The sequence below is a fragment of the Thermoactinomyces sp. CICC 10521 genome, assembly GCF_016055135.1.
GTDB lineage: Bacteria > Bacillota > Bacilli > Thermoactinomycetales > Thermoactinomycetaceae > Thermoactinomyces_A > Thermoactinomyces_A daqus.
This window is the reverse complement of the sequence record NZ_JAECVZ010000008.1, coordinates 1-57,671: the sequence shown is the minus strand read 5'-3', so window position 1 is coordinate 57,671 and position 57,671 is coordinate 1. Positions and strand designations below refer to the sequence as shown.

Sequence of the window (57,671 nt, the reverse complement as noted above, 5' to 3'; positions counted from 1 at the left end):
GGGGTGGATCTGCACCAATTTGCTTCCATTCACGATCCTGCCGTTCGCCGGCGAAGGATTGAAGAGCGAATCCGGCATCAATTAAACGGACGCCCGGTCATTCTCTATGTCGGAAGGATTATTCCGCAAAAAGGGTTGCACTTGCTGATCGAAGCCTTTAAACAAGTGCGGGAGGTGCATCCCGCTGCCGTTCTGTTAATCGTCGGCAGCAGCTTTTACGGGCGGAACGTGGAGACCGGCTATTTGCGAAAATGCCGCCAGCTGGGGCGCGAGCACGGTGAACAGATCCGTTGGTGGCCTCATATTCCGCACCAGGGGTTACCTGCGGTTTATCAACTGGCTGATGTTTTGGTCGTTCCGTCAGTTGGCAAAGAGGCATTTGGATTGGTGACAGTGGAAGGGATGGCGACCGGGCTGCCGATCTTGGCGACGCAGACCGGGGGGATTGGCGAACTGGTTGAAAACGGGGTGAATGGACGTTTGGTCTCACCGGGGCCGGGTTTGAGCAAGCGCATTGCCAAAGTATTGGTCGAGTGGTTGAACCGGCCGGATCAGCTGAAGGAAATGGGGAAAAAATCGCGCATAAGAGCGGAAAACTATTTTGGCTGGAGTAAAGGAGCCAAAGAATTAAGCGAAATTTATCACCGGTTGGCTTGAGCGATCTGCTCAAGTTTTTTATTGTAAAAAAATCTGACATGATTGTGGTTGGTGATCTCTCTGTATGATAATATACAAAACAAATGTAAGGTATTATAACATAATTGAGGAATCGGGGGATCACCATGAGGCTGGATCAAGCACTTGACTCAATGTGGATGATGCTGGCGGCCGTTTTAGTCATGCTGATGCAGGTTGGATTTGTTTTGCTGGAGGTCGGTTCGACAAGAGCGAAAAATGCCGGGCATATCGCCGTGAAACAGGTGATCGGTTTTTCGGTCGCCGCTCTCGCTTTCTGGGTTGCCGGCTATGCGGTTGCCTTTGGTGAGGGCAAGTGGATTGGCACAACGGGTTGGTTTTTGCATTTGCCCCAGGATTCGGGGGCATTGCCGATTTCGGTTTCCTACTTGTTCCAGTTTGCTTTTTTGGCCGTTTCGTTGGCCATCGCCTGGGGTGGATTTGCTGAGAGAGGAAAAATGGGGATTTATATTGTCTTTGGAGCCATTTACTCCATCTTCATTTACCCTGTCGTGGGGCATTGGGTTTGGGGGGAACACGGCTGGCTCCATCTGTTGGGAAAACAAGACTTTGCCGGTTCCACCGTCGTCCATCTCCAAGGCGGAGTCGCGGCGCTGGTGGCCACGATGATGTTGAAGCCGCGACTGGGCAAATTTGACAAACGCGGAATGTCCGTTGAAATTCCCGGTCATAACCAGGTTTACACGGTGTTGGGGGTTTTTGTCATCTGGTTTGGATGGTTCGGCTTTAATCCGGGCAGCGCCACACATGTTCAGGACGGACTGTTTGCCTATGCGGCCTTGACGACCAACCTCGCTGCTGCCGCCGGAGCCTTGACCATGTACTTCATCTCGCGCATCACTACCGGTAAAGCCGATATTTCCGCGACTTTAAACGGAGCGCTGTCTGCATTGGTGGCCATTACCGCCCCCTGCGCCTTTGTCCGGCCATGGGCGGCGGTGGTGATCGGAGCGGTTGCCGGAACCGTCGGATATTATTCAGGAAAATGGTTTGAACGAAAAGGAATCGATGACCCGGTCTCGGCCGCTTCTGTCCACGGGGCGGCAGGAGTCTGGGGAACGTTATCCTGCGGGATTTTTGCTGCTCCCGACCTGGTGAAAAATGTTGGAATTGGGAGAGCCGGTCTCTTTTATGGCGGAGGATGGGAACAGCTTGCTGTCCAGGCGCTCGGGATTGTTGTCACGATGGCATTTGTGGCTGCAGCCTCCTTTGCGGCATTGTGGGTTCTGGAGAAGGTGATCGGATTGCGCGTATCCGAACATGAAGAACGGAACGGGTTGGATTTAAGCGAGCACGGCCGTTACGGATATATCAGTCTGCCGTTTCCCGTAAACCGGGTTGAAGCACCGGATCGTCGTGAAACCGTTTGGGAATCGGGGCAAAAAGTGCTTTGAGCAGAAAGGAACGGAAATAGGGGCGGGGTTCTCTTCGGAAGGTGACCTCGCCCCTTTTTTGAATGATTTTTAGTCTTCCTTCCCGTGACGCGCTGAAAAGAGACGATTGTTTCCTCAAAACCCTTTGTACTCCGGTTCTTCCCGTTCCAGCTCTCCGACGCGACGCTCTACCTGTTCAATGATCTCAAGCACCGTCTGTGCTGCTTCAGAGAAGACTTTTTTGGCGTCCTGCGTTTGCGATTCCACGGAAAACTGCTCCAAACCTGCTTGTGCACTGCGAAGGGAAGCCAGGCAGGTTTTTACTTTGGCTGCAACAGTCATAAGCAAAACTCCTTTCTGCTGTTAATATGCGCAAAAATCGGGATGAATAGGCCGATTGGGATGCTTCCATACTATACAGAGAAAAATTACTGAAAGTTAGTGGGGATTGCGACATGGCGGATTGGATTCAAGTGATTGTACAAACATTGATAACCGTGGTCGTCTTGTTTGTGTTGACCCGGTTGATGGGAAAAAGACAGATTATCCAACTCTCCCTGTTTGAGTACATCACCGGGATCACCATCGGGAATCTGGCGGCCCACATGTCTCTGGAAATGAAAGAGGGATATTTGGGTTTTATTTCCCTGCTCGTCTGGGTGGCGGTCATTTTGTTTATTCATTTCTTGCAGCTGAAGAGCAAGACGGCCCGCGACTGGCTGGACGGCAAAGACACTGTCTTGATCAAAGAGGGAAAAGTGCTCGAGGATAACCTGAAAAAAGAGAGAATCACCATCGATGAGTTGATGTCCCAGCTGCGCAAGAAAAATGTGTTCAAGCTGTCCGATGTCGAGTTTGCGGTGATGGAACCGAACGGGATTATCGATGTCATGCTGAAAAAGGAATGCCTTCCGCTGACGCCCAAGATGCTGGGGCTGAAGGTTGCGGAGGAACGGGAACCGGAAATCGTGATTATGGATGGCAGCATTTTGGATGAAGCGTTGTTCCGCTTGGGCCGTAATCGGCGCTGGCTCAAGGAACAGCTGGAAAAGCAGGGGGTGCAGTTGGAAAATGTATTTGTCGGGCAAGTCGACTCCAGCGGTGAGCTGTATCTCGATGTGTATGATGACAAGCTCCAACTGGCGAAACCGCAAGAAAAACCGGCGCTCCTGGCGACTCTGAAAAAATGCGAAGCCGATTTGGAAATGTTCGCTCTGTCAACCGAGCGGGAAGACGTCAAAGCGATGTACGGAGAATGTGCCGCCAAACTGGAAAAAGTGATTGACCGATTAAAGCCTTATCTGACTACGTAAGAGACAGCGGCAAAAATTGCCGTTCTTTCGGGTCGCGAAATGATTTTGTTTCGCTTATAATAGAAAGGCGGATTCCATTTTACATAATAAAAGAGGTGTTTTCTTTGCAGAATTTCGTTTTTCATAATCCGACCAAATTGATCTTTGGTAAAGGGACACTGGCCGCTTTAAAAGACGAAGTGCCAAAGTACGGAAAAAAAGTGCTTCTGGTGTATGGCGGCGGCAGTATCAAGCGAAACGGGATTTATGATAACATCCGTAAATTCCTGGATGAAATCGGCGCAGAAGTGTTTGAACTGCCGGGAGTGGAACCAAATCCCCGCTTGTCCACTGTGAACAAGGGAATTGAAATCTGCAAAAAAGAGAAGATTGATTTCCTGCTGGCCGTCGGCGGCGGAAGCGTGATTGATGCGACCAAAGCGATTGCTGTCGGGGCTGAATATGACGGAGATGTCTGGGATATCATTACCAAGAAGGCGGAGGCAAAGGGCGCGCTTCCTCTGGGCACGGTGCTCACCCTCGCTGCAACCGGTTCGGAAATGAACGCCGGTTCCGTCATCACCAACTGGGAAACGCAAGAGAAAATCGGCTGGGGCAGCCCATACTCTTTCCCGCGTTTCTCCATTCTCGATCCGGTTCACACCTTTACCGTGCCACGCGACCAAACCGTTTACGGGATCGTGGACATGATGTCCCACGCGCTGGAACACTATTTCAGCCATGCACCCAATGTGCCCTATAATGAGCGCATGGTCGAGTCGCTTTTGACCACAGTGATGGAAACAGCCCCCAAACTCCTTGAAAACCTGGAGGATTACGAAAGCAGGGAAACGATCCTGTTCTGCGGAACGATGGCTCTGAACGGCGTGATCAATCAGGGGATGCAGGGAGATTGGGCAACACACGGCATCGAACACGCTGTTTCCGCTGTCTATGACATTCCGCACGGCGGCGGGTTGGCCATCATTTTCCCGAACCTGATTCGTTACAACCTGGATGTGGCCACGCCGAAAATGAAGCAGTTGGCTGTTCGCGTCTTTGGCGTTGATCCGACCGGGAAAACGGACCGTCAGGTTGCCGAGGAAGGAATTGACCGTTTGCGCGGTTTCTGGAATTCGATCGGCGCCCCCAATCGTCTGGCCGACTACGGGATCGATGACGCCAAACTGGAGCTCATGGCGGAAAAAGCGGTCAGCCCCAACGGTACGGTTGGCCGTTTCAGAGAACTGACCAAACAAGACGTCTACGAAATCCTGAAAATGTCCCTGTAAAGCCGGAGGACGAAAAAACCCCTGCACTGTGATGGGTCGCAGGGGTTTTTTATCTTTATCGAATCTACTAAGTTGCAGTTTATTATTTCCAAATTGCTTTGATGAATTTTTCCATGTTATCCCATGTGGTTTTTAAATCTTTTGATAAAGGTTGCATATTAGAATTGTGTACATACGCGTTTAATGTATTTGTAGAACCCAAATAATCCTGAGAAGATACAGAAGTATTTACAGGCTTTAATTCATCTCGAGTTAGAATCTTGTTATTTTCCATATACTCGGAAACTCTTTTTACTTTAACTACCAATTTACTGTTGGTGTTACAATCTGTTATGTTTTTCTTTTTAATATAGGCGTCTACACTTAATTCAAAAAAAACTCTGAATAAAACGGCGGCACAATTAGGAAATTCATCGACATTTAATGTCTGTAACTCTTTGTAGATGTAATTGATTCTTTTAATGTCGATTTTCATCTTAACGTCTTTGGGAATAAGAGTTTTTCTTAAGAATGATAATGGGAAGGGTTTTTTTGTATCATTATCTCTATTTTGACTTTGGGTGTGATTCTTTTTAGGATCTCCCTTCCTTAGGTTATTGGACGTGGTCTCGAATTTGTTTTTATCAGAATCGTTTTTATTGGTGTATGTTATGTTAGAGCCAGGTTTAATAATGCCTTTTGACTGATTGGGATTAGATTCCAGGTTAAAGAGATTACCTTGTTCGAGTAAATTTGAATTATCTCCATTTACAAGTTGATTGGAAATCAATTCATTTAAAGGAATATAGGTGCTAAATACTCTTGATTTATCTGGGGTTTGGGATTCATCGAATTTCTGTAAATATTCTATTCGATCGTGCTTGTAATAGATGTCTTTTACGTTGATATCTCCGCTGGATAAATCATTTACAATTTTATTTAGACCTTTTAGCAATTCCTCTAATGGAATATTTGTATATAGGATCTTGTTTTCCAGTTTAAGACCTAAAAAATCACGAACGTCTGGGTCGTCAATTAAGCGGCTAAGGTTAGATGTGTATATATTTTTAAAGTGACTTTCATAGCCGATGCTTTTTAAAAAGTCGATTAACTGAAGAACTGCTTTATTTTTACCAAGTCTTTCTTTCTCAAATCTAAGTAATTGTTCTCTATTCCAAGGAACAGTTCCAGCTCCAAAATTTTCTCCAGTATGTTTTAACTCAATCCAATGGTTGATTTCGTTTTCATTTTCAATTACGACACAATCAATGATATAGAAATCAGAAGGGTTAATTTGTTGATGTAGTTGCTTGAATCTAGAATGAATCTTTGTATGATGAACTATGACGTCGGGGTTTAATAATAATTTTAATGCTGTTATGCGCCTGTTTCCTTCTTCCACTATATAGTAACCTTCTTTTTCTGGATCTGGAGTTACCAATGGTAGGTCAATTGGATTTAGTCCGTGATCTACAATATCTTTTGCTAAGCGTAACAACTTATCACCAAGATTTTTAACAATATTTTCAATTGCTTCTAACTCAGTTTTTACTTTGTGGAATCTTGGGTTATTAAGATTCACTATCAATTTATTTAACTCAATGGATTTTATATTGTCTTTAGTCAACATAATTACCTCCAAAAAAAAGTCTCCTATTCACAGATTATACACAAAAGAGCAAATATTTGAAGTGGAAAAAGAAGATCTTATTCATGTACTTTGATATGTATAAAAATAATAATATTAAACTGAAAAGTTAAATAAAGACTAACGCTGGCCAAGATTCATTAATTATGGTAATATTCATTAATAGGAGGACGAAAAATATGACGAAAAAAGAAATTGCTTCCCCTCTTAGATTTCCAGGATCAAAGTCTCGTGTTTATAATAAGATGTGTAAATATTTTAATATTCCTCATTCTGAGTATAGAGAGCCGTTTGTTGGTGGGGGGTCTATTTTTCTAAAAAAAACCCTTGCTCAAAATAATTGGATTAATGATAAGGATGAATTGATTTACTCTTTTTTTATAATTTTGCGGGATAATCCCGAAGGATTATGTAAAAGAATTCGAGATATTGGACTGCCTACTGTTGAATTATGGCAAAAGCTCCGTAAGGAAGTTCCTAAAACTACGCTAGATAAAGCATTTTCATTACTTTTTTTTAATAGAACTAATTATTCTGGTATTTACAAGGCTAATCCTATTGGTGGCATGGGGCAAAAATCTAGATACACAATAGATTGTAGATGGAATGCCGACCTATTATGTGAAAGGATTATGGATTGTTCTAGAAAGTTAAAAGATGTAAAAATTACTTGCTATGATTATGAAGAATTATTATTATCTCCAGGTGAAGATGTTCTAATCTTTTTAGATCCACCATATTATGAAAAAGGTTCACAACTTTATCCAGTAAGTATGACACATGAAGAACATGTAAAACTTGCATGTTTATTGAGGGAAACAAGTCATAAATTTTTATTAACAATTGATGACTGCCCGATGACAAGAGAAATATACTGCCGTGGAGATTTTTATATAAATTCGGAGTCGTGGTCTTATACAATTAATTCTTCAAAAATAGATAAAGAAGGAAGAGAAATGTTTATTAGCAATTTTTATCCTGTAGACCAAAGTATTTTTGATTTTGACGTTTCTTTTTCAATACACGATAATGTATCATTGTAGTAAAGTATAGTATTTTATGTTTTGTATTACGTTTGCTAACAATAGCCGGAAAGATGTTATACGGGCTTATAGCCCGTTTTTTAATTTAATTATGGAAGCCCAAAGCTTATGAACTTCCAAAAGTCGAGACATTTAAGCCGCATTTGAAGATAAATGTTGACGAAATTCTTTTGGAGACAGGTATCCCAACATAGAATGTGACCACTCTTGCATTGTAGAATTGAACGTAGAGGACAATATCTTTTTTGGCTTCCAAGAAAGAGGAGTACAAATCTTTAGCGGGCATGTTCCGTTTTCCTTAAAATTGCCCCAACACGCTTTCTAGTCGCCTTCAATTTGTGTAAGTTAGTCACAGTCCTACTTTCTAACAAAGATTCTCCTCCGAAGAAATTTTGCAGTTATATTCGAAGGGGATTTATTAGACGGGAGTTGGTCAATTCAATTTTTTTCGGCGGTTCTAGGTCGACTATAAGCCGGCTATAACACAATCAAAGTGTCAAAACACTGTATGCCCCTTTCGGGTTGGAAGTATAATCGTTTGAAAATACATTAAAACTAAAAAATCGTTATATAGACCGGGAACCCGGCGGGAAAGGAGCAAACCGATGAAGATCAGCAAAAATACGGCAGAACATTATATTTGGGGACAGCAATGTGACGGATGGCATCTGGTGAAACGGGAAGAATTGAGCGTGATCCATGAGCGAATGCCGGCCGGTACGGAAGAAGTCAGGCATTATCATGAACAGGCGCGGCAGTTTTTCTTTGTCTTGAAGGGAGTGGCCACCATCGAGGTTGAAGGGGAAGTGATTCAGTTGCATGAGCAGGAAGGGATCGAGATTCCGCCGCGAGTGCCCCATCACATGATGAATAAGTCCGGACAGGAGATCGAATTTTTGGTGATTTCCCAACCGACGAGCAAAGGGGACCGGGTGGTTTTGCGCGATTGATCAATCTCTTCAAGATCATGGCGGCAAGAGGCGTTATCAAAACAGAAGCTTGCCGACCGGAGAAAAACGGACTTGGTCAACAAGCTGAACCCGGCGTATGAATTGCCGGGTTTCAGACGGTCGACAAACCTCATTTTCAAACCCTGCAAGAGGTCTTATCTGCAGCGGCCTTTGCGGCGGAAGAAGCCGGGAATTCCATGGATTCAGCCGTGTGGAGCATCAGTGATCAGGCTTCTCTTTTTTCTCTTCATCCGATGCATCTTTTTTATTTTGCTGGATAAGGTTTTTGGTGGTATCAAAATTACATTGATGAAGATGGCGATGATCGAACCGAATATCGTTTCCAAAATTCGCGCCCATTCATATCCCGGAGAATTTATAAAGGCCAAAACCATGATCACACTCACGCCGATCTGATTTGCAATCTCTTGATTCAGTTTCAAAAGTGTTGCAAGTGCCAGCCCGATCAAAACACTGAGGAAAACAGCAACTCCCGAAACCGGAATCCAGTGTGCGATCAAAATGCTTAGCATGACTCCGCCAATTACCCCGGATATGCGATTTTTCGCTTTTTCAAGGGATTCAGCTGCGGTGGCATTGGACACCAATACAGCAGCTAAAGGTGCCAAATAAGGAAAAAAATGAGGCAGAAATAAAGTCGCTAACCACCACGATATTCCCGCTGCGAGAGCTGTCTTGAATATGGGTAACGTAACTCCGATCGAGGTGAGCAGTGATCCTGTCTTTTCGATTTTCGCTTTGATATTCATCAGTGCTCCCCCTTTGCTGATTTGCTTCACAAAAAAAGCCCCGCGTTTTTGAAGGGGCTGATTGTAACGGAATGCCTTATAAACCGAGTGAAATGTATTTTATCTCCAAAAATTCTTCGATGCCATAACGACTTCCTTCACGGCCCAATCCACTCTCTTTAAATCCGCCAAACGGTGCTTGTGCTGCTGAAGGTGCGCCATCATTCACCCCAACAATGCCATATTCTAATGCTTCTGAGATATAAACGGCTTCCCTGAGATTTTCTGTATACACATAGGCCGCCAGACCATAAGAACTGTTATTGGCGCGTTCGATTGCTTCATCGATGGTTTTGAACGTTGCGACGGGAATGAGCGGACCAAATGTTTCTTCAACCATGCAAAGCATGTCATCTTTGGCATTGGCAATCACGGTTGGTTCGATAAAATATCCCTTTTGATTCGTTAATCTGTTTCCGCCGGTCAAGACCCGGCCGCCTTTTTGTTTCGCATCTTCAATATGCTTTATGACTTTTTTAACCGCTTCTTCATTAATTAACGGCCCAATGTCGGTGCTTTCTTCCAATCCATTACCCACTTTCAGTTTTGCTGCTTTCTCTGCCAATTTCACCGTAAATTCTTCAGCGATTGATTCATCTGCCAAGATTCGATTGGTACAGATACAAGTTTGTCCGGCATTGCGGAATTTGGAAGCAATGGCACCATCCACGGCTTTATCTATATCAGCCTGGGCTGTGACAATCAGGGGAGCGTGTCCGCCCAATTCAAGAGATATTTTTTTTACCGTATCCGCTGCTCCCCGCATGAGGATTTTTCCCACTGGTGTCGAACCGGTAAAAGTTAGTTTGCGGACCCGGCTGTCTTTTTGCCAAGCATTTGCAATCGATTCTGCATCTCCCGTTACGACATTGAGCACCCCGTTTGGGATGCCGGCTTGGTCAGCCAGTTCGGCCAGTTTCAATGCTGTAAAAGGAGTTTCTTCAGAAGGTTTTAATACAACGGTACACCCGGCGGCGAGGGCTGGTGCCACTTTTCTTGTAATCATTGCCGCGGGGAAATTCCAAGGAGTGATAGCGGCGATGACACCAACGGGCTGTTTCTGGACAAAGATCCGTTTGTCAGGAGAAGAAGCCGGAATCGTTTCACCGTAAATTCGTTTTCCTTCTTCTGCGTACCAAGAAATAAAACTATTCGCATAGGTGATTTCTCCTCTTGCTTCCTGCAGAGGTTTCCCTTGTTCCAGTGTCATGATTTCCGCCAGTTCATCTTTATGCTTCTCGATTAAATCAAACCATTTCATAAGTAATTTGCCGCGTTCTTCGGCAGGTTGCTTGGACCATTTTTGAAAAGCTGGGTAAGCAGCTTCTACTGCCATTTTGGCCTCTGTTGCCCCTCCATTGGGAACAGATCCTATGATCTTCTTTGTAGCCGGGTTTATGACGTCGATTTTATTGATGGCATCAATCCATCGACCGTTGATGTACATTTTATCAGGATGCATGGAATGGCCTCCTTTTGATCCAAGATGACTTTGTTGCTCTGAAGATACCCCTAGATTATCATGGATTTAATTGATTAAGTACTTCCTTTCTCTCTTAAGGGTATAACAAATGGTTATGGGTGATCGGAATGAATGTAGAATGGCTTGAAGCCTTTTTAATAACGGCCAAAGCTAAGAGCTTGACAAAGGCAAGCGAACAACTTCACATGACTCAACCGGCATTGAGCAAGCAAATGAGAAAATTGGAAGAGGATCTGGGCGCAACTTTGTTTATACGTTCTGCAACGGGAGTGGAATTAACAGAAGCCGGAAAAATTTTGTTTGAAGAGATCGAGCCTGTCTTGCGTAAAATCCATTCGATCCGTAAGGATATTTTAATGACGAAAGGAATAACGGGGATCAAGATAGGCACTTGGCCGAGTATTGCTGCTTTTTATCTTCCGGATCGGCTGGCCGCGGCTAAAAAAAGCCATAAGGATCGGGAAATCAGCATTAAAGTTTCTTATAGCTATAAGGAGATTTTGCGTTTTTTGCGTGAAGGAATCATCGATGTCGCATTATTGGATGACAGGGAAATACAACACCCTTATTGGTCGAAACAACTCTTTAGCGAACCTTTTTATTTATTTGTTCACCGTCAACACCCCCTGGCTAAACGGGATCACATTTATTTTAATGATGTTAAGGATGAATCTCTCGTGGTGCTGCCCCCTTCCTGTGACGTTCGGATATTGTTGGAAAAAGCATTTAAAATTCATAACGCTGATCTGAAAATCTCTTCTGAAATTGATTTCGGACAGAGTATCATCGGCTTTATCTCGGCAAATTTAGGAGTATCGATTCTGCCCGAAATTTTTACTCATCACGCAGATCAGTCAAGAATCAAGGCGCTTCCTATCGTGGATTTTAAAATGAAACGAGTCATTTCTCTCATTTCACGGAATCCGGATATGGGGAAGCTGCTTTTATCTCTATTGTTCAGTCCTTATTGATACGGGTTTTGTCCACCGGCACTGTGATCAAAAAAGGATCGGGGGAGAATGGCGGATTGCCCAACCTTTCTCCCCGCTGTCTCGCTTGTGGTCTATTCACGTTTAAACGCATATTTCTGAATTTTTTCCTCCGCGATTGTACACCCGATCCCCTCCCGGCCGGACAAATGGACGGTTCCATCCCGCACCTGCAATCCGTCCGCTGCCGGATCATCGGCAAGAAAGAACGGCCCGTTTAAATCCACCGGGATTTGCAGATCGAGATAATTGAACAGATGGGCGCTGGCGGTCAAGCCCAGCGTCGATTCCGTCAGTCCTCCTCCCAGCAAACCCAAGTTGGCTTCTTTGGCAATTTCCCCGCATAACCTTGCTTCTTTGAGCCCGCCCGTTTTTGTCACTTTGATTACGACCATATCACATGCTTCGGTGCGGATCGCCTGGATCAGATCGCCAGCTGACCAAATGCTTTCATCCAAGGCGATCGGGGTACCGGTTTTTCGGCGCAATTCGGCGTGTCCGGTCAGATCGTTTGCCTTGAGGGGCTGTTCAAACACGTCAACGCCGATTCGTTCCATTTCCCGGGATAAGCGCACGGCCTCTGTCAAAGTGTAGGCCTGATTGGCATCTGCCCGAAAATAGAGTTCGGGTGCCGCTTGTTTAACCGCCTCCAGGATTTGGACGTCCAGTTTTGGATTCAACCCGATTTTGACGTCAATGGCCAGGTATCCGTTTTCCTTGGCCTCTCGTGCTTTTTTGCAGGCCTGGTCAGGATCGTTGGTGCTGATCAGGTAAGAAAGGCGGATCGTGTCTTTAAAGGTGCCCATCCAGAGCCCGGGGAGGTGGGTTCCATGGTGTTTGGCGAGCAGATCATGAATGGCCATGTCGACGGCTGCTTTGGCGATCGGCATTCCTTTGCTGAATCCGGCGGCGATACTCCGGTCCATCAACCGGTGAATCCGGTTCAAATCGCGGACGGATTCGCCGAGCAGAACCGGTTTTAAATAATGTTCAATTGTCGTGGTGACCGATTCAAGGGTTTCATAGCTCCAGCGGTGGCTGGGCCGGGCTTCCCCCCAACCTTCCGCCCCTTCATCATCGGTGATTTTGACATAAACATGGGGTGCACCTTGTCCCAGATCCCCGACTTTCCCGCCGGAGATAAAGAAATTTTGTTTCATCGGCAATGTTAACGGAAAAACTTCGATTTTGCTGATTTTCATCTTTACACCCTTACCTTTCCCGCGTCACTGTCAATCTCTATGCCCCGCTTCCGTTATTCCTGCTCCTTGGAGATAACCATTGCTCTTTGTGCCGGGCGATAAATGCATCGTCATTCAAGTGCGGATACTCGCGGTAGACCCGGTCAATTTCCTCCAGTTGCCCCGGTGACAAGACTTCATCGGGGTTGAGGCACCAGCGGCCCTCCAGCAGTCCCTGGCGGCGGAGGACTTCATGAATTCCGGCGATGCATCCGGCAAAGCGGTTGGCGGAGTCAAAAAAGGCGGCATTGCAGTCGGTTATCTGCACTGCAAGCTCCAGAAGACGGGGCGGAATCGGTTGCCGGTTGTCGCGGATCGATTTGATTTCTTCAAAGAGTTCGACGGCTTTCTTGGTCCAGACGGCCCAGTGTCCGAGCAGGCCGCCGGCGATTTTCTTTTCTGTCCACTTCCCGTTGACCCGGAAGCGATAAGTGGTCAGCAGGTCTGCGACGATATTGTCATCATTGCCGGTGTAAAGGGCGATTTCCTCACATCGCTTCGCATGGCAGACTGCCCTGACTACATCCAGCGTTTGGTAACGGTTGAAGGGGGCGATTTTGATTGCCATCACACCGGGGATGTCCGCGAATGCTTTCCAGAAGTCGAAACTGAGGTATCTTCCGCCGACCGAAGGCTGAAGGTAGAAGCCGAATACAGGAATGATTTCTGCCACTTTTTCCGCCCGTTGAATCAGTTTTTCTTCGGACAGTTCCTGCAAACCGTTCACACTGAGCAGACCCAGATCATAACCGAGTCCGGCTGCCAATTCGGCTTCCCGCAGGGCCTGATCGTCCGGCCCGCAGATGCCGGCTACTTTGATGAAAGGCCGGTTCAGCCCGGCATGTTCCACTTCCTCGGCAGCCAGGCGCAATACCGGTTCCAGCAGATGATGCTCCCTGATCTCAAACTGCGTTGTATGGACGGCAACGGCAATTCCTCCTGCTCCCGCCGCCATGTAATATCGCGTCAAGGCCCGCTGCCGCTGTTCATCCAACTGTCTTGAACGATTCAATGCCAGCGGATGGGCCGGAATCACCACACCTTCATGCAAGGCATCTTTGATTTCCGGTCTGCATTCTTTTCCGCTGTTCATGGTCAAAAAGCTCCTTTTCGTTCCTGAAAGTGGGTGGGTTTATCCAGCGTTTCACCGCCGGAGGCAACCCAGTCGGCCGTCCAGTCGATCATTTGCTTCAGAGTAACCCGGGGATAACCAAACAGCTTATGGGACTCTGATGCATTGCTTAACAAAGCCGTATTTTCTTCATCATGATGAAATTCCGGTTCGACATTGAAACGCTTGGCAAATTCTTTCGCCAGCCAGTGGATGGAGACGGTTTCCGGGCCGGTTACATTTAAAATGCGGGGAGGACATTCGCAAATGGCCAGGGAACGCAGAGCGAATTCATTGGCATCCCCCTGCCAGATTACATTGACATGACCCATGCGCAGATCAATGGGTTTTCTTTCATAGACAGACCGGGCGATTTCCAGGAGCACCCCATACCGCAGATCATTTGCGTAATTCAGGCGAAAGTGCACCATCGGGATTTTGTGGAGACGGGAGAAATACTCAAAAACCCGTTCCCGTCCCAAACAGGATTGCGCGTACTCCCCGACAGGGGCCGTGGGATGATCTTCGGTGACGCCCTGCATGGAAACGGGAGTAAGCGGATATACATTTCCGGTGGAAAAGGAGACAATCCGGGAATGGCGGTACTTCTCGGCGACCCGCCCGGGGAGATAAGCATTCATCGCCCAGCTGTAATATTCCCGACCCGTTGTGCCAAATTTGTTTCCCGCCATAAAAATGACGTTTTTTACGTCCGGCAATGATTGCAATTGCTCTTCGTTCAAGAGGTCGGCGGCGATGGTTTCAATTCCGGATGCTTCCAATTCCTCCCGCAGATTTCCCGATGAGAAGCGGGAAACGGCAAATACTTTTTTCTTTGCGCCAGCCTCATCAATGGCGTTTTTTGCCAATCTTGCCAGGCTGGGTCCCATTTTGCCTCCGGCGCCGAGGATGAGAAGATCTCCATCCAACTTAGCCAGAGTCTCCGTCAATTTTACGGAAGGTTCGGACAACTTTCGCTCCAGCTCCTGAACACTTTTCATCAGATTTCATCTGCCCCCTTGTAGCAGGATCTTTTTCTTATTTTCCCGGAGGAAGGGAAAACAAATCGCTTCAAGGTGGAAGGACGGGGCATTTGCCCAACCGGTTTCGCACCAAACCCGCGGTTTCGCGTTTCAATTGCAATTCATCCGAAGACGGCGGAAGTAAAAAAGGCTTTTACCCTGCAAGTTGCTTTGCAAAGTAAAAGCCTTCTGTTTGCATTTTTACTGGAATGCCTGGCTGACAAAGTGCAGCAGGAACAGCCCGGCAATGATATAGAGCGGAAAAGCCACTTCCTTTGCCCGCCCCGTAAACAGTTTCATCACCGGATAAACGATGAATCCGAAGGCAATCCCGTTTTCGATGCTGAACGTCAGCGGAATAAACGCGATGATGATATAAGCGGGAAAACCTTCAGTCAGATCATTCAAGGGAATATTTTTGATGTTTTCCAGCATCAGCCCGCCAATCAGGATCAAAATCGGGGCGATCGCCGGATCGGGAATCAACTTGATCACCGGGATGAAAAAGAGCGAAAGCAGAAATAAGCTTCCGGTTGTGATCGCCGTCAAGCCTGTTTTCCCGCCGGCAGCAATCCCGGCTGCGCTCTCGACGGTCGCGACGGTGGGACTGGTTCCCAAAAAACCGCAGGTGATCACCGAAAGGGCGTTGGCCTGAAACGCTTTTTTAAAGAGATGGGCGTCCGTTTGGCCCAGCATGTGCAAGTGTCCGTGAATCAAGCCGATATTTTCAAACACCAGCACCAATGCCAACGAAAAAGCGGCTGCCCAGAAGGGAACGGACAAAACCCCGGACCAGGATGGTGCCATAAAAACGGAAGTAAAACTGTTTAAGTTGAGCCCCTCCCAGGAGAAATGTTCCACATTCGCCGCACCAAAGGCATAGGACAAAATCGTGCCGGCCACGATACTGATCAGCAGGTTGCCGGGAACGTTTTTGACAAACAGGAAAATTGTGATCACCAGGGTCAGAAGGGTGACCAACAAGGCTGGTGAGCGAAAGTCGGCCAATTCGATAAACGTGGTTTTACCGGGATGAATCACGCCGCCTTTTTGCAGGCCGATAAACGTAAGCAGCAGTCCGATCCCGACAGTAATCGCATTTTTCAGCGTATCGGGGATTGCTTTTGTGACCAGATCGGCCAGCTTGCTGAACGCAATCAGGGCAAACATCAACCCGGCGGCCACCACGGATGCCAGTGCCGCCTGCCAAGACAATCCCATCGATTTGACCAACGTATAGGTAAACAAGGCATTGATCCCCAAGCCGGGGGCGAGCAAAATCGGCGTATTGCTCCAGAAGCCCATGAGCAAACAGCCGACAAAGCTGGAAAGCGCCGTTGCGATGATGGCGCCTTCAAGCGGAATGCCGGCATCGGCCAGGATCGAAGAATTGACAACGATAATATAAGCAGCGGTAAAAAACGAAAGAACCCCGGCCATGATCTCTTGTTTGGCCGTTGTTTTCCATTTGTTTTTATTTAAACGTGCTTGTAACGCCTCCACTTCATTTCCTTCCTCATTGTAGCCCCTCTCCCAACCCAAAATCGTCAAAAGCGATTTTTAATTCATTCATTATAGAAAGAAGAAGGCATTGTTGTCAATAATGTGCATGGTTATAAACAAGTTTGCCTCGCAAACGAAAAACCACAAAAAGGACCACTCTCAACAGGGGGATTTTCTCACAACCGCTTGAACGCGACGAAGGAATTGGAGTGGAAATTCCTCAGACCGGCAGCGACTTTTGCCACGGATGGCTGAAACGGGCAAGTGTCCCGGCCGAAACATGCGGATAAACAGCCGGTTCCACCAATCCTTCAATTCATCCCCCTGTATTCTTAAGAATGGCCTGCATCTGCGGAGTTATTTCAATCTCTTCACGATCTTTTCCAAATGCAGATTTCGCGAGGCTTTGAAATAGATGATTGCGTTTTTGGGAGAACGGGCCAAGTGACGGAGCAATTGACTCGACTTTGTAAAGTTAAATACCTTGTTTTTGTTCATCCCGCTTTCCACGGCGGCCTTTGCGATGAATCGTCCGTATTTGCCGACCGTGATCAATTGATCCAGTTCCATGGTGGCTGCATATCGGCCCACCAGTTCATGCGCCGCCCGGGTATATTTCCCCAGCTCCAGCATATTGCCGAGGACAGCGATCTTCGGCCTTGTTCCCCCTACATTTTTTAATACTTCCAATCCTGCTTTCATCGCCGTCGGATTTGCATTCCAAGCGTCATTGATCAAGATGCGCCCATACCGGCCGCGGATAAATTGCAAACGCATCTTGGGAGCCTGGAAAGTGGCAAGTCCTTTTTGAATTTCGCTTTTGCTCGCGCCGTAAGCCCATGCGACTCCGATGGCGGCCAGGGCATTATAGACATTGTGGGTTCCGAAGGTGGGAATCCAAACGGGAAACGACTCGTTGCCGATCGAAGCCACAAAGTTCATGCCGGTTCGGGTGTAGTGGATGTTGCTTCCTCTGATGTCGGCGGGGTTTTCAATACCGAATGTATAGACGGTTCCTTTGAAACGGCTGAGATTCAGTTTGCGGGAACGGGCATTGTCAGCATTTAAAAACAACACTCCGCCCGGGCGCACTCCGTCTACCATTTCCTGTTTCGCTTTCACAACCAGGTCGATCCCGCCCAAGGCGCCGGCGTGTGCCTCCCCTACATTGGTGATGACACCGATTTCGGGTTTGACTATCTTACACTGGCGAATGATGTTGTTCAGCGATTTCATGCCCATTTCCAATAAGAGGAGTTTTGTGTTCGGGTTCAGCCGAGTCAAATATGAAGGCAGGAACACGAATGTGTTCAGGTTGTCCTTCGTTTTTACCATCGGACCGTGATTTTTCAGGATGGAAGCGACCATCTCAGTCGTTGTCGATTTGCCGGCGCTTCCGGTAATGCCGATCACGCGGAGCGGTTTGCATTGTTCCCAGTTCCATTTTGCGATTTTCCAGAAGGCGGCGAAAGCATCACGCGTGCGGATCAGACCGACTTCCTTTGGCAAAGCATGGCTGGAAACATATGGCGGAAGCACGACAGCTATCGGTTTGATCCTTTGAATGGCGGGCAGCTGCTTTTTTTCCCAATTGACCTTCCGGCTGAAAAAGTAAACTTGATGGGGTTTTAATGATTTGGGATTGCCAAAATTAACGGATTGAACAAGTTTGGCGGGATTGGCTTGGATGAGTGTTCCGTCCATCACTTGTGCCATTTTGCCGAGCGAGATTGTTTTCATTCCCGTTTCCTCCCTAGGCTGGTTTCATCACTGATCAATAGCCACCCAGGCCATGTGTTGCTTTATCTTATTCCAAATGGGTAAAAGAGGAATGGGTATCTACCCCGGGAGAGAGGAGAAATATGGAAGAGAGTGCAGATCGCTTGTTTTCCCGATTTCAAAACAAGTTTCCGCCGCTTTAGTTCCGGGCAGTTCGGGATCCGGCCGGTATCTTTTCTCACGGCAGGCCATCTCGGTAAGCTGAGGCGAGGAGGGTCAGGCTAGTGCGTCCATACCGGCAGGGGTTCTTCATGGCTGAAAAAGCCAAACATTTGCCAATGATACACTTGGATTTAAAGTGGAAGCGGTTGGACTCGATCCGGGGAAGGGGGGGCAATTGTGGTTTTTTCAGACACTCCGGCAGGGAAACAGCTCAATCCGTAACTTTCCGCTCCTGATCTGGGGCACATGAAGTGTGATCGTTCCTGCTTGGGTGGTTGGTTGAGCTGTTCCCGTAGCCTTGGCGGTGCTCTGAGGCTCGTATGGCTCCGCAGCAAGTGTTCGGTCATTTGAGCCTTCAAAATCTTGTGAGATGCTGTGCTGATTATTCAACATATATAATTCAGTATTCGGAGTCTAAAACAAGCGACTGTACACGAAAAGGAGCAAGGGGTAAGAAATGATGAGGATCGAAAAAGCGATTAAGATACTGAGATCGAGATTGATCAAATGCAGTTTCAAAGAAATCAGGTAGATCAGTCCGACACAAATCAGCCCGATAATATAAGACAGGTGTCCGCTTTTAACCTTAATGAATTGAGTTCTTTCATCGTTATGAGCCAGATTAACATTGGCAAACGTATAAAACAAAAGAGAGAATCCCAAAGAAAGCGGTAAAATAGAAGCCCGAATCTCGTTTATGGCCTCTAAAATTCCCCCGAAGATAATGATAATTGCGAATAAACCAAAGAGGAACTGATAAGTTTTTCTGTTATCCAAATTTATCCTCCTCCATGATAAATACTTCTTCAATCAAGCAACCAAACACCTTAGAAAGTGAAAAGGCTAAAGACAGCGATGGATTATATTTTCCATTTTCAATCGAAATAATTGTTTGTCTTGAAACATTGACTAACTGTGCCAGTTTTTCTTGCGAAAGATTATGCTTCTTCCTCAGTTCCCTAAGTCGGTTTTTCATAACATCACCTAACTGCTTTCCCGTTATTAAACATGATATTACAAAGCAGCCTTTATGTAAAGTTACCTTTACATTTGCCGGGCATTTCCCTAAATATCAATCAAGATTAAGACCTGAATTTTCGTCATATTCCAATGTGATTTGGTTGCCCCGGCTTTTTCGCATTGTTCCGGGGCTTCACTTCAAGTGGAGGAGATGAAGCGCGCCCCTCAGCGCAGACACGGGGGAAATCGTGATTTCACCCCTCAACATACGAACCCAATTTTTGGCACAGCCGGGCCCACCCCTGATCCATACGTTTGCGCACAATCGTGTGCGGTTCCCCGAATTCGGTCACCTGATCGGCATCCCAGCCGGAATGGATCAACGTCACTTCGGTTTGACCGTCAAGATCTTTTAATTCAAAAGTAATGTTCCAGTCTTTGCCCCAGTTGAAAGAAAGGCGGTGAGGAGGATCCACTTCCGTCACTTGGCAAGGGGACATGCCAAAATGCCCTGCATTCAGGTGAAATTCATGGCCTGACACGGGCTGGAAGTCATTTGGCATAAACCACGCGGCAAGGCCTTCCGATGTAGCGATGGCATTCCATACTTTATTGATCGGAGCATTGAAAACGGAAGTATGCTGAATATCCGGCAGTGTATGTTGTCCTTGTTTTTCCATGTTTCTTCCTCCAAGGATGAGATTTTGCAGAAAGGCGGGAGGCCAGGCGGGTACATATTTTGTTTTGCCCCGAAAATTGACGTACAATAGCAAAGAAATACAAGGTTGTTTAGAAAGGATTATTCTCATGTTGGAGCAGAAACAAACGCCAAAACGCAAAAATGAACATATCGAAATCGCTTTAAATAAGGACGTAACCGGGAAAAAGGTGACTTCCGGATTTGAGAGGTACCGCTTTCTGCATCAGGCGTTGCCGGAAATCGATTTTTCCGAAATCTCCCTCTCGACCCGCTTCCTCGGCAAACGGATGAAGGCGCCGCTGCTGATCAGTTCCATGACCGGAGGAACCAAAGAGACAGGCGAAATCAACAAGAGATTGGCTGTGGCCGCCCAGCAGAGGGGATGGGCGGTGGGGCTCGGCTCCGGACGGGCGGCCATTGAATATCCCGAGGTGGCGGAGACGTTTCAGGTGCGTTCGGTCGCGCCGGATATTCCGCTGCTGGCCAATTTGGGTGCGGTTCAGCTGAATTATGGCGTCAGTGTTGACGATTGCCGGCGGTTGGTGGAGATCGTTGAAGCCGACGCGCTGATTCTCCACCTTAACCCGATGCAGGAAGTGTTTCAGCCTGAGGGAAATACCCGCTTTCGCGGCTTGCTCTCCAAAATCGAAAAGGTTTGCCGGGCGCTTGAGGTGCCGGTGGGAATCAAAGAAGTAGGGAGCGGCATTGATGGAGATCTGGCCGTTAAGCTTTATAATGCGGGCGCGGCGTTTATCGATGTTGCAGGCGCGGGGGGAACCTCATGGATCCAGGTGGAGAAATACCGCTCTAAAAAACCGCTGTTAAAAGAAGCGGCAGAATCCTTTCTTGATTGGGGCATTCCCACAGCCGATTGTCTGATCGGAATCAGAAAAAAAGTCCCGCAAGGTTTCCTCATTGCCAGCGGCGGACTCTCTTCCGGGGTGGATGCGGCCAAAGCGATCGCGCTGGGAGCAGATCTGGCCGGATTCGGCCGGTCGCTTTTGCCGGCAGCAGCACGGAAATCGGCTGATGCCATGGTTGCCCGTCTGGAAAAGATCGAATTGGAGTTGAAACTGGCCATGTTTGGGATCGGTGTGGCCGATGTGACAGAGCTGAAAAAAACAAATAGGCTTACCGCTGCCCGGGATTGATGTGAAACAGGTTTCGAATCCCATTGCCCGGCTGGTTCCGAGTGAGTCAGAACCGCTCTCTGGTCAATGGGGTTCTCCGGCTAACCCGGATCCTCTTAAAGTCGCAAAGAATTCAAGATAAATTTTGCAAATAATGACCTTATTATGCCATTTCCATGTTAAAATAGAATCGGACTTTATATTTTTACATTACTAGAGGGAGAATAAGAATGGCCAGCCATTACAGCAGTATCGGTTTTTGTGTGGAAAGTGATGAAGAATGGGTTCAGCTTTTGGAGCGTTGTAATGAAATGGCGGAAAGCAGGGAAAATGAACAGAGCCGCTATCTTTTATGGAAGGTGTCGGAAGAGATTGAGCTGATTTTGCCCCTGGATGAGGAAGGAAAGGTATTCGCCTGCCATCCGCATTTTGCGGGGAAAGGACGCATGAAGGCGACACTGGAACATTTTTATCCGGGGTCGAAATACCCGCTCGATATTACTTTGCTCGCCTGGGTGAAACATGAAATCAGCCATTTCGGCGAGATGACCGGCGATTTTCCCTTTGTGTTTGATCCGCCGGAATATGGTTCGTTTTTGGCTCTGAAACCGTTTCCGAGGTCGGTCAATCTACAAATTGCTGCATTTGCCCATCGGTTGCAATGTTTTATCGATGAAGAAGATTATCTTCTTGCCCAGGAAAGCGGTGGGCTGATGTATGCAGCGGAATCATTCGTTCCGATCGGGATGTTTGTCGAAAATGACAAGGACCCGGAAGCGATTGCCTTTTTCAGCGGAAAAGTGCTTGAGGCTGAGAAAAAACAAAATCCCGAGACGGGAGCAGAGTTTTGGTATCTGCTCGTCAAAACGTTGGGCGGAACCATCGATGTTGTGGCAGATCCGGAACTGATGGCGGGTGTGCCCGTTGAGGAGGGCATCGTCTGCGGGGAGTTTTGGCTGAGCGGCAAGCTGGCAGAGGAATGAGGAAAGCGGGGTGAAGAAAAAGAATTTGTGGTAAGATAGGTTATAGCATCGTTGAAACGGAGTGGGAGCGATGACGGCTGAGGAGACTTTTTTTCAAATATTTCTTTATCCCGAAAACTGGGATTATACATTAAACCTCATCTTTTTGCTGATCGCCGTGGCTTATTTATTGCTGACAGGCCCTTTCCGGAACAGGCTGAAAGGAGAAGAAGCGGTTCCGGTCTGGAAAAAGATCTGCTTTTTGCTGGGGCTGATCGTTACTTATTTTTCGCTGGGAAGTCCGCTGGATCTGTTGACACATGAGCTTTTCAGCATGCACATGCTCCAGATGTCGCTCATGTTTTTTGTCGCACCGCCATTGTTGCTCCTGGGAATTCCGGCGTATTTGCTTGATCCGGTCGTCCGCCTTCCGGGGGTTCACGGGCTGATAGCCTTTTTTACCCGACCGGTCATCTCGATGTTTTTCTTTAATGGGCTGATGTGGATTTATCATGTGCCGCCCATCTTTGAAGCAATCATGTCATCCCACGCCGGACATAACGCTGCCCATGCGCTGATTCTGTTTGCTTCCCTGTGCATGTGGTGGCCGATCATCGGACCGGTGCCCGGGATGGATCGCCTCAAGCCGCTGTTAAAGCTGGCGCTGATCTTTGGAAACGGCGTTTTGTTGACACCTCCGTGCGCCATGATCACCTTTACGGACAGCATCCTGTACCCGACGTATTCCCAGATGTCGCACATGTTGCCGCTCATGTCCCCCCTCCATGACCAGCAGCTTGGCGGCGTGATCATGAAAGTGGTCCAGGAAATCGTGTATATCTTTGCCATCGGGCTCGTATTTGTCAAGTGGATTCGATTGGAGCGCGAGAAGGATGAGCGGGAGCAGCTGGAATTGGAAAAACAGGGGCATGTTCTGTCCAGGCAGGAGTAAAGGGATGTTGCGCAGGAAAAGCTTCATGCCTGATCTGAATAAGAAACCGAACACCGGGCGAAAAGCGGCCCGGTGTTTTTTGTTATGTGACGTTTTGACGGGCAGGCGAATAATTTACAGGGGAGAACATTACAAGTTGAGGACGTGGAACGGATGAAAGGAATCATTTTAGCTGGTGGAACGGGTTCAAGATTATTTCCGCTGACAAAGATCACCAATAAGCATTTATTGCCCGTCGGGCGTTATCCGATGATCTATCATCCTGTTTATAAACTCGTCGAATGCGGCATCCGCGATATTCTCATCGTGACCGGTGTCGAACATATGGGGGATGTGGTGAGATTGCTCGGCAGCGGAAAACAATTTTCCACCCGGTTTACCTATAAGGTGCAGGATGAGCCCGGCGGGATTGCGCAAGCGCTGTCGCTGGCCGAAGATTTTGCCGGGGAAGACCGCATGGTGGTTTTGCTGGGGGATAATGTCTTTGAAGATTCCTTAAAGCCTTATGTTGAAGCTTATGCCAGTCAGGGTTCGGGAGCCAAGATTTTGCTGAAAAAAGTGAACAACCCGGAGCGGTTTGGCGTGGCCGAAATTTGCGGGGATCAGATTGTCTCCATCGAGGAAAAACCGCAGAGGCCGAAAAGTTCCCTGTGTGTGACCGGGATTTATATGTATGATCCGCAAGTCTTTTCCTTTATCCGCACCTTGACTCCTTCCGGCCGCGGGGAGTATGAGATCACGGATGTGAACAATCTTTATATCCGGCAAAGAGCGCTTACCTTTGATGTGCTGGAGGGATGGTGGACGGATGCAGGGACACAGGAATCATTGCTTCGTGCAAATCAGTTTGCGGCCAATGTCCGCTATGAACTTTAAAACGTCTTTTGGTGAAAGGAATCGGGAACCATGAAGCAAACGGTTTTGGTGACGGGAGGAGCCGGTTTTATCGGAAGTCATTATATTCGCCATCTACTGCATCGGGAAGAGGCTATCGAGGTGATCAATGCCGATGCACTCACATATTCGGGCAATCCGTTGAATCTGAAAGAAGTGGAAAAAGATCCCCGCTACCGGTTTGTGCGAGCTGATTTGACAGATCGCCGGCAAGTGCGGGAGCTGTTTGGATACAAGATTGATTTTATTGTGCATTTTGCGGCGGAAACCCATGTAGATCAAAGCATAAAAAGTGCTGAACCTTTTATCCGATCCAATGTGCTGGGCACTTTTAATTTATTGGAGGAAGCGAGGCGCGCCGGCGTTCAAAAATTCGTGCACATTTCCACGGACGAAGTGTATGGCAGCATCCCTGCGGGAAAAGCGGGTGAAGATGCCCCGCTGGCCCCTTCCAATCCCTATTCGGCCTCCAAGGCTTCCTCGGATCTGCTTTGCTTGTCTTATTTTCATACCTACCATTTTCCGGTGGTCATCACCCGATGCACCAATAATTACGGGCCGAATCAATATCCGGAAAAATTGATTCCCCGTTTTATCCGGCGCTTGCTTCGCTCAGAACCGCTCCTCCTCTACGGTGACGGCAGGCAGGAACGGGACTGGCTTTATGTCGGCGATCATTGCCGGGCGATTGAGAAGGTGCGAAAAGCGGGAAAATGCGGGGAGATTTATCATATCGGCGCGGAACATACCGTAGCCAATCTGGAGGTGGCCCGGCGCTTATGCGAGCTGATGGGCAAATCCACTTCATTGATTCAATTTGTGGAAGATCGTCCCGGCCACGATTTCAGATACTCGCTCGATACCGATAAAATCAGGCGTGAATTGAATTGGGAGCCCTCTGTCCCGTTTCGGGAAGGATTGGAAAAAACCGTCAACTGGTATCTTTCTCATCCCGAATGGTGGGAGTCGATTGAACGGCGGAGAAGCGAAAGGGGGGATTAAGGGTGAAAGCAGTGGTGACCGGAGCCGGCGGGCAGCTGGGACAGGAGGTGATTCGGTGCCTGGAAAATGACAGCCGGATTCACGTTGCCGGCTTTACCCGACAGGAATGGGATGTGACCGAGCCGGATCAGACCGAACGTCTGTTAAATCGGGAGAAGCCGGATGTCATCATCCATTGTGCCGCTTACACCCGGGTGGATGAGAGTGAGATCCATCCGGATGTGGCCTATGCAATCAATGGAGAAGCCACGCGCAATCTCGCCGCGGAGTGCGGCAGAAGAGGAATTCGTCTCATTTACATCAGCACCGATTACGTTTTTGACGGGAATCGAGAAGAGGGGTATACCGAATCCGATTTGCCCAACCCGCTCAATCATTATGGAAAAAGCAAGCGGTTGGGCGAAAAATGGACGATGGAGTATTGCCCTGACCATCTTATTTTGCGCACATCCTGGCTCTACGGCATCGGCGGGGCCAACTTTCCTCTTGCAATCATCCAAAAAGCGGAAGCAAAACAGCCGTTGGCCGTGGTTTGCGACCAGGTGGGTAGTCCCACCTATGCAGGTCATCTGGCGGAGAGGATCAAACAGTTTCTGTTTTCTTCAGCCCGGGGGATTTTTCATGTGGCCAATCGCGGCCAATGCTCCTGGTTTGACTTTGCCGTGGAGATCTGCCGGTTGGGCGGATACGATGTCAAAATCGAACCGATATCCTCCGAACAGTTAGCGCGCAAGGCGATTCGCCCTGCCTGTTCGGTACTTCGGTCAGAGAAAATGGAAAAATGGGGGATGCTCCCGATGCCTCACTGGAAAGAAGGGCTGGCACAATTCTTCGAGGAATGGAGGGAATTAAAGCCGTGATTGAAGGGGTTGTGTCGAAAAAGTTAAATAAATATTGCGACGACAGGGGAACATTTATGGAAATCGTGCGCGAGGATGAGGGCCTGCTGCGGAGGTTTGGTCAAGCATCGATGTCCATGACCTATCCCGGAGTGGTGAAAGCGTTTCATTATCATAAAGAGCAGGATGATCTTTGGTTCTTTCCCAGTGGAAACGCACAAGTGGTTTTGCACGATTTGCGGGAGGATTCCCCGACCTACAGGGAGACGGCCGTTTTCTACATGGGAGAGGAAAATCCGTCGATTTTGTTGATTCCATCCGGCGTTGCTCACGGTTATCGCGTGCTGGGAACGAAACCGGCCATTATCGTTTACTTTACGACCAAAGCATATTGTCCCGATCATCCCGATGAATATCGCTTGCCGTATGATGATCCTGCGATCGGCTTTGATTGGAAAACCAAGTTTCGCTGAGGGTGGGGAAGATGGAGGAGGCTAAACAAACGGTTTTGATCCTTTTATCATCCATTGCGCCCTCGTTTCAGCCCGCCCGTTTTCCAGTTATCCCGCCGTCGGGAGATAAAACCGTTCACTTCTCCGTGCATACCGCCGAAGAGATGGCGATACGCTTCAGGGAATCCGAAGCGGGCTGTTTCCATTTGCACAACCCGCCCGAATCTGTTTTGCAGCTCTGCCGGGAACAATCATCTCCTGTAACGATTTCCTTTGATCGCCTGCCCGCACGCAAGGTTTTCCCCCTGCTTAAACTTTATGAAGTTCAAGTCCCGTCGCTTTCGTTTGGCACGATATTTCGCCGGAACGGGGTTCAAGCGAAGGTGGTTCATCCGCTGCCTCGTGCGATGCAAAGGGGAAAGACCGGCAGAAAGGCGGCGCGCAAACTGCTCCGCACCGGTGAACGTCTTTGCGTCTGGGTGGACGAAAATCTGGTTCCCGCTTCTTTCCGCTTGTCGTTATTTCAGGCACTGCAGGCAGCATTAAAGGAGAATGGCCGGTTTAAGGCGATATGGGTCACTGATCGCACTTCATTTGCCAAGAACCGGATTGTTTCCGTCCATTCCGGCCGGGTGAAGGAGAAAGCATTATGGCTGGCTGCCGATCTGTTGCTGACGGTTGGCGGATTTGGCCAGTCCCTGGCACCGCTCCATATTCAATCCTTGTACCAACGGATTCCCGTCATGACGGATGACACCGGGGATCACGGCGAATGGGTGAAACATCTTCATTCAGGAATATTGCTTGATAAAAAAAACATTTTCAGGGAATTGCGCCACTACTTTTGCCAACTGGCACGCAATCCGGGGCTGCTGGAGCAATTTCGGCAAAACGGGCATGATTTGGTGCAAAAAACAATTGGAGCGAAGTGGGATGCAAGCACAAAAACCGACCGCGAGTATCATTATTCCGAACAAAGATGAATGGAAAATGACTTGCCGCTGTCTTGAGGCGATCCGCAAGTTTACCAGGGAGAGCTGCGAAGTGATTCTGGTGGATAACGGTTCATCCAAAGTCCCTGAGGTGATCCGGCAGTATCCGTTTCTGCGCCTGATCCGAAATAATTGGAATCGTGGTTTTGCAGCCGCCATCAATCAGGGGCTGGAAAGGGCGAAGGGGGAGTATTTGGTTTGGCTCAATAACGATACGCTTCCGTCGTACCGCTGGCTGACTCAATTGCTCCATGTTTTGCGGAGCGATTCATCGATCGGTTTGGTGGGCCCGGTGTCCAACCGCGTGATCCCTGAACAAAAAATTGCCGTTTCGCTGCGATCGGTGGATAAAATTCTCCGCTTTTCCCGGCAGTTTAATCGGACTGACCCTGATCGCTGGCGGGACACGCTTCGCTTATCTGGTTTCTGCCTGGTTTATCCGCGGGAAGTCCTGCAAAAAGTGGGTTTGCTCGATGAGCGCTTTGGTCTGGGAACCTATGAGGATGATGATTATTGTTACCGCGTGCGCCAGGCAGGTTACCGGCTGGTGGTGGCAGGGGATACGTATGTTCACCATTTCGGAAGCACCAGTTTCAGAAAAAACGGCTATGATGAGTTTCGCAAAATTCTGGCGCAAAACCGGCGCTATTATATTGATAAGTGGCAGCGGATTCCCGAGGGGGAGGGATGACGGGGTGAAGATCGCTTATATTCCGTCCGCGGTCAAAAAGCCTTTTTCCGTGATTGATCAAGCCATTGTCTCTGCTTTAAAAAAAATGGAACACCAGCTGTTTTGGCTGAAGCCGGGAAGTTTGACAAAAGATTGGAAGCGGCGCCCCTTTGATCCCCGGCTGGTACTGGCCATGCTCGGTGAAAGGCTGGGCCCGGAAGAAACCGCCTGGATTCAGGATCTGCCCGTTCCCAAGGCGATCTGGTATACAGACGATCCTTATGCGATTGATTCCTCTTTGCAAACAGCCGGTGCATTTGACCTGATTTTTACCAATGAGAGCCAGGCTGTCCCCCTGTATAAACAGAAAACCAGGGCACAGGTATTTCACTTGCCGCTGGCCGCACCGCTCCAACTCTATTATCCCGAAAAGACGGTTCCCTCAGGCTATCGCAGTGATCTGGCGCTGGTGGGCTCTGCATTTCAAAATCGATTGCAGGGTGTGCGCAAGCTGTCTCCGTTTCTTTTCCGTTACAAAACCAGACTGGTCGGTCCTGGATGGTATCGCCTTCAGCACCTGCCCAACATTTCCGTCCGCCGGGGATGGGTGGAAGCGGACGAAGTACGAAGATATTACAACGGCGCGAAGATCGTTCTCAATATTCATCGCTCGTATGATGATCCGTATTTGCAAAAAAATACGCATCAGGTGAAGGCAGACACGCCGAATAACCGGGTGTTTGAGATTGCGGCATGCCGGGCGTTTCAATTGGTGGATGAAAGAAAAGATCTGGGCCGGCTATTTCAGCCCGGAAAGGAAATCATTACGTACCGGACGCTGGAAGAGCTGAAGGAAAAAATCGCTTTTTACCTCCCTCGGCCGCACTTGTGTCAAAAGATTGCCCACCGTGCTTTTGAACGAACGCGAAAAGAGCATCAGTATGAAAACCGCCTGCGACAAATACTGAAACTGGTGAGGTGAAATTTGCTTTGAATCGGCTGGCCGTTTTCATTCCTTAAACTTCCTCCATTCTGGGCGAAGGGCGTTTCAGAAGGGAGGTTTTTTTCATATATTAGTCCGAAACGGAGGTGAAGGGATGAGACAGACAGGCTTTACCTTGTGGCTGACGGGCCTCTCCGGGGCAGGAAAAACGACTGTTGCCCGACTGGTTGCCAATCATTTGCAACAAATGGAACAGATGAAAGTGCAACTGTTGGACGGGGATTTGCTCAGAGAAGTGATCAACAAAGATTTGGGCTTTTCACGGGAGGACCGTTTCCGCAATGTCGAGCGGGCTGCTTTTATCGCCCATCTGTTAAATACACATGGCGTGATCGTACTGGCATCCTTTATCACGCCATATCAGGAAATGCGGGATTATTGCCGCCAAAACATTGCCGAATATCTGGAGGTTTATGTGAAGTGCCCCCTTTCCCGTTGTATCAGCCGGGATGTCAAAGGATTGTACAAACGGGCGCTGGCCGGGGAAATCAAGCATTTCACCGGAGTGGATGATCCCTTTGAGGAACCGGACAATCCGGATCTGGTTTTGGAAACAGATCGGGAATCGCCGGAAGAAAGCAAGCATCGCGTCCTTGCTTTTTTGGAGCAGAAAGGATTGCTGGCGCGGATGGCGGGTGAGAGAGGATGACGGCCCGGCCCAAAGTTCTCGTCATCGGACTTGATTGCGCTGAGCCGTCGTTGGTATTTGACCGGTATTTCAATGTGCTTCCTCATTTGAAACGATTGATCAATACCGGCGTTTTCGCACGCATGAGAAGCAGCGACCCGCCGATCACCGTGCCGGCGTGGGCGGTGATGATGACGGGAAAAGATCCGGGGCAATTGGGGTTTTACGGTTTTCGCAACCGCAACAGCCATGACTATGACGATATCCATATTGTGGACAGCAGTTCGTTAAAGGAGCCGTGTGTCTGGGATATATTGGGGAAGAACGGGTATCAATCGATTGTCATCGGAGTTCCGCCGTCGTATCCGCCAAAACCGATCCACGGTCATTTGATCAGTTGTTTTTTAACACCGGAAAATGCAGAAACCTACACTTATCCGGCCTCACTGGCACGGGAGATCGAGGAACAAGTGGGAGAATATCGCTTCGATGTGAAAAATTTTCGCACCAGCCCGCGAGATGACTTGCTTGAACAGATCTACCAGATGACGGACACCCGTTTCAATACTGCCCGCTGGCTTATCAACAATAAACCCTGGGATTTTATGATGATGGTCGAAATGGGGGTCGACCGTATCCATCACGCTTTTTGGCAATACATGGACGATCGCCATGTGCTTTATCAAGAGTCCCCTTATCAAAATGCGATATTGGATTACTATCGTTTTGTCGATCAAAAGATCGGGGAACTTCTTGACCAGGTTCCGGAAGGGACGCGGATTTTTGTCGTCTCTGACCATGGGGCGAAACGGATGGACGGCGGCTTTTGCATCAATGAATGGCTGATCCGGGAAGGCTATTTGACATTAAGGAAACCCGTGCACAGACCGGCTGAGCTTTCTGCGGATCTCGTCGACTGGAGCAGGACGGTTGCCTGGGGTTACGGCGGCTATTACGGCCGGTTGTGTTTCAACGTCAAAGGCCGGGAGCCGCAAGGCATCATTCCTCCGGGAAAATTGCCCTCCCTGCGAAAAGAAATCGTGCAAAAGTTGAAAAAATTGACTGATGAAGAAGGAAATCCGCTTCACACCAAAGTGATCCGGCCGGAAAAACGCTATGTTGCCACCAAAAATATTCCTCCCGATCTGCTCATCTATTTTGGTGACCTTTACTGGCGTTCCGTCGGCAAAATTGGATTGGGCAAGGTTTATATCTATGAAAATGATACGGGACCGGATGGAGCCAACCATGATTATGAAGGCATTTTTATCATGACACAAAAAGGGAATGGAACGGGTTCGGCTGGCAGATTGGAAACGATCCGCATTACCGATGTGGCGCCTACCCTGCTCGCCCAATTCGGTCTGAAGCCGCTGCCGGGAATGCGCGGAAAAGCCGTGACGGTTTAGCCGGCCTGCAAAACTAACCAATGCCTATTCCCGTGGAACGACACCGAATTGGACAGTTACTCATATGCTAAGAAAAGGGAAACGACCTTAAAGGCAGGTGAGATGATGAAAATCGTCTTGATTGCCATCGATACGCTTAGAGCTGATCGTTTGGGATGCTACAACAACCGGAAACCGTCTCTCACTCCTCATCTGGATTCCCTGGCGAAACAGGGAGTTTTGTTTGAGAACATGATTGCGGAAAACAATGTAACCCGCAGTTCGTTCGTCACGATTATGACGGGAAAAAATCCGCATCAGCACGGGATTGTCAATATGAAGCACGTTCCGATTCCCGCGCGGTTGGTTCCGTTGGCGCAAATCTTGCAAAAACACGGTTATACGACCGCCGCAGTTGATTGCAATCACCGCATCACCGGCAAAAACAGCGCCTGGTTTAAAAAAGGATACCAAACGTACATCGATCCGGCGGGGGATAAGGAAACGCATTTGACTTTGCCTGCGCGGGAGGTCAGCCAAAAAGCGGTCGCATGGTTGAAAAAACACGCACATGAACCGGATTTTTTCCTGTTTTTACATTATTGGGACCCGCACTACCCCTATATGCCGGAACCGCCTTATGCCAAATGGGCTGAAAAGCATGCTGCCACGGTCTCGGAAGTGCGGAAGGAACCTTCCCTGAAAGCCGTGATGCGGGAACCACTGTGGAGTTTTATAAACAAATACAATAAAAGCGGTCTCCCGGCCAGCAGCATTCGCCAGCGCTATGATGGCAGCGTGAAGCAGGTGGATGACTCGATCGGAGATATTATCAAGGTGTTGTCAGAGACGGGGACGCTGGAAGAGACGTTGCTGATCGCAGTCGCTGACCATGGGGAAAGTTTGGGGGAACACCGGATCTACTTTGATCATCACGGATTGTACGAACCGACAATTCATGTTCCCTGCATCATTTCTTACCCGAAACGGCTGCCCAAGAATAAACGCATTACTCCTCTTTGTCAGCATGCGGATATATTCCCCACTGTTTTGCATCTGGCCGGGATCAGGAAGCCGAAAGGGATCGGCAGGATTGACGGGCGTTCACTGTTGCCGTTGATTCAGGGAAAAGTGAAGCAGATTCGCCCCTTTGTCGTTTCCTGTGAGGCCAACTGGCAGCTGAAGCGCTCGATCCGAACCTTGCGCTGGAAACTGATCCGCTCCTATGAGAAGGATGTTTACGGAAATCCGAAATGGGAATTGTATGATTTGAAAAAAGACCGGGGTGAAACAAAAAATGTGATCGCACAACATCCCCAGGTGGCGAAACAATTGAGGGGACAGATGGAGCGATGGGTGAAGCAAATGCTGCAAAAATACAGGCGCAAAGATCCGTTGGCACAAGGGGTAAAGGTCAAACTGCACCGCGCGACAGTGGCGGATGAAGAGAAAGTGAAACAGCGTTTAAGCGAACTCGGGTATTAAAGGGAAGGAACCCATCTGCAAGATCAGGTGGGTTCCTTGTACATGGTGAGGAAAGTTTCCTTTCGCAAGGTGTTGATCCGTGTGTCAAGATCTGTTTGCCGGGGGATGACCCGAACGCGTCCGTATCTCTTTCACGTAGGCATCGCTGAAGCCGGCTTGATGGATTTGTTCTGCTTTTGCATCCGCATCGGGCCGTTTGTCATATATGCCGGCGTTTACATAATAAACGATTTGTCCATTTTCCTTCTTCTGATAGAGTCGGGAGTCGATTCCTTTTTCCTTCAACTGATTAACCCGGTTTTGCGCATCTTCCTGTTTATCAAATTTGCCGGCGATCACGACATACTTGACCGCAGGAATTTGTTCCTCCGGCGGCGGGGCAGGTGGCGGATCTTGTTCCTGGTCGTTGTCCGGATTTTTGGGTGGCGAGGCCTCAGGCGGTTTGGGGGCTTGCGGCTCTTTGTCCGAAAAAGGGGGATCCACATCGTCTTGTTTCGGCTGCGGTTTGGTCTCGTTTGGATCATCAATTGTTTTGTGCTTTGGCTTTTCTTCGGAAAATTTTATTTTTTTATGAGCGGCTTCTGCCACTTTTTGTGTGTCCTCATTATTGATAAACGGAGCGGCGATTACCCCGAGCTTACGGGGGTTGTTATCGGTGTTTACAAAGTTGAACCCCAAACAGAACAGCAGGATGATGACAAACAGGAGAGAACCGCTCAGCAACACTTTTCTCTTATTCTTCGCTTTGGCCGGCCGTTGCACCCCTGCACGGTCTGTCGAAGGAATTTCCGGCTGGTATGTGCCATGCAAAGCTTCCCGGAGGGCGTTTTTCATTTGGTCGGCTGATTGAAAACGGTGCTGCGGTTTTTTGGACAGCGCTTTATGTATGATGTGGCACAATGGGTCGGGCAACTGTGGATTGGTTGATTTTGGATCAGGAACAGGCTGCTGTATATGCTTCAATGCAATGGCCACAATTTCATCGGCATCAAACGGAACTTGTCCGGTCACCAGTTCATACAAAACCACGCCCAGCGAATACAAGTCGGACATATAACTTACCTTATGACCGGATGCCTGTTCCGGAGAAAGATAATGGACGGAGCCGAGAACCGTTCCCGTTTTTGTATAGTGCGTCGTTGCACCGAGCAGGCGGGAGATGCCAAAATCCATGATCTTATAGCGGCCGTCCGGTGTGCTCATGATATTGTGAGGTTTTATGTCACGATGGATGATCCCGTGTTTGTGCGCATGAGATAATCCGTCACAGATCTGCATGGCGATTTTCATCGCTTCGGCAGAGGGAAGAGGGCCGCGCATCCGCAGGAGCTCGTCCAAGGTAAGCCCTTCGACAAATTCCATGACGATGTAATAAGTTTGTGCCTCCTGTCCCACGTCGTAGACATTGACAATATTGGGATGGGACATTTTTCCGGCCATTTGCGCCTCGCGTAAAAAACGGTTCACAAATCCTTCATCTTTGCTTAATTGGTCATTTAATACTTTAACGGCCACGTGCCGGTTCAAAAGCACGTCCTTAGCTTTGTAAACACTTGCCATGCCACCGTCGCCCAGGTGTTGAAGGATTTCATACCTTCCACCCAACTGCTTTCCTTCCAAATGGCATCACCTTTTTCTTAAATAGCTTACACCTCTACATTATACATAAACTGTTTGAAAAATATATAATTTTGCGACTCGATTTTCTAAATAGTAAAAAATTTGTCAGCGAAATTCATTTTGTTAATAAAATTATATAGATTAAGAATGCGACAATTCGCGATACAGGTAATCCTTGGATTCAGGTGGGATCGTATCAGGCATCCGGGTGGCAGCGTGTTTTAAAAACGAAAACCAGCCGGACAGTCCCGAAGGAAATCGGCTGGTTTTCTGTGGAAATGCATTGCGGGCCGGACGAGGAAAGTTAAGGTTGGAACTCGCTTAAATGATTGCGTCGGAGCTGATCTTTTTCTTCGTCCGATTTACTATAGTCAAAATGATAGATGGCGCCTTCCCAATCGCCATACATCGGATTGGGGAAGATGATCAACTTGTCGCCAAACTGGCTTTTCATTTGCTCCACCATCGCGTTTCTTTCGGTCAGCTCCTTTCCTTCAAAACCGCTGAAATCGCTCAGGTTGTCGCCAAAGAACAACAGGATCTGATGATTTTTGGCAACTTGCTGCCGTCTGTTTTCTTTCCCTTTCTCTTCCGGCTGTTGCAACAGAACGTGATCAGGCGTCGCTTGCGGGGCGCCGATGAGTTGAAGATTTTTGATCGTCGCCTCTTTCTGCGATTCTTTCCGGTTGGAAATATAGTAAATATCAACGCCTTTTTTGTCGGCATGGTTGAGAAAATCAATTGCACCCGGCAGTGCTTTTGCTTTGGCACTGGCAACCCATTTGTCCCATTGGTCGGGATATTCTTTATTCTCTTTTGCCGTATACGCCTGGTAGGGGCTGTTGTCGAATACCGTCTCGTCCAAATCCAGGACGACAGCCGGCTTTTTCTCTGTCCCTTTGTCCAGAGCCTGATCCAATCTCATCGTTCCGATATTGTAACCCTGGTAATACAGCGCTTTTGCTTCCCCGGAAGTCTGAAACCACAGGTCGGATAACAACTGTTGGCTGCTGATTGTCGCCGCCGGTTTAGCCTTGGGGGGAGTTGCGGATTGTGCAGGAAGGGAAGAGTTGCAGGCGGTCAGACCAAGTGCCAGAAAGGCGGCCATCGCGGTAATGAGCTGTTTCATGCTGATCATGTTGACCTCCTTCACAAGTTGGGCGTCTTTTTTATATATTGAATTTCTTCTCTTTATTATAGGATACTTGTGAATATTAGCATAAGATGATAGGAGACACCAAGAGAGATTTCTGGATCTCTGCCCCGGCCGCGAATTACAAGCAAGAAGGGGAACCCCTGGACAAAAGAGGATTTTCAAGGATGGAGCGCACTTTTTGAGTGGCGGGAAAATAAAATGATGTTAGCTTATGAGATAGAAAGGAAAGGGACGAAGATGAATGCGCCTTTTCTATATTTCTTCGGGATGTGGGTTTTCATTCCAGAATCATTTGTCCGATGAGGATCAAAACATCATTCAAGCTTTTCGCCAGATGGAAAAAAGCCTCCCCAATTTCCGTTTCTCTTCCTTTTTGCTGCGTCGTGAGCATCCTTCATTGCTTTTTTCACGGATTCGCAATTTCCGGCCTGATGTGATTTTATCCTTCCGGGGAGCGAATCTGCCTGCGTCAGTAGTCACCCGGTTGCGCTCATACCGCATTCCGATCGGAGTCTGGGTGGTGGATGATCCCTACCGGTTAAAGACACATGAACAGTTGGTAAAGCCTTATCATTTTGTGGTGACTCAGGACAGCAACAGCGTCCGGTTTTATCGAAACAGGGGGAAACCGGCAGTTCACCTCCCGCTGGCCGTAAATCCGGACAAATATTGCCCGCAGGAAGTCCCGGAAAAATATCGGTCCGACATCTGTTTTGTCGGCAGCGCTTTCCCTGTCCGCATCCACTTTTTCGATACATTGACACCGCTGTTGCTGCGGCACAAAACGGTGATCATCGGACAGTGGTGGGAGAAATTAAAAAACTACGACAAACTGAAAGCCTGTATCCATAACCGGCCGATTCCCCCTTCGGAAGTCGTCAAATATTACAATGGTGCAAAAATTGTACTTAATATACATCGCACATCCAATGACCGTCAGGATAATCCGTTAAACATCCCGGCGCACACTCCCAACAACCGCACGTTTGAAATCGCGGCCTGCCGGGCCTTCCAACTGGCCACATGGCGCGAGGACATGCAGAGGTTATACGATCCCCAAACGGAAATGGCTACATTCCGCGGATTAAATGATTTACGGAAAAAAATCCGCTATTACCTGCACCATGATGAAGAGAGAGAGGAGATGGCGGCCAACGCATACCGCCGTACACTGAAGGATCACACCTATGTGATGCGGTTGAAATTCCTGCTCCATCTGTTGCGAAACCATCCGCAATTAAAAGGGATCCGTTCGAAGCCGGCGCGTCTGTGAAATCGGCTTGAACATAAGTTGTGATTGCAGCCGGAAGCCGTTTGTGGCGGGCAGATCAAATAATAAGGATGAGAATGGGACCGGCACTGTGTTAATATGGGAAACGAGGCAATCGTGGCACCTTGATCCAGGTAAAAGAAGGAGGAGAAAACATTGCACCAATATTTGGGGCACATCGGTTCCTTTCCGATCCGTTCCTACAGCATCCTGTTTTTGCTGGCGATTTTGCTCGGCCTCGGCGTGACGGTGACCCTGGCCAAACTGCAAAAAAAGGATCATCTAATCGAGCCATTGCTTGATATGATTGTTCCGGTTCTGTTCGGCGCGATCATCGGGTCGCGATTTTGGCATGTTTTCCTGTTTGACTGGGGCTATTATAAAAATAATTTATGGGAGATTCCGGCCATCTGGCATGGAGGCTTGTCGATTCAGGGCGGTGTTGTCGGGGCGCTTCTGGTCGGCCTCTGGTATGTGCGCAAGCATCAGCTTTCTTTCTGGGAATTGGCTGATTTGTGCGCTCCGGGGCTCATTCTGGGCCAGAGCATCGGCCGGGACGCCAACCTGATGAATGGAGATGCCTTTGGCGACCCGACCGGGGGAGACTTCGGGCTGGTTTATCCCGAGGGGACCGTGGCCCGGGCTACTTACGGGGATCAGCCGCTATGGCCGGCCGAAGTGTGGGAAGGGCAGATGGATGTGATCATCTTCGCCCTGCTTCTCATCCTCATGCAGAAGAAGATGCCCAAAGGTTATCTTTTCCTCCTATACAGCATCTTGTACAATGCCGGCCGTTTTTGTCTGGAAATGCTGCGGGGGGATTCGCCGCGCTATCTTTTTCACTGGACAGCGGCGCAATGGACGGCGGCCATCGTCATTCTCATTTCCATTCTGGCGGGAATTTACCTCGCTTTGGCCAGCCGCAGGAAAGCGGAAAACAATTAATCGCGATAAAAAGGCGAAACGCAGGTGCACCCCTGTGTTTCGCTTTTTGTTTTTTATCCTAATAACTGCGCAAGGTCAGCTGATTCCGCCGGTAAAGCTCTTCGACAAATGCCCGCGTTTTGGCAAAGGCTTCTTCGGGCGTATCGACGACTTCGGCGATATAAGCTTCATCCGGCAACCGGTCATCCACACCGGGGATTTTGATTCGGTCACCATAGCTGTTTATTGTGCCGAACTCCCGCATGTGGTCGACTAAACGGAAGAGCGGTTCCCAATATTCCCGGTGGACAAAAATCACTTTTGTCCGGTGTCTTCTCAGATGTTTGGTGGAGATTTTGGACAAGGTTTCAAACACTTCCCAAGCAGTGCCGTAGCCGCCTGGCCAGAACAGGATCACGTGGGAGTAATTGATCAGGACCCCTTCGCGGATGGAGAAATTGTTCATTCTGAGCCGTTGATTGGAGTAAATGGAATAACTGTCGCGCAGGTTGAAAAAATTGTCATAGCCAAACTGACAGTCAATCCCGATGACATGCGCGTTCTGGCTTCTCGCTCCCTCTGCGACAGCCTGCATGATGCCGGGGCCTCCTCCCGTACAGACAGGCACATAGCAACCACCTAACGCTTTCTCTTGTTCCGTCGCCGCATACCTGCCCCACAATTCGCCGAACTTTTTGGCCGAATACCAATAGGAGGCGCTTTTTTCCTTGATCTTCCGATGCCGGTCCATTCTGACTTGCAGCCGGTCCAGTTTGTCTTGCAGAAGTTGCCGGCTGAATTCGTCCTGCTCATTTTCCAGCGCCGATTTCCAGTTGTTCCCGTGCTGGCCCAGGATCTCCAGACTGGTGTCGATTTTTTCGTGAGATGAAATGCTGGCCGATCCCATGACAGTCACAACCCCGTACTTGGCCTCGTAATCAAACAACAGCCCGGCGGCATAGATATCCGCCACGCTGTCTTCATTGCTCAGGGCACGGTCATTGGGCACATAGGAGACTTTGCTGCCGGCGACAGAGAAAGAAGCGATGCACGGGGCCGCGGAATAATCTTTCCATCTGAGAATAAATCCGTCTTCATCGATATTGTAAGCATCAACCTGACCGTTTTGGCTGATGTTGCTGAGAGATAGGCTGTAGCTGTTTGTTTTCAGCGGGTCGGCCAAATTTTTTGCAAATTTGATTCGTTCTTCAAATCTGATTTTGGCGTGAGGCCCCGAAGTTTTTTCGATCCACCATCCCGTTCCGGAGCTGGTCCATGTTCCTGTGGCCGGTTCAAAAAAGACGGTGCCGTGAAGTTCGATCTCATTTTTCACAGGAAAAACACCCTCACTTTAGCCGATTTTGATTTTTTCAAGGGGTGAGAAATTACGTGACAGCTGAACCTTAAGTTTTCCGTTGTACTATGATGGCCGAAGTGAGAAAAAATATACCGGCACCGGTGCATCTTTGACGGAAGCCGCTCACAGGTCATCTCTTCTTCAACGGATTAACCGGCAACAATGTTTAACCGTTCTTTTCCTCCGTAAACATTCCACCAGGCGACGGCATTTTTTTGCAACACGTCATTCAGCTTCTGCACTCTTTTTACTCCCACGTTTAACAGCCATTCCCGCAGGGCTGCCTCCCCATGGCGGGCGTAGACGGGAATGCCGTCTTGCCAGGAGGCGCGGCCGCAGAGAACACCGGAGAAGGGAATCTGTGCTTCACCGGCGAACTCAAGGGTTTCGATAAAAACTTCATCCGTCACCCCGCCGCTTAAAAAGATAAAAGGCACTTCGGCGGCTGCGGCGGCTTCCTGCATCAGTGTTTTCGCTTCTTCCAGAGTGTATGCGACGGGATGGCCTTCGTTCGCTTTCAGTCCTTTCACATAGTGGACATTTACGGGCACTTCCACTTTCAAGACATCGATATGGTATGCCGGCCGTGAAAATTCCTTCATCATTTTCCTTACATTGTGCGGGCGGACTTTGGCAAATTCGATGCCCTTGCTGTCGGGAATGTGCCGGGAGTAACATAACGGTTCCAAAAAGAACGGAAGATTTAACGCTTTGCACTCCAGGCCCACCCGTTCAATCAGCGCCTGCTTGACGGTGTTGATTTCTTCCCGGTCATCGGGATCATAGTAAACGAGCAGTTTTACCGCCTGTGCTCCTCTCTGTTTTAAGCGCAGAACCGACCACTCGGGGAGCAGATCGGGCATGCGGTTTTCGTCTTCTGCGCTGTACCCGGTTTGCTCGTAAGCCATGATCAGTCCTGCATTGTCAGCGCGCTGTTTCGCGGCCGGCCATCCGTATTCGGGATCGAGCAGGATGCTGCTCGCATGGGGAGAAAGGATTTCCGAGACCAAGGTTTTAAAGGCAATGAGCTGTTTTTCCATTACCTCGTTTTGACTGTACTGAGCCAGTGCCTTTTTCAGTGATCCGCGTTGATCCATCGCCGTAGCCGTAATAATTCCCCGTTCATTGGCCAGTGAGCAGAGCAAGGAAAACTTTTCTTCGGTCATCAGGCGACCCATCGCGTTCCCTCCCGATCGGGCTATCATTCAATAAATTAAGAATTGATCGTTAATTATCAATATATTATTAATGTAATATACAGAGGAAAATTTTGCAAAGATATCCATCCTTGCGAGGTGAATGCATTGATTCGCATCTTCTGTCCAAATCCCGCTCTCGATCGGACGATTCTGTTGCCGGAATTGTGCTATGATGAGGTAAACCGGGCCACCGATTTCCGTGTTGTTCCCGGAGGAAAAGGATTAAATGTGGCTCGTGCCTGCCGCCATTTTCAGATGGCTGTGGCGATCTACGGATTTGTTGGGGGAATGGCGGGAGAGCTGGTGCAGGAAGGTTGCTGGATCCCGGGAATTTTCAACCGTTTGACCAAAATCAAAGGGGAAACGAGAATTTGCAGCATCTTCGTAGAAAAGAAAAACGGCCGGGTTACCGTCGTCAATGAACCCGGGCCGGAAGTGAGCGGGGAGGAACAAAGCGACTTGAAACAGAAGCTTTATTCCGACATCCGCGAAGGTGACATCGTGATCTTTTCCGGAAGCCTTCCCGGCGGTGTTTCCAGTTCCTTTTATGCCGAACTGGCCAGACAATTGACGGAAAAATCCGTAAAAATTATTGTGGATACGAGCGGAAAGGCGCTTCAAGAGGCGATGCGGGTAAATCCGTGGTTCGTCAAGCCCAATTTGGAAGAGTTTCAAGAACTGACGGGAGTGGCTGAAAATGCGGATCTCCGGACGATATTGCAGGAAATGAAAAACTGGATAAATCAAGGCGTGAAACACATGGTAGTGACATTGGGAAAAGAAGGTCTGCTCTACGCCGGTCAAACGGAGTGCTTTTTCCTGAAATCCCCGCGGGTTGCGGCCGTTAACCCCATTGCCTGCGGCGATACGTTGTTGGGCGGATTTGTTTCGCGGTATGTGCAAACAAAGAGAATCAGGCCTTCTTTGCAACTGGGGGTTGCTTGTGCCGCGGCCAACGCCATGAATCCGTACCCGGGGATTCCGGACGATGCGGATCTGAATGCTCTCACCGGACTTGTCGAAGCGGAGGAGATGGATTGATTGGCATAAAAACAAAAACCCCCGTCTCCCCGAAAGGACGGAGGTTTGCCAGAAGTCAGGCCTGCACTTTTTTCTTTCTTCCAAGCGGCAGGTTCGTCAAGAGAAGAATGCTGAAAATAATCAAACAAAGTCCGAAGCAGGTGGCCAGTCCGATTCGTTCCCGGAGGAAGATCGCTCCCCAGATGCAGCCGAAGATCGGAACGAGAAAGGTAACATACAAGGTCTGGGTCGGACCAACCTCTTTTAACAGCCGGAAATAGAGCAAGTACGCAAAGGCGGTGGAAAGGAGGGCCAATCCCAGGACGGACCAGATGACGGCCATCGATGGAATCTGCCCGGGTATGGTAAAACAGGCAAAAGGCAAGATGGCCACGGCAGAACCGAACATCTGGCCGATGGAGAGTTCCAGAGGGGTGGCGTTGAAATTTTTCTTGGCATAAATGGAACCGATCCCGTAAAAACAAGCGGCCATCAAGGAACTGACGATCGCGACAACGGTTTGCCAGTGAAGCTGGATCGTTGTCCAGCCCACCAAAACGATGACGCCGATAAAACCGGTAATAAGGCCGAGGATTTTTCTTGCGTTTAACGGTTCTTTAATCCAGATGCGGGCGATCACCGCAGAAAACAACGGGGTGGTTGCATTGAGAATGGCCGCGAACGAAGCGGGCAGGTATACTTCAGAAAACGAAATCAGCACAAACGGAATCGCCGCATTTACCGCTCCCAGAGCAATATATTTTTTCCAGCTGCCGATAAATCCAAGCCCTTTTTTAATGACCAGACCGTAGAGGAACAGGGCCAGAAAAGCGAATCCAAGGCGGAGGGCAACAAGGAATATCGGGCCGATCACCGGTGCAGCAATCCGCATGAATAAAAAGGAAGCCCCCCACAAAGCGGCCAGAGAGAATAAAAGGGACAGATTTCGCCAATTCATAGTCGCTCGAACCTTTCTGTTTCCAAATGGAATTTCTTATAAAAATAGTTTAATAGAAAATATGATGGATATAAAATAAAAGTTTTTCATATGCAAAGGAGCTGGGAGCATGAAACAGGAAAAGCAGCGGGGAGAATGGCAAGATCGTGATACAGCGTTATTTCTGCGATACGGGCATATTTTTGTTCCCGAGCGTGAAGAATGGGGCCGTACTTTCACGGACCTGATTCCCTTCGAAAGAGATGAATCTTTCGTCGCGGTGGAGATCGGGGCCGGAGGCGGATGGTTAAGTGAAACCATTCTGACTCAGTACCCGAACAGCAAAGTGATAGCCCTCGACGGTTCTCAGCAGATGATCCGGCATGCCCGCCGGCGTTTGCAATCTTTCGGGGATCGCGTTGAATTCCGGCTCTTTAATCTCTTTGATTACGAGTGGTACCGGATGTTTGATGAAAAGATCCATTGTTTTGTCAGCAGCTTGGTGATCCATCATCTGGACGGAGAGCAAAAGCGAGCGTTATTTAAAGGGTTATATTCGGTTTTGGATCCGGGCGGCGCTTTGCTCATAGCCGACATCATGAAAGAAACAAGTGAATATGCGCGGATTCATATGGGACGGGCTTGGGATGAGGAGACCGCCCGCCGCTCCCTGGATTTTGAGGGGAATTTGCAGGCATTTAACCAGTTTCAGAAAGAGAAGTGGAATTTATTTCATTATCCGGATCCGGCGGTGGATAAACCATCCACGTTGCCGGAACAGCTCGGTTGGCTGCAAGAGGCCGGTTTTACGGGAGTCGATGCTTTTTGGGTGAAAGCCGGACATGCTTTGTTCGGAGGGTATAAAAGGGGAGAAAAATAATACAGCGCTTGTCGATGCAGCGGGTAAATCCCTTCATTTGCACGGGGTTTACCCGCTGCATCGCTCTTGCTGGGCTTATCTGAAATGGCCCAAAGCGTGTTCGTCATGGTGGAAGTCGGAACCGCCCGTCACGATTAAATCATGTTGCTCTGCCATTTGCAAAAATTTTTTGGCTTCTCTTTTGCCATGCTGGCGGTGCCATACTTCGATCCCGTCGATCCCCATCAAGATAATTTCTTCAATGAGCTCATGGTTTTTCAGGTATCCAGGATGAGCCAGAACGGCGACCCCTCCTGCTTCGCGGATCATTCGGATGCCTTCGGGGAGCGGGAGTTCTTTTTTGCTGACATCGGCGGGTTTGCCATCGCCAAGATAGTGATTAAACACTTCTTTTGTATCATAGGCATAACCTTTGACCACGATGGCTTGGGCGATGTGCGGTCTGGCGATGATGCCGTTCCCGCTGATTTTTTTTACATCTTCCAGGGTGATCGGCATGCCCAGACGGCAAAACTTTTCGATGATTTTCTTGGCGCGTTCTTCCCGGTTTTCGCGAAATTCGGCCAAACGCGAGTGAAGCAGATCCAGATCGCGGATGTTATAACCTAAAATATCGATGCTCAGGCTTTGCCAGCGGGTGGATATCTCCACCCCGGGAATTACCGTCAAATCATAAGCCGGAGCCAGGCTGATCGCTTCACGGAGGCCGTCCAGCGTATCGTGATCGGTGATGGAAATCGTTTTTAACCCGACTTTGGTCGCGAGATCAAGGATTTCTGCCGGCCGGTAACGCCCGTCTGATGCGGTGGTATGAATATGCAGATCAAAAGTTCCCAATGGCAAATCATTCAGGATCTTCATTGTCAAAACTCCCTTGCGTGGATTAATGCATTATATGGAAATGAAATGGAAGGGTATAGGCCAAAGGAAAACAGGTATGTTGATGCAAATCAACTTCCGAAAGAAAAAAGAAGGTGTTTTTATCACGGGCGAAAAATATTTACTTTGCTGGAATCTTTTTCAAAACAGAAACGGTTGGCCCAAGCTCAGGCCAACTCGCATTACATATGGCAATACCCGGCTGTTTTGAAGATTAAACCGTAATCTTCTGAAAAGGAAAGGAAAATGGAACATGACGGTAAAAATGAGAGAAGCGCTTCCGGGACATTTATTGTACGATTTGTACGATGATGCGGAGATGACGATCCATTATCTGATTGATTCCTATGAGGAATGGAAGCAGAACTGGCGGCAGGTTCCGCTTAAAGTGACGGAAGCGCTGGAGGCGGTCGGGGCCAGATTCAGGCATGACCAGCATTTGATTGAGAAGCGCAGGCGGGAGATATTAATGGAACTGAAGCAACATTTTCCTGAAGTCTGGCAATATTTCCACCCGAACGGCGAATTCAGCCGCTACCATTGGGATTATGCCCGCTCTGCCTTTTGGTGCCGCCTCCGTTTCAAGCAGATAGGATCAGCAGGGGAAGAGGGCAATGAGGCAAAATCCGGTCAGGATGAGTATAAATATTGCATTTGCGGTTTCGCATAAATCCGGTCGTAATTCCCAGCTCATCAGCCAGGGTGAGCGCCAAATCGGTGGGGGCGGATTTGGACAACAGGATGCCGACGCCGATTTTGGCTGCTTTTAACAGGATTTCCGATGAAATGCGCCCGCTGAAAGCCACCAGCTTATCATGAAGCGGAATCGGGGAGCGCAGCCAGTGGCCGTAAAGTTTATCCAGTGCATTGTGCCGCCCGATGTCCGTACGCATGGCAAGAATCTGACTGCGGTCGCACAATGCGGCATTATGAACTCCGCCGGTCTGTCGAAAGCAATTGGACCGGCTGTGCATCATCTCCATCAGCTGAAAGCATTCGTCCAGCGTAACGACCGCCCGGCTGGTTACGGTTTTTGCCGTTTTCACGTCGTTGTGAAAATAAAAGGATTGTCTGCTCTTGCCGCAACAGGAGCCGATAAAGCGTTTGGAATAAAATTCTCGGGCTTGAGGGGATGGATTCCTCGTTTCCGCATAAGCAAACCCGCCTTTGTAATCGAGTGAAAGTGCTTTGAGATCGGATGAAGCCCGAATCACACCCTCGGCGGCGAGGAATCCGTACACGAGATCTTCCACATCGACCGGACTGCAGACGATGGTGGCAAATTCAATTCCATTCAGCATGATGGTCAGCGGATATTCCACGACAATATCATCTTCCACAGGTTCCAGCTCTGATTCATGGCAGCGAATCACCGGACGGCGGATCGATTGCTCCATAACCATACGCCCCTTTATAAAGGTTGAATCATTTGAGAAATAAAATATCTCATTTTATAATGATTATATCGTATCTCTAATGAAATTTTTCAGTTGGGAAAAACCTTAGTCTTTTGACAACCGGAAATTAAATGATGAGACATTTCAGGAAAAAGAGGGGAGAACAGTGGGGGAGACAAAACATACCGGGCCGGTCAAGCTGCCGAAATGGCCTGATCCCAAATTGTGGGTCAGCCCGATGCCTTTTGGATTGGGAAAGCTGAAACCGCACCATTTGCGGGATACGCTGAAAGTGGTTTGGGAAAATCGCGACCAGCTGGAGTTTGCGGCGCGCATTTTGACCAAGGGCGTCTGCGACGGGTGTGCGCTGGGAGTGGCCGGCTTGAGAGATCAGACATTGACCGGCATGCATCTGTGTACAACGCGTTTAAATCTGCTGCGACTCAATACGATGCCGGCGATCCGGCCCGATGTCCTTCATCGCGATATTGACGAACTACGTAAGTTGGACAGTACGGCGCTGCGAAAGCTGGGAAGAATTCCTTATCCGCTGCTCCGTTTAAAAGGGGAGCGTTCGTTTCGGAGGATCAGCTGGGATGAAGCATTACGGTACATCGCGGCGAAGGTGAAGGCGATTGATCCGAAGCAGATGGCGTTTTATTTGACCTCACGGGGGATTCCCAACGAAACTTATTATGTTGCCGCCAAAGTCGCCCGTTTTTTGGGCACCAACAACATTGACAACGCTTCTCGGATTTGTCACTCTCCTTCCAAGACAGCCCTGAAGCGGTCACTCGGAATCGGGGCATCCAGCTGCAGCTACAAGGATTGGATCGGGACGGATGTGCTCGTCTTCTGGGGGAGCGTTGCGGCCAATAATCAACCGGTCTCAACCAAATACATGTACGCTGCCAAACGAAAAGGGACCAAAATCATCGTGATTAACCCTTATCACGAACCGGCGATGGATCAATACTGGATTCCGTCGATTCCTGATTCCGCCCTGTTTGGGACAAAAATTGCGGATGATTTTTACCAGGTCAACATCGGCGGCGATATTGCCTTTATGAACGGCGTGATAAAGCATTGGTTTGAAATGGAAGAAAAAAATCCCGGCTCTGCGATCCGGCATGATTTTGTGCGCGAGCATGTGAACGGTCTGCCGGAATTGAAACAGCATGTACAGCAATACAGCTGGGAAGTGCTGGAGGAGTCGTCCGGATTGACGCGCGAACGGATGAAAGAGTTTGCCGAATTGTTGGCCAAAGCGGACTCCGCTGTTTTTGTCTGGTCGATGGGACTGACGCAACACCGCTTCGGTACCGATAATGTTTCCCAAGTCGTCAATTTGGCTCTGCTGCGCGGGTTTATCGGCCGGGAACACTGCGGGGTGATGCCGATCCGGGGCCATTCCGGCGTGCAGGGGTCAGGTGAGATGGGAGCCGATCCCTTCAGTTTGCCCGGCGGCGATTTCTCCGATGAAAACGTGGCCAGAATCGAACGGATCTGGGGGTTTCCGCTCCCGCGCTGGCAGGGGGATATCGTGGGGATATCATTGGAAAATGCGCTGTTGCCGGAGGATCATCAGCGAAAGCTGAAGCTTTTTTATACCTCCGGTGGCAATTTCCTGGAAACGATGCCGGACCCCGATTTTATGAGAAAGTGTTTGGAGAATATCGAAGTCCGCGTGCATCAGGATATTATTTTGAACACCTCCACTTTGACCGATGCCAAAGAAGCGGTTCTTGTTTTGCCGGCGATGACCCGGTATGAGATTCCGGGCGGGGTGACATCTACATCGACGGAACGGATGGTTTATTTTTCTCCGGAAATTGAAGGGCCCCGAATTGAAGAAGCGAGGCCGGAGTGGGAAATTTACCGGGATCTGGCGGCGCTTGTCCGTCCGGAGCAGAAGCGGCTGATTTGGTTTGAGACGACTTCGCAGATTCGGGAGGAGATCGCCAAGGCGGCGCCCGATTATGAGGGGATTCAAAACCTCCGGAAGCAGGGCGATGTCTTTCAGTGGGGCGGAGCCTGGCTGTGCGAGGGAGGAGAATGTCCCACCCCCGACGGACGCGGCCGATTGATTCCGATCGAATTGCCGGAGCGTAGAAAGGAGGAGGGACAGTTTTATGTCACTTCACGCCGGGGGAAACAGTTTAACTCCATGATTTATAACACGAGGGATCCTTTTAACGATGCTGATCGCTACGATGTTTTGATGAACCCCGACGATGCCGGAAGCCTTGGCATTGCGGAGGGAGAAGCGGTTGTCGTCCACAACGCGTATGGAATATTTCACGGACGGGCCAAATTTGCGCGAATCAAGGCGGGAAATCTTGAAGTGCACTGGCCTGAAGGAAATGTGCTTTTTCCCAAGGGCGTTTACGAAAAGTTTGCCGGCATCCCCGAATACAACGCGGCCGCTGTTTTGGAAAAGGCGGAAACGTTCCATGCGCATAAAGACCGAAAGTATATCAAAAAGCGGATCAAAGAATTGGACCTGGAGATTACATAGCGATCCGCTTTTCATCTGAGACGTTTCCGATTTGACAATTGATGCAATCGAATTTAGAATAAAAGCAATAAATAATGTGGAAAGGAACGGTACTTCGAGCGATGGACAACTAATTCTGCTTGGTTGAAGCGAAATTTCATTTGCAGAAATTTGCTTTCCGGAGCAGGATTCGTATGCCCATAGTTCGATGTGCCTTTTTTTGTGCCATATGTCAACGCCTTAAAACCTTGTGTTTTTTGGCGTATTTGGGATACGAATGCCTCTCTGGAAATAGGGAGGTTTTTTTGTGTTTGTATTGGAGACTTATCAACTGAAAAAGTGGGTGGCGGATCGTTTGCTTTTCTCCCTGGAGCGCTTGCAGATTAAAGCAGGGCAAAAAATAGGGGTTGTCGGGGTCAATGGTGCGGGCAAAACCACTTTGCTCCGGGTTTTGTCCGGGGAGTTGCCACCCGACGAGGGCAAGGTGTTGTCCCAGGGGACGACGGGCTGGATTCGGCAAATGGAGGAACAGGAGCGTTTGGAGGATGGCCCATCTGCTTTGAGCGGCGGGGAACGGACAAGGCGAAAGGTGATCCGTGCACTGGCGGAGAAACCGGAGCTCCTTTTTGCCGATGAACCGACCAGCCATCTGGATACAGAGTCGGTGGAATGGCTGGAAAAAGAACTGATCAAATATCCGGGAGCCGTTCTCCTGATTTCCCACGACCGCGCTTTGCTGGATGCGGTTTGCACCAAAATCATCGAGGTGGAAAACGGAAAGGTTCGTCTGTATCACGGAAACTACAGCGAATATCGTCGGCAGAAGGAAGAGGAGCTGGAACGTGCCCGTTTTGAATATGAACAGTATGTGGCAGAAAAAAAGAGGCTGACGAAGGTGGTTGCTGAGAAGAAGCAGAAAGCCCGTTCGATGGAAAAGCCGCCCAAGGGAATGAGCGCGTCTGAGGCAAGATTGATATCCAACAAAGGAAAGGCGAATTCAGCCAGGGCAAAGATGGAAAAACAAGCGAAAGCGATCGAGTCCCGGATCGAGAAACTTGCCAAAAAAGAAAAGCCGGTGGAACTGCCGACGGTTCAGTTCGATTTAAATGTTTATCGTCCCATTAAAGGGAAAAATGCGCTCAGGATTGAAAACATGAGCAAACGCTTTGAGAAAAAAGTGTTGTTTCACCAGCTTACCTGTACCATTCCCAACGGCAAGAAAGTGGCTGTTCCGGGCAAAAACGGGGTTGGCAAATCCACCCTGCTTCAGATGATTGCATCTGGGGCAGACGGGGTTCACCTTCCTCCTTCGGCGAAAATCGGCTACTTCCATCAACAATTGGCCAATCTCGATGAAACGAAGTCAATTCTCGACAATGTGAGAGAGAGCAGCCCTTATTCTGAACAGCTGATTCGCACTGTTCTGGCACGTCTTTTGTTTCAGCGCGAAGCAGTTTATAAAACGGTTGGTGTGCTGAGCGGGGGAGAAAAGGTAAAAGTGGCACTGGCCAAGGTGTTTTTAAGCGATGCAAATCTGTTGTTGCTCGATGAACCGACCAACTTTTTGGATATCTTCACCCGTGAACAGCTGGAAACGGTTTTGCAGGCTTATCCGGGAACCATCCTCTTTGCCTCCCACGACCGTCAATTGATCCGGAAGCTGGCCGACCACATGCTGATTCTGCGCAATGGAAAAGCGATGTACGTTGCCGAGGGATACGACGAATATCAAACCCGTCTGAACCGGAAGTCACTCCATTCCGAACAAAGCCTGAAAGAGCGTCTGCTAAAGGTGGAAACGGAGTTGACGCAGATCCTGGGCCGCTTGTCCATGCCGCAAAAGGAGGATGACGTGGAACAGCTCGAACAGCGGTACCAGGCGCTGCTAAAAGAAGTGAAGCAACTGCGGGAAATGAAATCGTAAAATGAAAAGAGAAATGAAAGGAGCAGAAGTGAATCGTTTCTGCTCCCCATCTTCATCAACCGGCAGAAAGCGGAAGATCAGGAGGCTTAAAATGTGGTCAGGCTATTTCTCCATCCCGGCAGGAATTTTACTTATTTTGTATAAAATGTAAATAAAACTGAAATTCACAGCCGGGAGGGGAATAGCGTCATGTCGTATGACAACAGAGAAAAAAAGAAACGGGATACAGGGACAACCAAGGTGATTTCGAAATTTTTGAATGTTCCGGAGGACTATGTCAGAGAGCGTTTGACCAAAGAAAAAAGAGAGTGGATTTTCTCGAAAATAAAGGATTTTTTAAAAGAATTTTATCGAAAACAGGAAAGCAAGTGAAAAGCGGCTTTTCCGGAATCCGGTCACCCCGGTCGGATGTGACAATGGCAAGGCATGAAGCAAAGAAAAAAGCCCGCTCCGTACAGGCTGCGGGCTGGTCTGGTGATCCGGAAATCGCGTCTTCCCGGTTCAGCCGCCGATATAGGACATTTCGATTTTTTTTCTGTTTTTCCCATCACCGGTCAGGAATCGTTCTTCAGAGTAGCGGTCTGCCCGTTTTGCCCACAGTTTTTCGATAAACCGGCGAAGTTTTTCGTCGTCTGCACCTTGCCGCATGAAATCCCGCAGGTTGAAGCCCTCCGTCGCAAAGAGGCACGTGTATAAAAAACCGTCGGAAGAGAGGCGCAGTCGGGTGCAGGAGGAACAAAAAGGCTGGGTGATCGAAGGGATCATTCCGACTTCGGTTTCGGTTCCCTGATAGCGGTAACGCGTGGCAACTTCGCCAAAATAAGCGGGGTTGATCGCTTCAAGCGGCATTTCGGCATGAATGCGACTGATGATTTCCTGCTTGGAGATTACCTGGTCTGCATTCCAACCGTTGCTGTTGCCGACATCCATAAATTCAATAAAGCGGACAACCAATTCCCGTTCGCGGAAATATCGGGCCACCTCAACGATTTCCGTGTCATTCACTCCTTTGATCACCACCATGTTCACTTTCACCGAAAGCCCTGCCTTCTGTGCGGCTTCGATTCCTTGCAATACGTCGCGTACACTGTAATTTCGGGAGTTCAGCCGATGAAAGGTATCATCGCGCAATGTGTCGAGACTGACATTGATTCGCTTGAGACCGGCCTGTTTCAGCGGGGCAGCGAATTTCGTCAGTAAAACGCCATTGGTGGTCATGGCGAGATCTTGCAGCGGTTTTATGTCGGCGAGCATTTCGATGAGGTGGACAATTCCCTGCCTGAGCAAGGGTTCGCCTCCGGTGATCCGGATTTTGGAAACGCCCAGTTCCGTGAAGATGTGTGCCAAGCGGACGATTTCCTCAAACGTTAACAATTTTTCTTTCGGAAGAAACGAAAATCCCGAACCGAACAATTCTTCCGGCATGCAATAGCGACAGCGGAAATTGCAACGGTCGGTCACGGAAATACGCAAATCCCGCAGAGGGCGACCCAGCGAATCGACGATGGGTTTCAATTTTTTCATCTCCTTTTACCTGAGCGGCTCACCCGCCGCTGATCGGCGGAATCAAGGCCACTTCATCCTTCGTTCCGATGATTGTCTCTTCACGGGCGTATTCCTGATTGACGGCAATCATGCAAGTCTCAATCAGTTCCCGGCATTCGGGATACTGCCGGCCCAGCTCGCGGCGAAGGGCAGAGACCGTCATGTTTTCCACGGCGGTAATACTGATCGAGTTCCCCAGTTTCTCCCCGATTTCAGCAAAACACAAAATGCGGATCATTTCCTCTCTTCCCCCCTGGCCCCTGATTGGCTGCTAACCCAGAAGGAGCCATCTTCACCGTGCTCTTTTTTCCAGATCGGTACCAGTTCTTTTATTTTTTCGATGGCGTACCGGCAACCTTTGAACGAAGCATCGCGATGGGGAGAGGAAACGGCAATGGCCACAGCCACGTCGCCGATTTCCAGCCGTCCGATGCGGTGGACGATCGCGATTTTGCTGCAGTCAAACTTCTCCAGTGTTTCTTCACCGATTTTTTGCAGCATTTTTTCTGCCATCTCCTGATAAGCTTCATACTCGAGAAAGATCGTTTTTTTTCCGTTTGTCAGTTCGCGCACCGTTCCCATGAAGGTGGTGATCGCGCCGCAATTGCGATCCTGAACCCATTCAATCAAAGGAGAAAGTTCGATTTTTTCGCGGGTGACCGAAAAATTTTTCATGTTGCTTCCACTCCCATAATCCTGAGCAAATATTCAATGCACTTTTCCTGATCATGGACGAACCAATACGGGCACGGGATGGCCCCATCCAACGGAACGCGGGTGAGCACAGCGATAATCCGGTTCAGTTCTTTCAATTGCTCCCATTCTTCCTTTGTGTTAATCAATACAACTTTGGGATGATTTTCATGTTTAAAACCTTCAACCAGGATGAGATCCACTTCACCCATAGAGGATATCAGGTCGGCAAGGGCAGACGGCCGCCTTGAAAACACAGCCGTTTGCGATGCGGAAGTGATGCTGACCGGGTCTGCACCGGCCTGGCTCAATTTCCACGAATCGGTGCCCTCCCGGTCGAAAGTGAAGTCATGCCCGTCATGTTTGATTGCGCCGACACGAAGGCCGCGTTTGGTCCATTCCTGAATCAGGCGGCAACAAAAAGTGGTTTTGCCGGCGTTCTTGAAACCGACAACTTGGATGATTCGCTTCGTCACAATATCACTCCAGTTTTTTAAGCATCAGCACTTGCACTTGATCCCCTTTTTTGACACCGCGCCCGCCGGGCGGAACGATGATCAGGCAGTTGGTGTCGCGGATGGTCAGCGTAACGCTTGATTTTTCCAACCCGGCTGGTCGCACGTAAACCCGGCCGTCTTCGATCTGATAAATTCCCCGGACATACCGCTCAAAGCCGGAAGGCTTGGTAAAATCGACAGCCATGGATGCTGTGATCAGCGGCAAGTCGAACTCCGTTTTCCCCATCATCCCCAGGATCACCGGACGAACAAAAAGCTCAAACCCGACGAAGCAGGCACCCGGGTTTCCGGAAAGCGCGAACAGGAACCGATTATTTCTCACGCCGACAGTCGTGGGACTTCCCGGGCGCATGGCCAATTTATTGAAAAGCATCTGTCCGTCCCAGCGTTCAAAAATGTCGACGAGGATATCGTAATCACCGACAGACACCCCGCCGGTGGTGATCACGAGATCCGCTGTTTCCATCGCCTGTAAAATGGCGGTTTGCGCTTGGGAGACATCGTCAGGCAAAATCGGCTGCATGAGAGGTTCGGCGCCGCAGTCAAGGAGCAGGCTGTACAACATGTAACTGTTGCTGTTGCGGATCTTCCCGGGTTCGAGGGGCGCATCTGCTTCCAAAAGTTCCGAACCGGTGGCAAAAATGGCAACTCTGGGTTTGCGGTAAACTTTTACTTGCGCATGGCCAAACGTCGCGAGCAAGGCGATTTCACCTGGTCCGATCCGCCGGCCTTTATGTAACAGAAGGGTTCCTTGCTCCAGTTCTTCCCCGATCGCAGCCACATTGGTGCCCGGGGCGATTTCCCGTTCGACACCGACATAGGTTTCGCCGTTTTTTACGGCCGTTTGTGTCATCTCCAGCATGACGACCGCATCGGCGCTGTCCGGAACAGCTGCCCCCGTCATAATTCTCGATGCGGTGGTGTCGGTGATTTCACAGCGCGGAACGTTGCCGCAAGGGATTGTTTCCAATACTTTCAGCCAGACGGGATTTTCTTTGGTGGCCCCTTTCGTGGCCCGCGCCTGGATGGCGAATCCGTCCATACTCGAGCGGCGGAAATGGGGAAGCGGAATCGGTGCGGTGATCTCCTCGGCCAGGGTGCGTCCGTGACACTGGGACAAGGGGAGAATTTCCGTGTCCAGTTCGTTGATATGCGGAAGCAGCCGGGCCCTGGCTTCTTTTACTTTGACAATTTCACGCTGAAAACGCACAAAACCCCTCCTTTTTCAATCGTGATTGGTGTTGCCGGCCAACAGGGCAAGGGCATGGGGGAGTACGGGCCGGATGATTGCAAAGCATTCTTCCACGCCTTTGGGACTTCCGGGTAGATTGATGATCAGGGTCTGATTGCGGATTCCGGCAACAGCGCGGGACAGGATGGCGAATTTCGTCTGTTTCAGCGTCTCCATGCGCATCGCTTCGCACAGTCCGGGCGCTTCTTTATGAATGACGGCCCGGGTGGCTTCCGGTGTGACGTCCCGTGGGGCAAACCCGGTACCGCCGGTGGTGAAGACGAGCTGGCATCCGGTTTCATCCGCCAATTTTTTCAATGTTTGTTCGATTTGAGCTTGTTCATCAGGGACGATTTCATAAGCACACAAATCCCAATCCCGGCATAACTCTTTCAACAATGCGCCGCTTTTGTCGTCTTGTTCTCCTCTGGCGCACCGGTCGCTGACAGTGACGATCCCCACGCGAATGCTCATCTGCCGTCACCTGTCTTTCCGTCAAATTGAAAATGCCCGCTTTTTCCGCCTTGTTTTTCCGCCAGATGAGTCGGACCGATCACCATCTCAGGATCAATCGCTTTGCACATATCATAAATGGTCAAGGCGGCGATGCTGGCAGCCGTTAAGGCTTCCATTTCCACACCCGTCACGCCGACCGTTTTGACTGTCGCGATAATCTCAATTTCCTGCTCGGAGAGAAAATCAAACCGGAGGTCGATTCCGGTCGTAAAAATGGGGTGGCACATCGGAATCAGTTCCGCCGTTTTCTTGGCAGCCATGATTCCTGCGACTTGGGCGACGGCCAAGACATCTCCTTTTGCCATTTTTCCTTGTTTAATTATTTGCAGTGTCTCCGGTTTCATGGTAACCTTGCTTTTCGCCACCGCAATTCGTTCTGTCGCTTTCTTATGAGAAACATCAACCATTTTCGCCCGGTTTTGTTCGTTGAAATGGGTGAGCATGCTTAACCTCCTTCGGGCTGCGGATAAAACCGGCCTCTCAAGCGTGGCGCGGGCCGGATCAATTTTTCTTGAGCTCCCGTCTCTTTTTAAGGATATAGTTAACCGATCATCAAAGTAAAGTATATCCTTTGCATTAAAAAGGAAGAGGAGGCAGAGGATGAATACGGAAAATCCCATTGACCAGGGGACGGGGGCGCAATGGGATCTGGAGAGGACGATAAGGGCTTCATCATTTTTGCCTGCCCGGCAGGTGTTGAACGAAGAGCAGCAAGGCAAAAGAAAGCGCGGCAGAACACAGTGCCCACAAAAGGGCAAGCCGGTTTTGCCCCGATTCGATCGCCATGTACATCGCCATCGGCAAGGTCTGGGTCCGACCGGGAATATTTCCGGCGACGAGCAGCGTAGCGCCGAATTCTCCCAAACTGCGTGCAAAACCGAGGATCACCGCAGTGATCATGGCGCGCCTGGACAACGGGAGATAAATATGGAGGAACACCTGCCAGTCATTCGCTCCGTCACACTTGGCTGCAAATTCAAGTTCCGGGTCGAGGGAGGAAAATGCGGTTTTAAATGTTTGATAGACGAGCGGGAATGAGACGACCACGGCCGCTGCAACAGCTCCCCAATAAGTAAAGATAAACGGGATCGGCAGGAAACGTTCCAGTCCGTCCTTGCCCAGCACGGCCAGCAAAAACAGACCGACGGCCGTGGGAGGAAGGACGAGCGGAAGCAGGAGACAGGTTTCGAGCAGACTTTTGCCGCGAAAAGATGTTCGGGCCATGATCCAGGCAAATAAAATGCCCGTCAAAATCTCGATCAGTGTGGCCAATAAGGCGATGCGGATCGAGATAATGATCGGACTCCAGAATGACTCAACCAATGAAAAACACCTCTACTGCTGCTTTGTCACGAAGCCATACTTGTGTAAAATAGGAATGGATTGTTTTGATAATAAAAACTTTTCATATTCCGCGGCAATTCCGGCCTGTTTGGTCTGTTTGACCGTGCCGACAAAGTATTGGATCGGTTGGTGGCTGTTTTCGGGCAAGGTTTGGACGATCCGCACTTTTTTCGATGTCAGCGCATCGGTTTTATACACGATTCCGGCATTGACCTGTCCTTGTTCCACATAGGTCAAAACTTGTCGCACATCTTTGCCGAACACGAATTTGTGTTTCAGATCGTCCCACAGATGAAAAGAATGCAATGCCTGATCAGCATACCTGCCGGCGGGGACGAATTTGGGTTCGCCGATGGCCACCCATTTGACACGGGAGGCCGTAAGGTCATTCAGCGACTGGAGATGATCGCTGCCTGTTTTCGGCTCAATTAATACGAGGGAGTTGCCGGCGAAAGAATGGACCGTTTGCTTCAGAATCAGATTTTTGCCGGTCAGGGCATCCATCTCTTTTTTGCTGGCAGACAGATAAACATCAACCGGTGCCCCTTTTTCAATCTGCTGTTTCAGAGAACCCGAAGCGCCGAAGTTGACCTTTACGTCCACTTGCGGATGCGATGCTTCAAATTTGCGTGTGATTTCCGAAACGGCATCGCTCATGCTTGCCGGTGCGGAAACAATCAGGGTTGCTTTGCCGGAGGAAGGGCTGCATCCTGTAACAAGACCGCTGAGCAGCATGAAAAACGCGAACATACGAATCATGAAGTCATGAGCCGATCGAATGATGCATCAGCCTTTCCATATGATAGAAGTTTCTTGATCATATTAATGAATAAAATCGAAATCGTCAATCTGCTGAGAAGCAAATCAGGAGGTGGGTTGATTGCTCTCGGGTGTCATTTTGGCAGGAGGGGAAAACCGGAGGATGAACGGGAGAGTAAAAGCGCTTCTGCCTTTTGAGGACAGTACCTTTTTGCAGGTGCAGCTGAGGGAAATGAAAAAAGTGTGTGCGGAAGTTTTGGTGGTGACCAATCAGCCGGATTTGTTTTCTTTTGCCCTGGATGAACAGGTGCGGGTCATCTGGGATCGCACTCCGGGATTGGGGCCGCTGGGAGGGATGGAGGCCGCATTTGACGAGGTTCGCCAACGTGACGTCTGGATTGTCGGGTGCGACATGCCTTTCCTGTCCGGGGAAGTGGCGCAAGCATTGGCTGAATTGCGCACACGGTCATCATATGACGCCGTGATCCCTGTCATAAAGGGAAAAATCCAACCCCTGCATGCCATTTACCACCGGGACAGCGGAAAAGGGATTTCCCGCCTGCTGCAAAAGGGAATGCGGCAGGTAAAGCATTTTTTGGATTCAATTCATTGTTGTTATGTAGAGGAAACTTTTTTTGAGAACCGGTCACTCCCCGTTCAGTTTGCGGAAAATGTCAATACGCCGGAAGATTACCAAAAAATCTTGGACGGGGGCCGGGGGATTAATTAGATTCCTTTCTTTTGCCACTGCTTGGTCACTTCGCGAATGCGGTCCAACTGTTCCCAGTAATTGTGAAGCGCAGTTTTTCCTTCATGGGAGATCCGGATTGTCGTGTGAGGGATTTTTTTGCGTACAAACTGCTTGCTGATAGCGACATAGCCCGCTTTTTCCAATTTGGAAAGATGGGAAGACAAATTCCCTTTCGTCAATCCGGTCAATTCCTGCAAGAAGAGGAATTCGGCCATGGTACAGGCATCCAGCGCACTCATGATCGCCAGCCGGGCTGGTTCGTGAATCAATTTGTCCAAGCGGGTCATCTCTTTAAACGGCATCATCGGTGATCGCCTCCCTTAATTGATCTATCTGTTTAACCAGTTTGTATTATAAACCAGAGCGGAGTGAAAGAAAACACCTTCAGATCCCGGTAAACAAAACCCAGGAGATGAAAGTTAAAGCAGGGGATGGTTTTCACCTTCCACAAAAAAGAGTCTCCTTGTCATGTCAACCACTGGTTTATGCATAATGGTCTGATCGTTACGCCAAATCCACGCGTTTCTTCTCATTTTCTTTGCATGGACTGAGGAATCGTCCTTTTCGTCTTTTTCAAGATCCTAAACCTCATCAAAAATGACGCATGGATGGATAATATGATCCGAAGATTTCCGTTGTTTAACCCCGCTTATTTATCATCATGCGAATCCATATGGAAAGGACGATCTTGATGTGAGGAATAAGGGACCACTCTGTAAAAGAGTGGTTGAGGTTGTTGACAAAGAAGGTCAACAGCCTTTTTTGTTGAAAAGGTATAAAAAAACATTCCGAAGGAAGGTTTCTATGTTCAGGACGAATTCATCC

Annotated in this window: 57 protein-coding genes (1 of these 57 running past the window's edge); 28 read left to right on the top strand and 29 right to left on the bottom strand. The window is 49.1% G+C overall.

Going from position 1 to position 57,671, the window contains the following annotated elements:
- Both I8U17_RS07785 and I8U17_RS07780 read left to right on the top strand, forming a co-directional pair.
- Positions 1-657: the 3' end of a YheC/YheD family protein gene (locus tag I8U17_RS07785; RefSeq protein ID WP_198055780.1), read on the top strand. Its footprint begins 1,551 nt before the window's first position; only the last 657 of its 2,208 coding nucleotides appear in the window; its start codon lies beyond the left edge, outside the window; it ends in the stop codon at positions 655-657.
- Between the two features lie 125 nt (positions 658-782).
- Positions 783-2,090, top strand: coding sequence for an ammonium transporter (locus I8U17_RS07780; protein WP_081943694.1), 1,308 nt, complete (start codon positions 783-785; stop codon positions 2,088-2,090).
- A 114-nt stretch (positions 2,091-2,204) separates the two neighbouring features.
- Here I8U17_RS07780 and I8U17_RS07775 read toward each other — a convergent pair whose 3' ends face one another.
- Complete coding sequence (locus I8U17_RS07775; RefSeq protein WP_033099714.1) at positions 2,205-2,411, bottom strand: DUF1657 domain-containing protein; 207 nt, start codon at positions 2,409-2,411, stop codon at positions 2,205-2,207.
- 113 nt (positions 2,412-2,524) lie between these two features.
- Here I8U17_RS07775 and I8U17_RS07770 point away from each other — a divergent pair, with 113 nt between their 5' ends.
- On the top strand, positions 2,525-3,382 hold the full coding sequence (locus tag I8U17_RS07770) for a DUF421 domain-containing protein (protein WP_033099715.1): 858 nt from the start codon (positions 2,525-2,527) through the stop codon (positions 3,380-3,382).
- A gap of 104 nt (positions 3,383-3,486) precedes the next feature.
- On the top strand, positions 3,487-4,653 hold the full coding sequence (locus I8U17_RS07765; protein WP_198055781.1) for an iron-containing alcohol dehydrogenase: 1,167 nt from the start codon (positions 3,487-3,489) through the stop codon (positions 4,651-4,653).
- A gap of 82 nt (positions 4,654-4,735) precedes the next feature.
- On the opposite strand, the gene I8U17_RS07760 is transcribed toward I8U17_RS07765, so the two are convergent.
- Positions 4,736-6,259: a ParB N-terminal domain-containing protein gene (locus tag I8U17_RS07760; RefSeq protein ID WP_198059236.1), complete on the bottom strand. Its 1,524-nt coding sequence runs from the start codon at positions 6,257-6,259 to the stop codon at positions 4,736-4,738.
- 200 nt (positions 6,260-6,459) lie between these two features.
- Between I8U17_RS07760 and I8U17_RS07755 the strand changes: the two genes are divergently transcribed.
- Together I8U17_RS07755 and I8U17_RS07750 are read left to right on the top strand one after the other, a co-directional pair.
- The gene (locus tag I8U17_RS07755) at positions 6,460-7,323 is read left to right on the top strand and encodes a DNA adenine methylase (RefSeq protein ID WP_198059235.1); all 864 of its coding nucleotides are present in this window, start codon (positions 6,460-6,462) and stop codon (positions 7,321-7,323) included.
- A gap of 605 nt (positions 7,324-7,928) precedes the next feature.
- Positions 7,929-8,273 (top strand): cupin domain-containing protein, encoded by a 345-nt coding sequence (locus I8U17_RS07750; RefSeq protein ID WP_033099888.1) that lies wholly within the window; start codon positions 7,929-7,931, stop codon positions 8,271-8,273.
- Positions 8,274-8,476: 203 nt separating this feature from the next.
- Here the strand turns inward: I8U17_RS07750 and I8U17_RS07745 are convergent, their stop codons facing one another.
- Both I8U17_RS07745 and I8U17_RS07740 read right to left on the bottom strand, forming a co-directional pair.
- The gene (locus I8U17_RS07745; RefSeq protein WP_081943708.1) at positions 8,477-9,043 is read right to left on the bottom strand and encodes an FUSC family protein; all 567 of its coding nucleotides are present in this window, start codon (positions 9,041-9,043) and stop codon (positions 8,477-8,479) included.
- A 76-nt stretch (positions 9,044-9,119) separates the two neighbouring features.
- Complete coding sequence (locus tag I8U17_RS07740) at positions 9,120-10,544, bottom strand: NAD-dependent succinate-semialdehyde dehydrogenase (protein ID WP_033099889.1); 1,425 nt, start codon at positions 10,542-10,544, stop codon at positions 9,120-9,122.
- A 128-nt stretch (positions 10,545-10,672) separates the two neighbouring features.
- Here I8U17_RS07740 and I8U17_RS07735 point away from each other — a divergent pair, with 128 nt between their 5' ends.
- A complete protein-coding gene (locus tag I8U17_RS07735; protein WP_198055782.1) occupies positions 10,673-11,536 on the top strand; it encodes a LysR family transcriptional regulator in 864 nt (287 codons plus the stop codon).
- Between the two features lie 92 nt (positions 11,537-11,628).
- Here the strand turns inward: I8U17_RS07735 and I8U17_RS07730 are convergent, their stop codons facing one another.
- The 8 genes from I8U17_RS07730 to I8U17_RS07695 form a co-directional block, all read right to left on the bottom strand.
- Positions 11,629-12,756 (bottom strand): mandelate racemase/muconate lactonizing enzyme family protein, encoded by a 1,128-nt coding sequence (locus I8U17_RS07730; protein WP_033099891.1) that lies wholly within the window; start codon positions 12,754-12,756, stop codon positions 11,629-11,631.
- A gap of 37 nt (positions 12,757-12,793) precedes the next feature.
- Positions 12,794-13,888 carry a dihydrodipicolinate synthase family protein gene (locus I8U17_RS07725; protein ID WP_198055784.1) on the bottom strand — a complete coding sequence of 365 codons (1,095 nt, stop codon included), beginning with the start codon at positions 13,886-13,888 and terminating at the stop codon, positions 12,794-12,796.
- Between the two features lie 2 nt (positions 13,889-13,890).
- Positions 13,891-14,907 carry an NAD-dependent epimerase/dehydratase family protein gene (locus tag I8U17_RS07720; protein WP_198055785.1) on the bottom strand — a complete coding sequence of 339 codons (1,017 nt, stop codon included), beginning with the start codon at positions 14,905-14,907 and terminating at the stop codon, positions 13,891-13,893.
- Between the two features lie 222 nt (positions 14,908-15,129).
- On the bottom strand, positions 15,130-16,431 hold the full coding sequence (locus tag I8U17_RS07715; protein WP_370589226.1) for an NCS2 family permease: 1,302 nt from the start codon (positions 16,429-16,431) through the stop codon (positions 15,130-15,132).
- Between the two features lie 357 nt (positions 16,432-16,788).
- Positions 16,789-18,171 (bottom strand): UDP-N-acetylmuramoyl-tripeptide--D-alanyl-D-alanine ligase, encoded by a 1,383-nt coding sequence (locus I8U17_RS07710; protein ID WP_033099895.1) that lies wholly within the window; start codon positions 18,169-18,171, stop codon positions 16,789-16,791.
- Between the two features lie 615 nt (positions 18,172-18,786).
- Positions 18,787-19,149: a hypothetical protein gene (locus tag I8U17_RS07705; RefSeq protein ID WP_198059234.1), complete on the bottom strand. Its 363-nt coding sequence runs from the start codon at positions 19,147-19,149 to the stop codon at positions 18,787-18,789.
- On the bottom strand, positions 19,142-19,348 hold the full coding sequence (locus tag I8U17_RS07700) for a helix-turn-helix transcriptional regulator (RefSeq protein WP_033099897.1): 207 nt from the start codon (positions 19,346-19,348) through the stop codon (positions 19,142-19,144). Before I8U17_RS07700 ends, I8U17_RS07705 begins: the two co-directional genes overlap by 8 nt.
- Positions 19,349-19,586: 238 nt before the next feature.
- Positions 19,587-20,012 (bottom strand): SRPBCC family protein, encoded by a 426-nt coding sequence (locus I8U17_RS07695; protein WP_198059233.1) that lies wholly within the window; start codon positions 20,010-20,012, stop codon positions 19,587-19,589.
- 127 nt (positions 20,013-20,139) lie between these two features.
- Here I8U17_RS07695 and fni point away from each other — a divergent pair, with 127 nt between their 5' ends.
- The 13 genes from fni to I8U17_RS07630 all read left to right on the top strand — a co-directional run bounded on the left by fni (position 20,140) and on the right by I8U17_RS07630 (position 32,429).
- Positions 20,140-21,183 carry a type 2 isopentenyl-diphosphate Delta-isomerase gene (gene fni, locus I8U17_RS07690; protein WP_198055788.1) on the top strand — a complete coding sequence of 348 codons (1,044 nt, stop codon included), beginning with the start codon at positions 20,140-20,142 and terminating at the stop codon, positions 21,181-21,183.
- Positions 21,184-21,392: 209 nt separating this feature from the next.
- The gene (locus I8U17_RS07685; protein ID WP_033099899.1) at positions 21,393-22,145 is read left to right on the top strand and encodes a hypothetical protein; all 753 of its coding nucleotides are present in this window, start codon (positions 21,393-21,395) and stop codon (positions 22,143-22,145) included.
- Positions 22,146-22,215: 70 nt separating this feature from the next.
- Positions 22,216-23,076 (top strand): cytochrome c oxidase assembly protein, encoded by an 861-nt coding sequence (locus I8U17_RS07680; protein WP_052153991.1) that lies wholly within the window; start codon positions 22,216-22,218, stop codon positions 23,074-23,076.
- Between the two features lie 153 nt (positions 23,077-23,229).
- Positions 23,230-23,952, top strand: a complete 723-nt coding sequence (locus I8U17_RS07675; RefSeq protein WP_033099900.1) for a sugar phosphate nucleotidyltransferase — start codon at positions 23,230-23,232, stop codon at positions 23,950-23,952.
- 30 nt (positions 23,953-23,982) lie between these two features.
- Positions 23,983-24,972, top strand: coding sequence for a dTDP-glucose 4,6-dehydratase (rfbB, locus tag I8U17_RS07670; RefSeq protein WP_198055789.1), 990 nt, complete (start codon positions 23,983-23,985; stop codon positions 24,970-24,972).
- Positions 24,973-24,974: 2 nt separating this feature from the next.
- On the top strand, positions 24,975-25,832 hold the full coding sequence (rfbD, locus tag I8U17_RS07665; protein WP_198055790.1) for a dTDP-4-dehydrorhamnose reductase: 858 nt from the start codon (positions 24,975-24,977) through the stop codon (positions 25,830-25,832).
- The gene (locus I8U17_RS07660) at positions 25,811-26,284 is read left to right on the top strand and encodes a dTDP-4-dehydrorhamnose 3,5-epimerase family protein (RefSeq protein WP_033099903.1); all 474 of its coding nucleotides are present in this window, start codon (positions 25,811-25,813) and stop codon (positions 26,282-26,284) included. The genes rfbD and I8U17_RS07660 overlap by 22 nt, the downstream gene beginning before the upstream one ends.
- Positions 26,285-26,295: 11 nt before the next feature.
- Positions 26,296-27,246, top strand: a complete 951-nt coding sequence (locus I8U17_RS07655; RefSeq protein WP_198059232.1) for a glycosyltransferase — start codon at positions 26,296-26,298, stop codon at positions 27,244-27,246.
- Positions 27,197-27,946 (top strand): glycosyltransferase family 2 protein, encoded by a 750-nt coding sequence (locus I8U17_RS07650; RefSeq protein WP_033099905.1) that lies wholly within the window; start codon positions 27,197-27,199, stop codon positions 27,944-27,946. Before I8U17_RS07655 ends, I8U17_RS07650 begins: the two co-directional genes overlap by 50 nt.
- Positions 27,947-27,950: 4 nt before the next feature.
- Entirely contained in the window at positions 27,951-28,907 is a 957-nt protein-coding gene (locus I8U17_RS07645; protein WP_198059231.1) for a CgeB family protein, read from the top strand.
- Positions 28,908-29,022: 115 nt separating this feature from the next.
- On the top strand, positions 29,023-29,577 hold the full coding sequence (gene cysC, locus I8U17_RS07640) for an adenylyl-sulfate kinase (protein ID WP_033099907.1): 555 nt from the start codon (positions 29,023-29,025) through the stop codon (positions 29,575-29,577).
- Positions 29,574-30,965 (top strand): alkaline phosphatase family protein, encoded by a 1,392-nt coding sequence (locus I8U17_RS07635; protein WP_033099908.1) that lies wholly within the window; start codon positions 29,574-29,576, stop codon positions 30,963-30,965. Before cysC ends, I8U17_RS07635 begins: the two co-directional genes overlap by 4 nt.
- 105 nt (positions 30,966-31,070) lie before the next feature.
- Positions 31,071-32,429, top strand: coding sequence for a sulfatase family protein (locus I8U17_RS07630; protein WP_198059230.1), 1,359 nt, complete (start codon positions 31,071-31,073; stop codon positions 32,427-32,429).
- 84 nt (positions 32,430-32,513) lie between these two features.
- On the opposite strand, the gene I8U17_RS07625 is transcribed toward I8U17_RS07630, so the two are convergent.
- Together I8U17_RS07625 and I8U17_RS07620 are read right to left on the bottom strand one after the other, a co-directional pair.
- Positions 32,514-34,049 (bottom strand): protein kinase domain-containing protein, encoded by a 1,536-nt coding sequence (locus I8U17_RS07625; protein WP_198059229.1) that lies wholly within the window; start codon positions 34,047-34,049, stop codon positions 32,514-32,516.
- A 304-nt stretch (positions 34,050-34,353) separates the two neighbouring features.
- Entirely contained in the window at positions 34,354-35,184 is an 831-nt protein-coding gene (locus I8U17_RS07620) for a 5'-nucleotidase, lipoprotein e(P4) family (protein WP_033099936.1), read from the bottom strand.
- Positions 35,185-35,446: 262 nt separating this feature from the next.
- Here I8U17_RS07620 and I8U17_RS07615 point away from each other — a divergent pair, with 262 nt between their 5' ends.
- Complete coding sequence (locus I8U17_RS07615) at positions 35,447-36,478, top strand: CgeB family protein (RefSeq protein WP_198059228.1); 1,032 nt, start codon at positions 35,447-35,449, stop codon at positions 36,476-36,478.
- A 153-nt stretch (positions 36,479-36,631) separates the two neighbouring features.
- The gene (gene lgt, locus I8U17_RS07610) at positions 36,632-37,420 is read left to right on the top strand and encodes a prolipoprotein diacylglyceryl transferase (RefSeq protein WP_033099910.1); all 789 of its coding nucleotides are present in this window, start codon (positions 36,632-36,634) and stop codon (positions 37,418-37,420) included.
- Between the two features lie 58 nt (positions 37,421-37,478).
- On the opposite strand, the gene I8U17_RS18765 is transcribed toward lgt, so the two are convergent.
- Together I8U17_RS18765 and I8U17_RS07600 are read right to left on the bottom strand one after the other, a co-directional pair.
- Positions 37,479-38,732 (bottom strand): LOG family protein, encoded by a 1,254-nt coding sequence (locus tag I8U17_RS18765; RefSeq protein ID WP_198059227.1) that lies wholly within the window; start codon positions 38,730-38,732, stop codon positions 37,479-37,481.
- Between the two features lie 173 nt (positions 38,733-38,905).
- Positions 38,906-39,934: a tagatose 1,6-diphosphate aldolase gene (locus tag I8U17_RS07600; protein ID WP_198059226.1), complete on the bottom strand. Its 1,029-nt coding sequence runs from the start codon at positions 39,932-39,934 to the stop codon at positions 38,906-38,908.
- Positions 39,935-40,060: 126 nt separating this feature from the next.
- Here I8U17_RS07600 and I8U17_RS07595 point away from each other — a divergent pair, with 126 nt between their 5' ends.
- Positions 40,061-40,996 carry a 1-phosphofructokinase family hexose kinase gene (locus tag I8U17_RS07595; protein ID WP_198059225.1) on the top strand — a complete coding sequence of 312 codons (936 nt, stop codon included), beginning with the start codon at positions 40,061-40,063 and terminating at the stop codon, positions 40,994-40,996.
- 55 nt (positions 40,997-41,051) lie between these two features.
- Here the strand turns inward: I8U17_RS07595 and I8U17_RS07590 are convergent, their stop codons facing one another.
- Entirely contained in the window at positions 41,052-41,933 is an 882-nt protein-coding gene (locus I8U17_RS07590) for a DMT family transporter (protein ID WP_033099914.1), read from the bottom strand.
- Positions 41,934-42,042: 109 nt separating this feature from the next.
- On the opposite strand from I8U17_RS07590, the gene I8U17_RS07585 reads away from it, so the two are divergent.
- Positions 42,043-42,792 carry a class I SAM-dependent methyltransferase gene (locus I8U17_RS07585; protein WP_198059224.1) on the top strand — a complete coding sequence of 250 codons (750 nt, stop codon included), beginning with the start codon at positions 42,043-42,045 and terminating at the stop codon, positions 42,790-42,792.
- A gap of 75 nt (positions 42,793-42,867) precedes the next feature.
- On the opposite strand, the gene I8U17_RS07580 is transcribed toward I8U17_RS07585, so the two are convergent.
- Complete coding sequence (locus I8U17_RS07580; RefSeq protein WP_033099916.1) at positions 42,868-43,653, bottom strand: PHP domain-containing protein; 786 nt, start codon at positions 43,651-43,653, stop codon at positions 42,868-42,870.
- A 271-nt stretch (positions 43,654-43,924) separates the two neighbouring features.
- On the opposite strand from I8U17_RS07580, the gene I8U17_RS07575 reads away from it, so the two are divergent.
- Positions 43,925-44,341 (top strand): hypothetical protein, encoded by a 417-nt coding sequence (locus I8U17_RS07575; RefSeq protein ID WP_198059223.1) that lies wholly within the window; start codon positions 43,925-43,927, stop codon positions 44,339-44,341.
- Here the strand turns inward: I8U17_RS07575 and fdhD are convergent.
- Entirely contained in the window at positions 44,253-45,068 is an 816-nt protein-coding gene (gene fdhD / locus I8U17_RS07570) for a formate dehydrogenase accessory sulfurtransferase FdhD (protein ID WP_198059222.1), read from the bottom strand. The two genes, I8U17_RS07575 and fdhD, sit on opposite strands and share 89 nt — an antisense overlap.
- A gap of 166 nt (positions 45,069-45,234) precedes the next feature.
- Here fdhD and I8U17_RS07565 point away from each other — a divergent pair, with 166 nt between their 5' ends.
- Together I8U17_RS07565 and abc-f are read left to right on the top strand one after the other, a co-directional pair.
- On the top strand, positions 45,235-47,586 hold the full coding sequence (locus I8U17_RS07565; RefSeq protein ID WP_198059221.1) for an FdhF/YdeP family oxidoreductase: 2,352 nt from the start codon (positions 45,235-45,237) through the stop codon (positions 47,584-47,586).
- A 286-nt stretch (positions 47,587-47,872) separates the two neighbouring features.
- A complete protein-coding gene (gene abc-f / locus I8U17_RS07560; protein ID WP_198059220.1) occupies positions 47,873-49,489 on the top strand; it encodes a ribosomal protection-like ABC-F family protein in 1,617 nt (538 codons plus the stop codon).
- Positions 49,490-49,990: 501 nt separating this feature from the next.
- Here abc-f and moaA read toward each other — a convergent pair.
- The 9 genes from moaA to modA form a co-directional block, all read right to left on the bottom strand.
- Positions 49,991-51,004 (bottom strand): GTP 3',8-cyclase MoaA, encoded by a 1,014-nt coding sequence (gene moaA / locus I8U17_RS07555; protein WP_033099921.1) that lies wholly within the window; start codon positions 51,002-51,004, stop codon positions 49,991-49,993.
- A 28-nt stretch (positions 51,005-51,032) separates the two neighbouring features.
- A complete protein-coding gene (gene moaD, locus I8U17_RS07550; RefSeq protein WP_033099922.1) occupies positions 51,033-51,272 on the bottom strand; it encodes a molybdopterin converting factor subunit 1 in 240 nt (79 codons plus the stop codon).
- Positions 51,269-51,709 carry a molybdenum cofactor biosynthesis protein MoaE gene (locus tag I8U17_RS07545; protein WP_198059219.1) on the bottom strand — a complete coding sequence of 147 codons (441 nt, stop codon included), beginning with the start codon at positions 51,707-51,709 and terminating at the stop codon, positions 51,269-51,271. Before I8U17_RS07545 ends, moaD begins: the two co-directional genes overlap by 4 nt.
- Positions 51,706-52,203 carry a molybdopterin-guanine dinucleotide biosynthesis protein B gene (gene mobB, locus I8U17_RS07540; RefSeq protein WP_198055799.1) on the bottom strand — a complete coding sequence of 166 codons (498 nt, stop codon included), beginning with the start codon at positions 52,201-52,203 and terminating at the stop codon, positions 51,706-51,708. The genes I8U17_RS07545 and mobB overlap by 4 nt, the downstream gene beginning before the upstream one ends.
- Positions 52,204-52,207: 4 nt before the next feature.
- A complete protein-coding gene (locus tag I8U17_RS07535) occupies positions 52,208-53,455 on the bottom strand; it encodes a molybdopterin molybdotransferase MoeA (RefSeq protein WP_033099925.1) in 1,248 nt (415 codons plus the stop codon).
- Between the two features lie 15 nt (positions 53,456-53,470).
- Positions 53,471-53,950 carry a molybdopterin adenylyltransferase gene (gene mog, locus I8U17_RS07530; RefSeq protein ID WP_198055800.1) on the bottom strand — a complete coding sequence of 160 codons (480 nt, stop codon included), beginning with the start codon at positions 53,948-53,950 and terminating at the stop codon, positions 53,471-53,473.
- The gene (gene moaC, locus I8U17_RS07525) at positions 53,947-54,435 is read right to left on the bottom strand and encodes a cyclic pyranopterin monophosphate synthase MoaC (RefSeq protein ID WP_198055801.1); all 489 of its coding nucleotides are present in this window, start codon (positions 54,433-54,435) and stop codon (positions 53,947-53,949) included. The genes mog and moaC overlap by 4 nt, the downstream gene beginning before the upstream one ends.
- Positions 54,436-54,664: 229 nt before the next feature.
- Positions 54,665-55,315, bottom strand: coding sequence for a molybdate ABC transporter permease subunit (gene modB / locus I8U17_RS07520; RefSeq protein ID WP_033099928.1), 651 nt, complete (start codon positions 55,313-55,315; stop codon positions 54,665-54,667).
- Between the two features lie 12 nt (positions 55,316-55,327).
- The gene (gene modA, locus I8U17_RS07515; RefSeq protein ID WP_198059218.1) at positions 55,328-56,095 is read right to left on the bottom strand and encodes a molybdate ABC transporter substrate-binding protein; all 768 of its coding nucleotides are present in this window, start codon (positions 56,093-56,095) and stop codon (positions 55,328-55,330) included.
- Positions 56,096-56,216: 121 nt separating this feature from the next.
- Here modA and mobA point away from each other — a divergent pair, with 121 nt between their 5' ends.
- Positions 56,217-56,825, top strand: a complete 609-nt coding sequence (gene mobA / locus I8U17_RS07510) for a molybdenum cofactor guanylyltransferase (RefSeq protein WP_370589225.1) — start codon at positions 56,217-56,219, stop codon at positions 56,823-56,825.
- Here the strand turns inward: mobA and I8U17_RS07505 are convergent.
- Complete coding sequence (locus I8U17_RS07505) at positions 56,822-57,151, bottom strand: transcriptional regulator (RefSeq protein ID WP_033099930.1); 330 nt, start codon at positions 57,149-57,151, stop codon at positions 56,822-56,824. The two genes, mobA and I8U17_RS07505, sit on opposite strands and share 4 nt — an antisense overlap.
- Between the last annotated feature and the right edge of the window lie 520 nt (positions 57,152-57,671).

Coding starts and splice junctions, on each gene's coding strand:
- I8U17_RS07590 (WP_033099914.1), bottom strand. CDS start 41,933: ATGAATTGGCGAAATCTGTCCCTTTTATTCTCTCTGGCCGCTTTGTGG.
- I8U17_RS07635 (WP_033099908.1), top strand. CDS start 29,574: ATGACGGCCCGGCCCAAAGTTCTCGTCATCGGACTTGATTGCGCTGAG.
- moaD (WP_033099922.1), bottom strand. CDS start 51,272: ATGATCCGCATTTTGTGTTTTGCTGAAATCGGGGAGAAACTGGGGAAC.
- I8U17_RS07600 (WP_198059226.1), bottom strand. CDS start 39,934: ATGGGTCGCCTGATGACCGAAGAAAAGTTTTCCTTGCTCTGCTCACTG.
- I8U17_RS07675 (WP_033099900.1), top strand. CDS start 23,230: ATGAAAGGAATCATTTTAGCTGGTGGAACGGGTTCAAGATTATTTCCG.
- I8U17_RS07585 (WP_198059224.1), top strand. CDS start 42,043: ATGAAACAGGAAAAGCAGCGGGGAGAATGGCAAGATCGTGATACAGCG.
- I8U17_RS07745 (WP_081943708.1), bottom strand. CDS start 9,043: ATGAATATCAAAGCGAAAATCGAAAAGACAGGATCACTGCTCACCTCG.
- I8U17_RS07575 (WP_198059223.1), top strand. CDS start 43,925: ATGACGGTAAAAATGAGAGAAGCGCTTCCGGGACATTTATTGTACGAT.
- I8U17_RS07740 (WP_033099889.1), bottom strand. CDS start 10,544: ATGCATCCTGATAAAATGTACATCAACGGTCGATGGATTGATGCCATC.
- I8U17_RS07775 (WP_033099714.1), bottom strand. CDS start 2,411: ATGACTGTTGCAGCCAAAGTAAAAACCTGCCTGGCTTCCCTTCGCAGT.
- modA (WP_198059218.1), bottom strand. CDS start 56,095: ATGATTCGTATGTTCGCGTTTTTCATGCTGCTCAGCGGTCTTGTTACA.
- fdhD (WP_198059222.1), bottom strand. CDS start 45,068: ATGGAGCAATCGATCCGCCGTCCGGTGATTCGCTGCCATGAATCAGAG.
- I8U17_RS07685 (WP_033099899.1), top strand. CDS start 21,393: ATGGCCAGCCATTACAGCAGTATCGGTTTTTGTGTGGAAAGTGATGAA.
- I8U17_RS07735 (WP_198055782.1), top strand. CDS start 10,673: ATGAATGTAGAATGGCTTGAAGCCTTTTTAATAACGGCCAAAGCTAAG.
- I8U17_RS07580 (WP_033099916.1), bottom strand. CDS start 43,653: ATGAAGATCCTGAATGATTTGCCATTGGGAACTTTTGATCTGCATATT.
- fni (WP_198055788.1), top strand. CDS start 20,140: ATGTTGGAGCAGAAACAAACGCCAAAACGCAAAAATGAACATATCGAA.
- I8U17_RS07750 (WP_033099888.1), top strand. CDS start 7,929: ATGAAGATCAGCAAAAATACGGCAGAACATTATATTTGGGGACAGCAA.
- I8U17_RS07660 (WP_033099903.1), top strand. CDS start 25,811: ATGGAGGGAATTAAAGCCGTGATTGAAGGGGTTGTGTCGAAAAAGTTA.
- mog (WP_198055800.1), bottom strand. CDS start 53,950: ATGAGCATTCGCGTGGGGATCGTCACTGTCAGCGACCGGTGCGCCAGA.
- I8U17_RS07655 (WP_198059232.1), top strand. CDS start 26,296: ATGGAGGAGGCTAAACAAACGGTTTTGATCCTTTTATCATCCATTGCG.
- I8U17_RS07770 (WP_033099715.1), top strand. CDS start 2,525: ATGGCGGATTGGATTCAAGTGATTGTACAAACATTGATAACCGTGGTC.
- I8U17_RS07545 (WP_198059219.1), bottom strand. CDS start 51,709: ATGAAAAATTTTTCGGTCACCCGCGAAAAAATCGAACTTTCTCCTTTG.
- I8U17_RS07615 (WP_198059228.1), top strand. CDS start 35,447: ATGCGCCTTTTCTATATTTCTTCGGGATGTGGGTTTTCATTCCAGAAT.
- I8U17_RS07630 (WP_198059230.1), top strand. CDS start 31,071: ATGAAAATCGTCTTGATTGCCATCGATACGCTTAGAGCTGATCGTTTG.
- I8U17_RS07505 (WP_033099930.1), bottom strand. CDS start 57,151: ATGATGCCGTTTAAAGAGATGACCCGCTTGGACAAATTGATTCACGAA.
- I8U17_RS07730 (WP_033099891.1), bottom strand. CDS start 12,756: ATGAAAATCAGCAAAATCGAAGTTTTTCCGTTAACATTGCCGATGAAA.
- I8U17_RS07720 (WP_198055785.1), bottom strand. CDS start 14,907: ATGAAAAGTGTTCAGGAGCTGGAGCGAAAGTTGTCCGAACCTTCCGTA.
- rfbB (WP_198055789.1), top strand. CDS start 23,983: ATGAAGCAAACGGTTTTGGTGACGGGAGGAGCCGGTTTTATCGGAAGT.
- I8U17_RS07695 (WP_198059233.1), bottom strand. CDS start 20,012: ATGGAAAAACAAGGACAACATACACTGCCGGATATTCAGCATACTTCC.
- I8U17_RS07650 (WP_033099905.1), top strand. CDS start 27,197: ATGCAAGCACAAAAACCGACCGCGAGTATCATTATTCCGAACAAAGAT.
- moaC (WP_198055801.1), bottom strand. CDS start 54,435: ATGCTCACCCATTTCAACGAACAAAACCGGGCGAAAATGGTTGATGTT.
- I8U17_RS07725 (WP_198055784.1), bottom strand. CDS start 13,888: ATGAACAGCGGAAAAGAATGCAGACCGGAAATCAAAGATGCCTTGCAT.
- I8U17_RS07680 (WP_052153991.1), top strand. CDS start 22,216: ATGACGGCTGAGGAGACTTTTTTTCAAATATTTCTTTATCCCGAAAAC.
- I8U17_RS07700 (WP_033099897.1), bottom strand. CDS start 19,348: ATGAAAAACCGACTTAGGGAACTGAGGAAGAAGCATAATCTTTCGCAA.
- I8U17_RS07710 (WP_033099895.1), bottom strand. CDS start 18,171: ATGAAAACAATCTCGCTCGGCAAAATGGCACAAGTGATGGACGGAACA.
- I8U17_RS07780 (WP_081943694.1), top strand. CDS start 783: ATGAGGCTGGATCAAGCACTTGACTCAATGTGGATGATGCTGGCGGCC.
- I8U17_RS07755 (WP_198059235.1), top strand. CDS start 6,460: ATGACGAAAAAAGAAATTGCTTCCCCTCTTAGATTTCCAGGATCAAAG.
- cysC (WP_033099907.1), top strand. CDS start 29,023: ATGAGACAGACAGGCTTTACCTTGTGGCTGACGGGCCTCTCCGGGGCA.